This is a genomic window from Methylovulum psychrotolerans, from assembly GCF_002923755.1.
GTDB lineage: Bacteria > Pseudomonadota > Gammaproteobacteria > Methylococcales > Methylomonadaceae > Methylovulum > Methylovulum psychrotolerans.
Genome location: NZ_PGFZ01000004.1, coordinates 80290 through 121287, shown reverse-complemented (window position 1 = coordinate 121287; position 40998 = coordinate 80290). Strand labels below are relative to the sequence as shown.

At 52.3% G+C, this 40998-nt stretch carries 41 protein-coding genes; 16 read left to right on the top strand and 25 right to left on the bottom strand.

Annotated elements, in window-relative coordinates:
• A partial coding sequence (locus tag AADEFJLK_RS25105; RefSeq protein ID WP_211299194.1) for a hypothetical protein occupies positions 1-282 on the top strand: 282 nt, incomplete at its 5' end.
• 242 nt (positions 283-524) lie between these two features.
• Here AADEFJLK_RS25105 and AADEFJLK_RS10725 read toward each other — a convergent pair.
• Positions 525-1073 (bottom strand): RNA 2'-phosphotransferase, encoded by a 549-nt coding sequence (locus AADEFJLK_RS10725; protein ID WP_211299193.1) that lies wholly within the window; start codon positions 1071-1073, stop codon positions 525-527.
• 106 nt (positions 1074-1179) lie between these two features.
• Here AADEFJLK_RS10725 and AADEFJLK_RS10720 point away from each other — a divergent pair, with 106 nt between their 5' ends.
• Positions 1180-1818 carry a DUF4291 domain-containing protein gene (locus tag AADEFJLK_RS10720; protein ID WP_088620541.1) on the top strand — a complete coding sequence of 213 codons (639 nt, stop codon included), beginning with the start codon at positions 1180-1182 and terminating at the stop codon, positions 1816-1818.
• Here AADEFJLK_RS10720 and AADEFJLK_RS10715 read toward each other — a convergent pair.
• Positions 1815-4511 carry a hypothetical protein gene (locus AADEFJLK_RS10715; protein ID WP_103974257.1) on the bottom strand — a complete coding sequence of 899 codons (2697 nt, stop codon included), beginning with the start codon at positions 4509-4511 and terminating at the stop codon, positions 1815-1817. The two genes, AADEFJLK_RS10720 and AADEFJLK_RS10715, sit on opposite strands and share 4 nt — an antisense overlap.
• Positions 4512-4828: 317 nt before the next feature.
• Between AADEFJLK_RS10715 and AADEFJLK_RS10710 the strand changes: the two genes are divergently transcribed.
• Together AADEFJLK_RS10710 and AADEFJLK_RS10705 are read left to right on the top strand one after the other, a co-directional pair.
• A complete protein-coding gene (locus AADEFJLK_RS10710; RefSeq protein WP_103974256.1) occupies positions 4829-5803 on the top strand; it encodes a MerR family transcriptional regulator in 975 nt (324 codons plus the stop codon).
• Positions 5804-5815: 12 nt separating this feature from the next.
• Entirely contained in the window at positions 5816-6256 is a 441-nt protein-coding gene (locus AADEFJLK_RS10705) for a YcgN family cysteine cluster protein (protein WP_103974255.1), read from the top strand.
• 4 nt (positions 6257-6260) lie between these two features.
• Here the strand turns inward: AADEFJLK_RS10705 and AADEFJLK_RS10700 are convergent, their stop codons facing one another.
• Positions 6261-6641, bottom strand: coding sequence for a hypothetical protein (locus tag AADEFJLK_RS10700; RefSeq protein WP_103974254.1), 381 nt, complete (start codon positions 6639-6641; stop codon positions 6261-6263).
• Between the two features lie 290 nt (positions 6642-6931).
• On the opposite strand from AADEFJLK_RS10700, the gene AADEFJLK_RS10695 reads away from it, so the two are divergent.
• Entirely contained in the window at positions 6932-8788 is a 1857-nt protein-coding gene (locus AADEFJLK_RS10695; RefSeq protein ID WP_103974253.1) for a SpoIIE family protein phosphatase, read from the top strand.
• Between the two features lie 87 nt (positions 8789-8875).
• Here the strand turns inward: AADEFJLK_RS10695 and AADEFJLK_RS10690 are convergent, their stop codons facing one another.
• From AADEFJLK_RS10690 to AADEFJLK_RS10625, 14 genes are all read right to left on the bottom strand, one after another.
• On the bottom strand, positions 8876-10126 hold the full coding sequence (locus AADEFJLK_RS10690; RefSeq protein WP_088620535.1) for a S53 family peptidase: 1251 nt from the start codon (positions 10124-10126) through the stop codon (positions 8876-8878).
• Between the two features lie 210 nt (positions 10127-10336).
• Complete coding sequence (locus AADEFJLK_RS10685; protein WP_088620534.1) at positions 10337-10717, bottom strand: PilZ domain-containing protein; 381 nt, start codon at positions 10715-10717, stop codon at positions 10337-10339.
• Between the two features lie 3 nt (positions 10718-10720).
• A complete protein-coding gene (locus tag AADEFJLK_RS10680; RefSeq protein WP_103974252.1) occupies positions 10721-11710 on the bottom strand; it encodes a DNA polymerase III subunit delta' in 990 nt (329 codons plus the stop codon).
• A complete protein-coding gene (gene tmk, locus AADEFJLK_RS10675) occupies positions 11707-12330 on the bottom strand; it encodes a dTMP kinase (protein WP_088620532.1) in 624 nt (207 codons plus the stop codon). Before tmk ends, AADEFJLK_RS10680 begins: the two co-directional genes overlap by 4 nt.
• Positions 12327-13322 (bottom strand): endolytic transglycosylase MltG, encoded by a 996-nt coding sequence (mltG, locus tag AADEFJLK_RS10670; RefSeq protein WP_103974251.1) that lies wholly within the window; start codon positions 13320-13322, stop codon positions 12327-12329. The genes tmk and mltG overlap by 4 nt, the downstream gene beginning before the upstream one ends.
• Positions 13312-14160, bottom strand: coding sequence for an aminodeoxychorismate lyase (pabC, locus tag AADEFJLK_RS10665; protein ID WP_103974250.1), 849 nt, complete (start codon positions 14158-14160; stop codon positions 13312-13314). Before pabC ends, mltG begins: the two co-directional genes overlap by 11 nt.
• A gap of 18 nt (positions 14161-14178) precedes the next feature.
• The gene (gene fabF, locus AADEFJLK_RS10660; RefSeq protein ID WP_088620529.1) at positions 14179-15423 is read right to left on the bottom strand and encodes a beta-ketoacyl-ACP synthase II; all 1245 of its coding nucleotides are present in this window, start codon (positions 15421-15423) and stop codon (positions 14179-14181) included.
• Between the two features lie 88 nt (positions 15424-15511).
• Positions 15512-15742, bottom strand: coding sequence for an acyl carrier protein (acpP, locus tag AADEFJLK_RS10655; RefSeq protein ID WP_088620528.1), 231 nt, complete (start codon positions 15740-15742; stop codon positions 15512-15514).
• A gap of 139 nt (positions 15743-15881) precedes the next feature.
• Entirely contained in the window at positions 15882-16613 is a 732-nt protein-coding gene (fabG, locus tag AADEFJLK_RS10650) for a 3-oxoacyl-ACP reductase FabG (RefSeq protein WP_088620527.1), read from the bottom strand.
• On the bottom strand, positions 16603-17571 hold the full coding sequence (fabD, locus tag AADEFJLK_RS10645) for an ACP S-malonyltransferase (RefSeq protein WP_088620526.1): 969 nt from the start codon (positions 17569-17571) through the stop codon (positions 16603-16605). Before fabD ends, fabG begins: the two co-directional genes overlap by 11 nt.
• A gap of 30 nt (positions 17572-17601) precedes the next feature.
• Entirely contained in the window at positions 17602-18570 is a 969-nt protein-coding gene (locus AADEFJLK_RS10640) for a beta-ketoacyl-ACP synthase III (RefSeq protein ID WP_088620525.1), read from the bottom strand.
• Entirely contained in the window at positions 18567-19595 is a 1029-nt protein-coding gene (gene plsX / locus AADEFJLK_RS10635; protein WP_088620524.1) for a phosphate acyltransferase PlsX, read from the bottom strand. Before plsX ends, AADEFJLK_RS10640 begins: the two co-directional genes overlap by 4 nt.
• Before the next feature lie 78 nt (positions 19596-19673).
• Positions 19674-19856, bottom strand: a complete 183-nt coding sequence (gene rpmF, locus AADEFJLK_RS10630) for a 50S ribosomal protein L32 (protein ID WP_088620523.1) — start codon at positions 19854-19856, stop codon at positions 19674-19676.
• Positions 19856-20398, bottom strand: coding sequence for a YceD family protein (locus AADEFJLK_RS10625; RefSeq protein WP_170065086.1), 543 nt, complete (start codon positions 20396-20398; stop codon positions 19856-19858). The genes rpmF and AADEFJLK_RS10625 overlap by 1 nt, the downstream gene beginning before the upstream one ends.
• A 636-nt stretch (positions 20399-21034) precedes the next feature.
• Between AADEFJLK_RS10625 and AADEFJLK_RS10620 the strand changes: the two genes are divergently transcribed.
• Positions 21035-22012, top strand: a complete 978-nt coding sequence (locus tag AADEFJLK_RS10620; protein ID WP_103974249.1) for a C-type lectin-like domain-containing protein — start codon at positions 21035-21037, stop codon at positions 22010-22012.
• A gap of 179 nt (positions 22013-22191) precedes the next feature.
• Here AADEFJLK_RS10620 and AADEFJLK_RS10615 read toward each other — a convergent pair whose 3' ends face one another.
• From AADEFJLK_RS10615 to AADEFJLK_RS10595, 5 genes are all read right to left on the bottom strand, one after another.
• Positions 22192-22839 (bottom strand): carbonic anhydrase family protein, encoded by a 648-nt coding sequence (locus AADEFJLK_RS10615; protein WP_088620520.1) that lies wholly within the window; start codon positions 22837-22839, stop codon positions 22192-22194.
• A gap of 146 nt (positions 22840-22985) precedes the next feature.
• Positions 22986-23429: a hypothetical protein gene (locus AADEFJLK_RS10610; protein ID WP_088620519.1), complete on the bottom strand. Its 444-nt coding sequence runs from the start codon at positions 23427-23429 to the stop codon at positions 22986-22988.
• A 25-nt stretch (positions 23430-23454) separates the two neighbouring features.
• On the bottom strand, positions 23455-24858 hold the full coding sequence (locus AADEFJLK_RS10605; protein WP_103974247.1) for a TolC family protein: 1404 nt from the start codon (positions 24856-24858) through the stop codon (positions 23455-23457).
• Positions 24858-26225, bottom strand: coding sequence for an HlyD family secretion protein (locus AADEFJLK_RS10600; RefSeq protein ID WP_103974246.1), 1368 nt, complete (start codon positions 26223-26225; stop codon positions 24858-24860). Before AADEFJLK_RS10600 ends, AADEFJLK_RS10605 begins: the two co-directional genes overlap by 1 nt.
• Positions 26222-27886 (bottom strand): ATP-binding cassette domain-containing protein, encoded by a 1665-nt coding sequence (locus AADEFJLK_RS10595; protein WP_103974245.1) that lies wholly within the window; start codon positions 27884-27886, stop codon positions 26222-26224. The genes AADEFJLK_RS10600 and AADEFJLK_RS10595 overlap by 4 nt, the downstream gene beginning before the upstream one ends.
• A gap of 376 nt (positions 27887-28262) precedes the next feature.
• Between AADEFJLK_RS10595 and AADEFJLK_RS10590 the strand changes: the two genes are divergently transcribed.
• Positions 28263-28922: a TetR/AcrR family transcriptional regulator gene (locus AADEFJLK_RS10590; RefSeq protein WP_249028017.1), complete on the top strand. Its 660-nt coding sequence runs from the start codon at positions 28263-28265 to the stop codon at positions 28920-28922.
• Positions 28923-29024: 102 nt separating this feature from the next.
• Here AADEFJLK_RS10590 and crcB read toward each other — a convergent pair whose 3' ends face one another.
• Positions 29025-29738 carry a fluoride efflux transporter CrcB gene (gene crcB / locus AADEFJLK_RS10585; RefSeq protein ID WP_103974243.1) on the bottom strand — a complete coding sequence of 238 codons (714 nt, stop codon included), beginning with the start codon at positions 29736-29738 and terminating at the stop codon, positions 29025-29027.
• 2 nt (positions 29739-29740) lie between these two features.
• Complete coding sequence (orn, locus tag AADEFJLK_RS10580; RefSeq protein ID WP_088621551.1) at positions 29741-30286, bottom strand: oligoribonuclease; 546 nt, start codon at positions 30284-30286, stop codon at positions 29741-29743.
• A gap of 407 nt (positions 30287-30693) precedes the next feature.
• On the opposite strand from orn, the gene AADEFJLK_RS10575 reads away from it, so the two are divergent.
• Together AADEFJLK_RS10575 and rsgA are read left to right on the top strand one after the other, a co-directional pair.
• Complete coding sequence (locus tag AADEFJLK_RS10575; protein ID WP_103974242.1) at positions 30694-31941, top strand: M48 family metallopeptidase; 1248 nt, start codon at positions 30694-30696, stop codon at positions 31939-31941.
• Complete coding sequence (rsgA, locus tag AADEFJLK_RS10570; RefSeq protein ID WP_103974241.1) at positions 31941-32813, top strand: ribosome small subunit-dependent GTPase A; 873 nt, start codon at positions 31941-31943, stop codon at positions 32811-32813. The genes AADEFJLK_RS10575 and rsgA overlap by 1 nt, the downstream gene beginning before the upstream one ends.
• Before the next feature lie 332 nt (positions 32814-33145).
• Here rsgA and AADEFJLK_RS10560 read toward each other — a convergent pair whose 3' ends face one another.
• Entirely contained in the window at positions 33146-34300 is a 1155-nt protein-coding gene (locus AADEFJLK_RS10560) for a glycosyltransferase WbsX family protein (protein ID WP_103974240.1), read from the bottom strand.
• A 338-nt stretch (positions 34301-34638) separates the two neighbouring features.
• On the opposite strand from AADEFJLK_RS10560, the gene AADEFJLK_RS10555 reads away from it, so the two are divergent.
• The 7 genes from AADEFJLK_RS10555 to AADEFJLK_RS10525 all read left to right on the top strand — a co-directional run.
• On the top strand, positions 34639-35274 hold the full coding sequence (locus tag AADEFJLK_RS10555) for a class I SAM-dependent methyltransferase (protein WP_088619020.1): 636 nt from the start codon (positions 34639-34641) through the stop codon (positions 35272-35274).
• A gap of 3 nt (positions 35275-35277) precedes the next feature.
• Positions 35278-35943 (top strand): acetyltransferase, encoded by a 666-nt coding sequence (locus tag AADEFJLK_RS10550; RefSeq protein WP_103974239.1) that lies wholly within the window; start codon positions 35278-35280, stop codon positions 35941-35943.
• 233 nt (positions 35944-36176) lie between these two features.
• Positions 36177-37097, top strand: coding sequence for a glycoside hydrolase family protein (locus AADEFJLK_RS10545; protein WP_103974238.1), 921 nt, complete (start codon positions 36177-36179; stop codon positions 37095-37097).
• 445 nt (positions 37098-37542) lie between these two features.
• Positions 37543-38418 (top strand): class I SAM-dependent methyltransferase, encoded by an 876-nt coding sequence (locus AADEFJLK_RS10540; RefSeq protein WP_103974237.1) that lies wholly within the window; start codon positions 37543-37545, stop codon positions 38416-38418.
• A 259-nt stretch (positions 38419-38677) separates the two neighbouring features.
• On the top strand, positions 38678-39370 hold the full coding sequence (locus AADEFJLK_RS10535; RefSeq protein ID WP_103974236.1) for a WbqC family protein: 693 nt from the start codon (positions 38678-38680) through the stop codon (positions 39368-39370).
• Positions 39367-40401, top strand: coding sequence for a glycosyltransferase family 2 protein (locus tag AADEFJLK_RS10530; RefSeq protein WP_103974235.1), 1035 nt, complete (start codon positions 39367-39369; stop codon positions 40399-40401). The genes AADEFJLK_RS10535 and AADEFJLK_RS10530 overlap by 4 nt, the downstream gene beginning before the upstream one ends.
• A 277-nt stretch (positions 40402-40678) precedes the next feature.
• Positions 40679-40998 (top strand): hypothetical protein (locus AADEFJLK_RS10525; RefSeq protein ID WP_211299192.1); only part of this gene is annotated, 320 nt, incomplete at its 3' end.

The window sequence follows — 40998 nt, the reverse complement described above, 5'->3', positions numbered from 1 at the left end:
GTTAACGGTAGCCGTATTAAAGACTTTGATTCTCTTGGCGAGAAACTAAGCTCTGTTTTTAAAGATAAAAAAAGAGATACTGTTCTATACATTGTCTTTAGAGACGATGTCGGTCTTTCAGATGCCGAAAACATTGTTGGACTTGCACAGGCTATTGGGTATTCAGATGTCAGACTATATGCACTCAATATGAAGACAGAAAAGATGCAAAAAATTAACCTCGCGCTTCCTGAACCTTTATCAGATAATTTATTGAAGTTTATTGGAGCCAAGAGTCCGTAACTCATAGCCGAGTAAGTTGGGTATGCTGCTTATACCCAACGCACAAATATCCGATATAGGATGGGCTATTGTTTTATTGATGATGAAGATTTCGATTTTGAATTATTTATATCCAACATTGCCAATGATACCGGACGAAAGCAACGTTTTTTAAAGCGGTAGAGTGATTCTGCCAGCCTCCCTGTCTTTGCAGAAATCAGCTTAAAGAATGGCAAAAGAGAGGCGGATAAAATTCAGACCCACTAGCCCTCTCCCCCCGAAACCGCCGCCAAAAACATCGGCGGTATCGGGCCGCTCAACCAAACCCCGTTCTCAGCTAACCAAAACTTAAAACCTTGCTGGTGCATAGCCAAGGCGGCAATCCTTAACACCACAGGCTGACCATGACGCTGGCCAACCGCCGTTGCCGTCGCGACATCAGACGACAAATGCACATGATGGCGTTGCCCAGGCAACAAACCCTGCGCGAGAATTGACGGTAAAAAACGCGTCGCCGTGCCATGAAAAAGCCACTCCGGCGGGATTTGTTCAGGATAAGCCATTGCGACGCTTGCCGCCGAATGCCCCTGCACCGCACGAATCCGTAAACCGTCTACCGAAATGGCAAAACGCTGTTTATTATTGTCCTCCACCACCCGTCTTATCAGAGCCTCGTCTAGCACCCGGCCTGTTTGGCGGGCCCCAGCCAGCAACTCGGCAATAGTCCCCCAGCCTTCGCTATCCAAAACCAAGCCAATAGCCTGCGGTTCGTGGCGCAAGACATAGCTTAAAAACTTACTCGTTTCAGTCAATAATTTATCCATATTCAATAGGTGGCTTGTTAAATTGTAAATACCCAGGGTAGACTAAGCGCAAATAGTAAATAGTGTAAATTTAGGCATAGATAATGGGCAACCGATGACCTTAACAGAGACATTGCAAACCGACAATGGCTTAAAGCTTATCCCTGCAATCCCGCTCCGGCAAATCCGCGCCGTCTATGACGAACAGACCATCCGCGTCTATCAGGCGTATTCCGACAGCATCGCCGATGCCGCATTAGCACAAGGCACTTTTGCGCCGCCTTTTAAAATGACCCGCATGACGTGGATTAAGCCCTCTTTTCTATGGATGATGTACCGGGCTGGCTGGGGCTTTAAAGATCCGAGCCAAGCGCGTATTTTAGCCATTGACATCAGCCGGGCAGGTTTTGCTTGGGCCCTAGCAAACAGTTGCCCTAGCCACCCTGACCAGCCCCTAAACCAAGAAACATGGCAACACTTAAAGCAGGCCAAGCCCGTCCGTATCCAATGGGATCCAGAGCGGGATTTACAACTCAACCCCCTGCCCCACCGCAGCATCCAAATCGGTTTAGGCGGCATCGCCGTTGATTTGTATGTAAACCAATGGCTACAAAACATAACCGACATCACCCCACAAGCCCAAGCGATTTTCGCTTTGGTTCAACAGGGCGAAGTGGCAAAGGCGCAGGCGATGCTGCCTAGCGAATTACCTTACCCGTTCACCGAATGTATACCCTTAGGCGACAAGACTTAAACCACCCAAAAATCAGCATTTGTCAGCACTAGGTTACTGCCCACGTTAGCAATCTGCACCGCCGCGCCCGCGCCGTTGCCGTCGGCATCGTAAAACAACCCGCCAGTCGCCTGATGATAGATAATAAAATCATTAGCATCCGCCGCCGCTGTGCCAATCTTAAAATAGCCACTGTCCAACCAGCCCGTTGTGGTCAGCTTGGTAAAAATGGCCTTGTCTAATTGCACCGTATCGTCAGCGACAACAAAATCGGTGATAGTGTCGATACCGCCCACTGTCGGTGCAGTGTTAAAAATGAACCTGTCTTGCCCTGCCCCGCCCGTTAACCTGTCGCTACCTAAATCACCATTAATGGCATCATTGCCCGCCCCGCCGGACAAGGTATTATTAGCGGCATTGCCGATCAGGACATTCGGGGCGGCATTACCTGTGCCAGTCAGCGCCGCCCCGATGAGGACAAGAATCTCCACATTAACGGGCAAGGTGTAATCCACCGAGCTATTGACCCTATCTATCTCCGTCACCAGCACCGAGGTTTCAACCACTTTATCGCCGATATTATCGACGGTATAAGTATCATTGCCTAAGCCCCCGGTCATGGTATCCGCCCCCGCCAAGCCATTAAATTTGTCATTACCTGACGTACCCAGCAAGTTATCATTGCCGTTCGATTCCGTAATGCCATCTTGGCTGACGTTCACCGTTAAGGTCTTGCTGGTCACTAAAGAGCCATCCGACACACTCACGGTAAAATCAAGTGCCGCATTCACCGTCAACGCTTCCAGCGCGGCATCATTGGCGACAAAGCTATAGGCTCCCGTCGCCTTCGTCACCGTCAGCAAGCCATACGCGCCAGCTTTACTGATAGTGCCGTTGCCATTAGCGACCCCACCGATAATGCCGTAGGTTAACACGGTATTGTCCACATCACTGGCACTTAACGTCCCTGTGATCGTAGCAAAACTATCATCAAAAGCCGTATCGGTATAATAAATGCCGGGGGGTGTTACCAAGACTGGCGCGTCATTGGTCGCGACAATCTTAACCGTAGTCGCGCCTAACACCGTCAATGCCCCGCCCGTCCCTTGCGCCCCGGTATTGCCGTCGTTAAATATCCAGTCGATTTGCACCGACGAGGGCGGGGTATCGGAAACATTGCGGTAGGAAAGGGTCTGTAAAACCCTATCGACACTATTGGCCGTGGCATGGGCATTAAAATAGATGCTCAGACGGCCAGCGGATTGCGTGTAACTGGCAACGGCAACATTATTAAAAACCACGCTATTTACGGTAAAATAAGGATGCTGATAGCCGCCAAGAAAAAATTGGTCGTCACTGTTCGCGCCGCCATGGCGGACCAGCGTCACCGAAGCGCCATTATAATTATTGGCGGCATCCAGCTCGGCATCACTCACATCAACATCCGCATCCATAGCGACAGGCGAATAATTTTCAGTGTAAGTAGGGATGCTGTGGTCATCTAAATTAATAAGCGGTATCCCGCCATCATTCAAATAATGGGGATAGCCATTTAGGGTATTGACCCTATCAAAACCCGTATCCAGCGTACCGTTACTGTTATAACGCAGCATCGTAAAGCTATTGGGTTTGCCCTGATAATTGCTATGCCCTATGACCAGGATTTTACCGTCCGCCTGTACCGTTACGGAATCGGCGCTATCGTTGCCGTTAGGGCTTAAATCGGTAATCACCTTGCCATTACTACCAAAATGGCCATCCACCGAACCATCGCTGTTGTAACGGATGATGGCTATGTTGGTATAGCTGCTGCCTGCCGGTTGAACGCTGCCGACCACCACCAGCTTACCGTCAGCTTGCACCGCCATATTAACCGCCTGATCATTCCACCCGGACAAGTCCGTCGTCAGTTTGCCGTCACCGCTGAAACTGCTGTCTAACGAACCGTCACTGTTATAACGCGCTAAGGCAAAGTCAAAACCTTGGCCTACTGTGCTGGCACTGCTCCCTAGCACCATTAGCTTACCATTAGCCAACACCTGCACATGATTGGCGAAATCAGAGCCGCCGCTAAAATCGGTGCCCAACTTGCCGCCCTGACCAAAATGGCTATCTAACGAGCCGTCAGGGTTATAACGCACTAACGCAAAATCATCGTCATGGCCATTATTACTGGAACCCGCCACGACTATTTTGCCGTCCTGTTGCAAAGCAACGCTAGTGCCTTGGTCAGTAAAACCCCGAAAATCCGTTGTCAGCTTGCCGTCACCACTAAAACGGGTATCCAACGTGCCGTTGCTGTTATAACGCACCAAAGCAATATCATCGCCACCAATAACCCCATCACACCAGCCCACAACGACAATCTTACCGTCCGCTTGCACCGCCAAGCCATGCGCAACATCGTTACCTTTGCTAATAGCCGTCGCCACTATGCCTTGATTGCCGAAACTGTTATCCAATAAGCCATCACTACGGTAACGCAACAAGGCAAAATCCAGATTATTGTTGGCGTTTACACGGGTACTGACCAATAACCTTTGACCATCAGCCATCACAAGTTCTTGGTCACTAGGGCTATTGCTGGGCCTATCGGCGGGTGTGGTGATAAAAATGCCGTTGCCGGTCGCAAAACTTGGCGCGGTATTTACGGTTAAGATAGCCGCGTTAATGGCGGTATCGATAAATAATAGTTTGCGGGGTGTTTGGCTCATGGCGGATAGCCTTGTGTTAGTGAAAAATGTCTACAATAGCCGCTGCTACGGCTTATAAAGGTAAAGTGTTTTTGAGGCTACGGCCACCCCGCCATTCCGGCAAAGGACGAAAAAACTTAACTACATGATAAATATAGAATATTTCCGCATTAAAAACCTCGGCCAAATAAAACTATCTACATGCCCCCAAACAGCCTTCCAGACTTCCGTCTAAGCCCCGCCTTAGCCGCAGCGCAATGTTCAAATTTTGTCAAGGTTTTGTAAAGCTTGTGTTAGTATGTGGGAATTTACAATCAATCTGATGCAAAGAAGCAACTATGATTAATCCTAATGACGACTCGGCACAATATTTAATCAGCACGGTTTCCAAAAGATCGGGGGTTAAGTCCGATCTCGTCAGGGCATGGGAGCGGCGCTATCAGGCAGTAACCCCGACCCGGACACCGGGCGGACACCGGGTTTACACGGCGCAAGATATAGCCCGCTTAAAGCTCCTCAACCAAGCGACCAGTAACGGCCATAGCATCAGCCAAATTGCCCGGCTACCCTTAGAAGAGCTGAAACAATTGGTTAAAGACGAAGCGGTCGGCGACCTCGGCTTGGCAATGCCGCCAGATAACCCCACTGACCGCCTCTATCTCGCCGAAGAGTATGTCGACAAATGCTATAGTGCGGTACTGGCGTTTGACAGCAACGCCTTAGAGGCGCATTTTGAACATGCGATCGTCGAGCTGGGCACACAAATTTTTATCGAGCAATTGCTGACCCCGTTACTGACCAAAATTGGCGAACGCTGGCGCGTCGGCGAACTGCGGCCTGTGCATGAACACATGGCCTCGTCAATTATCCGCACGCTCACTTATATTTTGCGCAATAATAACCCTATTGCCGCCAACGCGCCACGCATGGTCGTGACCACGCCGATTGGCCAATTGCATGAACTGGGCGCCTTGCTGGCGGCGATCATCGCCGAACTGAAAGGTTGGCAAGTCACTTATTTGGGAGCCAACCTGCCCGCCGAGGAAATTGCCGCCGCCGTCCACTTCACCCAAGCCCGCGCCGTGACCTTAAGCATCAGTTTTAATAATGACGACCTAACTATCCCGAAAGAAATCAGACGCTTGCGCAGCCTATTGGGGGAAAACGTCGCCCTGATTGTCGGCGGCAGAGCCGCTGCGCATTACATCGCCGTGATGGAAGAGGTCGGCGTGCTGAACATCCAAAACTACGCGCATTTTCGGACTATTCTTGACGGCCTGGCGGCACAACCCCAAACCACAGACGCGTTATAAGGCAACAAACAGATGAGTTTTTGGCAAGAAAAAAGCTTGGCGGACATGAGCCCCGCCGAATGGGAATCCTTATGCGACGGCTGCGGCCAATGCTGTCTGCATAAGCTGGAGGACGAAGACACCGGGCAAGTCGCCCTGACCCGTATCGCCTGCGATTTGCTGGTGATTAAGACCTGCCGTTGCCGACATTATGAACAACGCAGCCAATTAGTCCCCGAATGCTTGGATTTGCAGCAACATGATTTTGCCACTTATGGGCGCTGGCTACCCAAAACTTGCGCCTATCGCTTATTAGGCGAAGGTAAACCATTGCCGGATTGGCATCCCTTAATCACCGGCACCCCGGCCAGCGTCGCGGCGGCAGGCATGAGCGCCGCCGCCTACGCCAAAAAAACCGCCAGCATGAAGCGTTCCGAAGACTACGAAGACCATATCATCGCTTGGCTGGATTAACCCGTCACTCCTTAATATTGATCATAATACTCGCCCCGTCCACCGACTTGCGTTTTTCCACTTCGGGTTCGGGCGAGGCTATCCATCCGCCTTGCAACTGGAGCGGGCCGTCGATTTTTTTCGGTTTGGCCGCAAACAGGCCGTTAAAATCATTGAGTATGTCGGCATCATCGTCAAGCCCGTTGGCATCGTTGCCGACCGGGGCGGCGGTAAAAGGCACACTCAAATCTAAGGGGGCTAGGATAGGCTGTGGCGGCGGGGTCAATTCGGCGGCGGGCGGTTTTTTTAGCGGCGGGGCAGGATGGCGGGATGGGGAATGAAAGCCGCTTAATAACAAGGCTAACACCGCTAGCGATGTCCTGATAAATAAACGGGAAGCGTTCATGTTGGCATTTCCATTTCAATGGTTAGGCGAAGGCTGGAGAGCTGGGGTATTATAGAACTTATGTAGGGTGTTAGGCTTAAAAATCCCAAAATAGTTTATCGCTCCTCCAAACCCAGCATCTTGGGCAACCACAGGATAACAAAGCTATCAGGGGAGACTCTCGCTGTCCATGCCAAAGCACTGTTTGCCTGGCTGGGGGTTTACAGCCATCATAAACCCACTATATTAAAATTACATTATGTCACTCTAAACACGGAGTCTTTTATGAACGGCAGAGGCGGTTAATTTCAGTGTTTTGCCTACTCATTATCGAATACCCGCCCGGTGCGGTCCCTGTTATCCGCCAAGCCACTGCCGAAGCGGCGGATTTGTTAGGCTATCACCCCGAAGCCCTGCTCCAACAACCGCTGAGCCTGCTATGCGGCAATGGCGACGCGCTTAGCCTTTGGCAAAGTGCCATAACTGCGGCCACTCCGTTCTCCTTTACCTTCGTGCGGCATAACCGACAACCTTTAACCGTACAAATCAGCGCAGGGGCTTTGTGTACCGACACCCCTGCCCCGGCTATCGCCCTGCATATCGAAACGCCAAATCAGCTTAACGGCCAGTATTGCAATGACATTGCCTCGGCCTTAAGCGATAGCGAGGCGCGGTTCCGGCAAATGGCGGAATTGACCGGAGAATGGTTATGGGAGCAAAACCCCGAAGGCTATTACCTGTACAGCAGTGCGGCGGTGCAACAAATTTTGGGCTATACCCCTGAGGAAGTGGTCGGCCAGCACTACCTGCGCTTTCTGACCGCCCAGAACACCACCGTCCAAGCCCAGAACGCCAGCCGCCAAACCCCCTTTTATGATTTGCTTAACGAACACTGCCATAAAGACGGGCATCGGGTTGTGACCGAATCGACCGGCCTACCGCTGTTCGACGGCCACGGCACATTGCTGAAATGGCGGGGGGTTGACCGCGACATCACCGCGAAAAAATATTTCCAAGACGCGCTGATCGCCAGCGAACAGCGCACCCGTCTGATTATTGAAAACTCCACTAATGCCATCGTTATTATGGATGACGAAGGCCTTATCACCGACTGGAACCGCCAAGCCGAAAAAACCTTTGGCTGGACTGCCGAAGAAGCGGTCGGGCAGGTTTTAGTGGCGTTAATCGTGCCGCCGCCAGTACGCGCCCTGTTCCGGCAAGGCCTGAAACTGTTTTTGCACACCGGCATCTGCCCTTGGCTCAACACCTTGGCCGAACAGACCGCGTTACGCCGCGACGGCACCGAGTTTCCTATCGAGCTGAGCGTATCGCCCTTACTCATCGACGGACGTTATAGCTTTAGCGGTTTTATCCGTGACATCTCCCTGCGTAAAGCCGCCGAACAACAGATCCGGGCAGCGCAAATCACCTTAGCGATAGCCCAGAACGAACTGAAAATCGCCCAATATATCCAAACCTCCTTATTGCCTTCCGCACCCATCGCAACCGCAGATTTTACCGTGACCGGATTGTGCCTGCCCGCCGATAAGGTCGGCGGCGATTATTTCGATTATTTTTACCATAATAACCGGCATTTGGATATGGTGATCGCCGACGTGTCCGGGCATTCCATAGGCCCTGCGTTATTTATGGTCGAAGCGCGGAGCATGATCCGTACCCAGGCCCAGCATTCGGGACAACCGGGCGCCATTCTCGGTTTGCTGAACCAGTTTCTGTTTGATGACTTGAATAAGGCCGATTACTTTATCACCGCCTTTTATCTGCAATATGCCTTAGATAGCCAACTGTTAAGCTACGCCAACGCCGGACATTCACCACCGCTGCTGATGCGTGCCAATGCCGGGGCCTGTGAGCTCTTAGATGCTGACGGGATGATTTTAGGGGTACGCAAGACTATCGTTTTTGAAGAAAAAACGGTACCTATAGCGGAAGGTGACGTGCTGCTGCTCTATACTGACGGGCTGACCGAAGCGGACAATCCCCAAGGCGAATTTTTTGGCTGGCGACGCGCCGCCGACGTGTTGGCCGCACACGCGGCGGCAAGCCCACAAGCCATCCTCGACGCATTGCTCAACGCGCTCAAGGCTTTTTGCCAACGGGAGACCTTTACCGATGACATTACCTTACTGCTGTTTAAACGGCACTAATCCTGCCATCGGCAGGCCACAATTCCAAGCCTTTCAGGCTGTAAAAACCTGAAAGGCCTTAACGTCAGCCGTAACCGGATAAAAACCTTATTGCCCGACCTTACCCAAGCCTGTACACGGATCCCAGCCAGCCACAGCATTCCAGCCCGCATAAGGCCCACACCAACCTTTGCTAATATCGGTAAAGCTAACCGGACTGGTGCCGCCATAAATTTTGGCCAACAAAGCTTGGGACGAAGCCTCAAAACTGCCCGCCGCATTGACGATACCCGCTAAGGTAGGCGATGACCAACTGGTGCCGCCGACAATAAACCAACCCGCTTTGCTGTTATTAGAGGCTGTATAATACAGCCAGCCCCCCGTAATGGGGTCAGCCGCCAAAGACACATCCGGTGCCGCACGCGTGCTGCCGATTAGCGGCGCCAAAGCATCCTGATAACCGGGTCGCTTTATATAGGGGCTAATCCCGCCACCGCCGTCAATCCATGCCACTTCACCCGTCAGTTTTTGCGTGGCGGGTTCCCGGCGCAGCGTCGTGCCACCCACACAAACGACATTGGCGGACATACAGGGGTAACTGGTTCCTGCCGCATCGCCGCTGGAGGCAAAATAGACGACATTCGGTGTCGTATAATGGCTCTCGAAATTCACCTCTTTCGTAAACTCGGCGCCGCCATAACTCATCGACACTTGGCCGCCGCCCGCCGCCGCCACTAAGGCACTGGCGACATCGACTGCCGCCGTCAAGTCCTTGTTAGAATTAGAGGCCGCTTCCACAAGATACAGCTTGGCATTCGGTGCCATCGCGTGCGCCCATTGCAAATCTAAAGCTTCCTCCACTTCCCAGCCGTTCGGATCCGTTTTAGGTTGCGTACCGCTGGCATAAACCACCTCAAGATCAGGCGCAGGCAAACCGAATTGCGTGGAAAACATCTGCAAATCGCTTAAGGCATTGGGATAATGGTAGGCATCGACCAAGGCAATCGCCTTACTGCCGCCCGTCACCACGGTAGTGACTTTATTAGGGTTACAGGCATACAGCCTCGGCACCCGATTATAAACACAGGCCAAAGAAGCGGGCGTTTCATACCCATAGCCCAAATAAGGCGGCCCGCCCAACGGTGCAGTGTTGGCGGCAATCGCGGCATGGAGTTTGGCATAACCGCCGGGCGGCACTAAGAATTTAAAATGGGTGCGGGCTTTTAAGCCAGCATCTTCAGGCTTGTCCACACTGGAGGGGGGCGTGATGATTTGCGCCGTATCGGCGGCATAAGCGCCAGGTATCGCTAGCAACAGGGCGATAATGCCGGATAAAAAATGTATTTTTTTGATTGTCATTGCTTTTTCCTTGGAGGGTATAACTCTGCCCGCACAGAGTCGATGGAAGCCGTTTTATCAACAGCCCGTCAGTAAAGCGCGTACCCGGCTACCGCTTGGCACGCACCTCACTGCCCGCAAAGTATAGGCTAATCCTTACATTTAACCAGTAAATACGTCACATTGAAACGGATTGCCACTTACCCAATCCCGTCCCTAAACACCCCCCGCTCACATCGTATGGGTAGGCCGCTCAGACCCTAAAGCCCCTGCCAAATAGCTTTCGATTTTCAGCCGGGCATTGCCGCCGCCCGTTTCGGTAAACTGTACGCCGATGCCTGCCGAACGGTAATTTTCCGATCCTGACGGGGTTTTCCACACCACCTTGCCCTGCACGGGGATTTTTTCGTTATCTTCCATTAAGTTCAGCAACATAAACACTTCCTGACCCATTTCATAAGGCCGATTCGTGGGGATGAACAGGCCACCGTTAATCAAAAACGGCATATAAGCCATATACAAGGACTTTTTATCCTTAATAGACAAAGTTAATATCCCTGACCTGGGCGCCGAACCGCCACTGGTAGTGCTGCCGGCAACAGAATCTGCCATAGTTCATTTACTCCGATTAAGCTGTGACCAATAGATGAGGATTTCTTCAAACAAGCTTTGTTTGTTAATGGGGGTATCCAGACGCTGCCTGCTAGCCAACAACACATCATAGAGACCGTAGAGTTTTTTTAAGTCCAAACCGACTGCCAAACTTTGCAAGGTAGCCTGCAAATCAGGGTTAAACAGTTGCCGCGCTTCGGCAAGGTAATGGCAGCGGACGACATCCATCACCCACGAGCTTAACCAAAACAGCAACTGCTGCTCAGGCAAAGCTTGCCACTGTTCCGCGACGATGACCGGATGGGCTTGTTGTCTAGCGACCGCCAACCAGGCCTTAAAACAACTATTGCGTTGCGGCAGATAATCTTGGCGGGCATACGCCAAGGCTTGCAACGGGGAGTTTTGTGCCAAGGCCAGTAACAACGCGGCCTCGGCGGCGCTCAGTTCCGGCTGCTGTTGCGCCAACCACGCCGCCACACAGACGGGGTCGGCGGGGCTGACCGCCAGCTTTTGGCAACGGCTGACTATCGTGGCGGGCAATTTCGCGGGACGGTCAGTCACCAGCAAAATCACGGTGCGCTCGGTCGGCTCTTCCAGACATTTCAAGAACGCGTTCAATGCCCTCAGGTTCATGGCATCGGCAGGATGGACGATAACGACACGGTTTTTATCAAACTGCGGCTTCAAACTCAGGCGGGTAATCAAGGCGCGGATGGCGTCAATCGTGATGCCCTTGCCCACCTCTTCCGGCGCGACGCTAATAAAATCGGGGTGGGTGGCGGCGGCAAACAACAGGCAACTATGGCAGTGGCCACACGCCAAACCATCGGTTTGCGGGGCAGCACATAATAAGGCTTTGGCAAACTGCTGGGCCAGCCGGAGTTTACCGTAACCTTGCGGCCCTTTAATCAACAGGGCTTGAGGAATGCGTTGCTGGACACAATAGCTGTGCAGATGCGCCCAGTCCTGCTGTTGCCAAGGCAACAGGCTCATCGTAACAAGACCCTTAAGGCTTCGCTAATGGCCCGTTGCACCTCAACTAAGGGCTGGTTGGCCTTAATCAGCTTGATGCGTTCTGGATACAACTCCATCTGCACCAAATAGCCGCGCCGGACCCGTTCAAAAAAACTCATTTTTTCCGCCTCAAAACGGTCAATCACCGCCCGCTTTTTAACCCGCGCCATTCCCACTTCAATCGGGGCATCGAGCAATAAGGTCAAATCAGGCCGTAATGGCCCTTGAACAAACTGCTCCAGCCACTCAATGGTGCTGACTTTCATACAGCGCCCGCCGCCCTGATAGGCAAACGTGGCATCGGTGAAACGGTCGCTGATAACCCAATTGCCTTGCGCCAAAGCGGGCTCTATCACATGCTTGATGTGTTGGGCACGCGCCGCGAACATCATCAACAATTCCGCCTGCTCACTGATAGCCTCGCTGTCCGCGTCCAACAGCAACTGGCGGATTTTTTCCGCCAACAAGGTGCCGCCCGGTTCACGGGTGACCACGACCGGGATATTATACTTTTCTAAATGTTCTTTAATAAACGCCAGATTGGTGGTTTTGCCAACCCCTTCGACCCCCTCCAGCGTGATAAATTTACCGCGTATCATTTGCTCTTCCTTTGGTACTGGTTAACCGCCTGATTGTGCGCCGCCAAATTTGCCGAAAACACATGGGTGCCGTCGCCCCGCGCGACAAAATACAGGCTAGCCGACGTATCCGGGTGCAAAGCGGCCTTAATCGCGGCCAAACCCGGCATAGCTATCGGCGTAGGCGGCAACCCCGTTATCAGATAGGTATTGTACGGTGTCAGGGTCTTTAAGTCTTTATAAGTAATGTCACCCTGATAAGCCGCACCCAAGCCATAAATGACCGTCGGATCGGTCTGCAAACGCATACCCTGTTGCAGGCGGCGGACAAAAACCCCCGCGATTTGCGGGCGCTCCGGCTCGGCGGCGGTTTCTTTTTCGATAATCGATGCCATAATCAAAGCCTCATAGGCATTTTTATACGGCAATTGTTCGGCTTTGTGCGGCCATTCGCGGGCAATGACTTGCTGCATTTTCAGATAGGCACGCTGTAACAGCGCCACATCGCTGGTATGCTTTTCAAAAAAATAGGTGTCGGGGAAAAACGCGCCTTCGGGATGGGTGGCGGTGGCGCCCAGCTTAGCCATTAAGGCAACCGGTTCCAGGCCATTTAAGGTATGTTCAAGATGCGGGTTTTGCTCGACGGCTCGGCGCAATTGGCTGAAATTCCAGCCTTCGGGGATGGTAATGGCATAGCGCTTGGTTTTGCCCGCCAACAACAACGCCAAAATATCCGGCTGGGTCAAACCGGCGGGCAATTCATACTCGCCCGTCTTAACACGTTTATACCCGTCGCCGGGCAAGGCCAGCAGCTTAAACCACAGGCCATTGATGGGGACTTGTTGCGCCTGAAGCTTCTCAATAATGCGGGTAAACGAGTCGCCCTTCACCACTTCCACCGTAACGGGAACGCTGACCACCACATCCGTCAAAGCCGAATAATAAGACCAACCTACCCCCACCCCTAAGCACGCAATAAGTGCAGCGGCGGCAAGCCATACTTTATAGCGCATGGCCAACTTCCCTATCCAAGGCTTTTAAGTGCCGCAACTGGCTTTGCAAATGGCGGGTCAGCACACCGACTTGAAAAACGTGGCCGTCGATTTGCCTGACTGGCCATAAACCGATAATGGCATTGCTCAGAAACACCTCATCCGCCGCCAATAAAGCCGCTGGCGTATAATCATGCTCGACCAGCTTAAGCGGCTGTTGCCGGCACAACTCCATCACCAAACCGCGCACCACCCCCGCCACGCCTGAGCGGGTCAATAAGGCCGTGTACACAACGCCGTCCTTGACATAAAAAAGGTTGCTCATCGTCCCCTCAATGACATGGCCGTCGACATTCAGTAACAAGCCTTCTTGGGTAGCGGTATCCGACCATTCGGCCCGCGCCAAAACTTGTTCAAGACGGTTCAAATGCTTGATACCCGCCAAGGCCGGACTGACCCCTAAGCGGGTCTGGCAAAAACGCGCGGCAATGCCCTGCTCTTGGAAGCTGTCGGGATAATCTGGGAAGGGGTGCAGGCTTAAGATACGGCTGCTTTGGATGGGTTCGGGCTGACGGTAGCCACGGCCACCGACCCCACGGGTAATGATGATTTTAATGACGGCCTGGCCATGTTCGGGGGCGGCCTGGCACAAGCTGGCGATTTCATCGGCCAGCAAGTGCAGATCCGGCACAGGCAAACGCAAACGTTGGCAACCGGTTTGCAGCCGCCGGAAATGCTGCGCCAAAAAGACCGCTTGCCGACGGTCTATTTCAATCGTTTCAAATAGACCGTCGCCATAATGGAGTCCGCGGTCGGCTACATCAAACGTTGTGCTGGGGCTACCGTTGACAAGATACATCTATGGCAGTCGGTGCGGCTACCCGTAACGTTTGAGAACCAGCGTCCCGTTCGTGCCGCCAAAACCGAACGAATTGGACATGGCAATGTCAATCTTCATGTTTCTGGCCGTGTTAGGCACATAATCCAAATCACATTCAGGGTCTGGATTTTCCATATTAATGGTCGGCGGGGCAATTTGATCCCTGATACTCAATGCCGTCAGCACCGCCTCAATGCCGCCCGCCGCACCCAACAGATGCCCGATCATGGACTTAGTGGAACTGATGGCAACCTTATAGGCATGATCGCCCAACGCCGCCTTCATCGCTTGGGTCTCACCCAAATCGCCTGCGGGCGTTGATGTGCCGTGGGCGTTGATGTAATCGACCTGATCAGCGTTAAGGCCCGCATCGCGCAACGCCAGCCTCATGCACCGCGCCGCGCCCTCACCGCCTTCAGAAGGCGTGGTGATATGGTAAGCGTCGCCGCTCATGCCAAAACCGACCAGTTCGGCATAAATGTTCGCGCCACGCGCTTTGGCATGTTCCAACTCTTCAAGGACAACCACACCCGCCCCGTCACTTAAGACAAAACCGTCACGGTCTTTATCCCAAGGGCGGCTTGCGGCTTGCGGGTCATCATTGCGGCGCGACATGGCCTTAGCGGAAGCAAAACCGCCCATCGCCGTCGGCGACGTGGTGCAACGCTCAGCACCACCCGCGACCATGACATCGGCATCGCCGTACATAATCAAACGCGCCGCATCACCGATATTATGCGTACCTGTGGCACAAGCGGTGACGATGGCGTAGTTAGGGCCTTTCAGGCCATACTTAATCGACAGGTTGCCGGAAATCATATTAATGATGTTACCCGGCACAAAAAACGGTGAAATGCGCCGCGGGCCACTTTTATCGTAGGTCGCGTAACATTCTTCAATACCGGTAATGCCGCCTATGCCCGACCCGATAGCCACACCGATACGCTCGGCATTGGCCTCAGTGACTTCGATACCCGAATCCTCGAACGCTTGACAGCCTGCGGCAATACCGTAATGGATGAAACCATCCATGCGTTTGGCATCTTTTTCCGCAATGTATTGGGTAATGTCAAAATTTCTGATCACGCCACCGATAGTGGTCGCAAAAGGCGAAATATTAAATGAATCAATCGAACTGATACCGCTTTTACCATTGATGATACCGTCCCATGTTGCTGCGACAGTGTTAGCCAAAGGGGTAACAGCACCCAATCCAGTTATTACAACTCGACGTTTGCTCAATGTAATGTACCGTAAGAAGTCAAGATAGGAATTAGAAGGGGAAATAGCAAGTGGATGGACCCATAAAATCCATCCACTAAGGCGGTCATCAGACGTGTTTTTCTACATAGTCGATGGCTTGCTGGACGGTAGTGATTTTTTCAGCGTCTTCGTCAGGAATTTCACATTCGAATTCTTCTTCAAGCGCCATCACGAGCTCAACTGTATCCAAAGAATCAGCACCAAGATCGTCCACAAACGAAGCGTCGGTCGCAATCTCTCCTTTCAGGCCCAACTGCTCAGAAACAATCTTTTTTACGCGTTCTTCAATGTTACTCATAATTATTATCCTCAAACAATGCAAACTTTCTCTAATCTGCTTGCAATAGTATTGTTATTAGTTTTACTAGAAATCCCGTCTCCGGCAATTCCCAGACGGTGGGGAAATTATACTTTCATATTACAACAATGTCACAATTTTAAGGCATAAACATACCGCCGTTGACATGGAGCGTCTCTCCGGTGATGTAGCCTGCCCCTGCCGATGCCAAGAAAGCTACGGCATGGGCGATTTCCTCGGCATTACCCAAACGCGCCAACGGGATACCCGCCAACAGCCGGTTTTTAATGTCCTCGTTCAGCTCACGGGTCATATCGGTATCAATAAAACCCGGCGCGACCGTATTGACGGTAATGTTACGCGAACCGACTTCTTTCGCCATCGATTTGGCAAAACCGATCATACCGGCTTTTGCCGCCGCATAATTGGCTTGCCCGGCATTGCCGGTTGCCCCGACCACCGAGGAAATGTTAATGATACGCCCATATTTTTCCTTCATCATGCCGCGCAACACTGCCTTGCTCATCCGAAACACCGATGTCAGGTTGGTGGCGATAATATCGTCCCACTCTTCATCTTTCATGCGCATCAGCAAATTGTCGCGGGTGATGCCGGCATTGTTGACCAACACACTGGGCGTACCGAATTCGTCGCTGATAGCCTTGAGTACCGCCTCAACAGAAACGGCATCGGCCACATTCAGCATCATGCCCTTACCCAGTTCGCCCAAGTAAGCGCTGATGGCTTCGGCACCGTTAGCGGTTGTCGCCGTACCCACCACAAAAAAACCGTCCGCCGCCAAACGCTCGGCAATCGCCTTGCCGATACCCCGACTGGCTCCGGTCACTAAGGCCAAGCGCTTAGTCGTCATAACTTACCTCTAAAGCCTGTGCTTCCAACAATTCTTCTAAGGTTTCGGCATCATACAGGGCAAAATGGTCAAGATGTTTGGCGATGCGCTTGTTCAGTCCGAGCAAAACCTTGCCGGGGCCGCATTCGACAATGCAGGACACTTCTTGCTGCTGCAAATAACTGACCGTTTCTACCCAACGGACGGGCTTGTACAGTTGCTCGACCAAAATGGCCTTAATGTCGCCGACATCCTTATGCGACTCAATATCGACATTATGAATAAGCTCGACATTAGGGACGCTGACCGCCACGTCCATCAAAGCCTCACCCAACTTAATCGCCGCCGGCTGCATCAAAGCGCAATGCGAAGGCACACTCACAGGTAACGGCAAAGCACGTTTGGCGCCCTTTGCCTTAGCCGCCACCATCGCCCGCGTCACCGCCGCCGCATGGCCGGCGATAACCACTTGCCCAGGGGTATTAAAATTCACGGCGGCAACCACTTCACCACCCGCCACTTCGGCGCACAACGCCACCACCTCGTCGTCATCCAGACCTAAGATTGCCGCCATTGCGCCAACCCCAGCCGGTACGGCTTCCTGCATCAGGCGGCCACGCAAGGCCACTAGCTTAATCGCCTCTTCAAACTGCAAAGCACCCGCACAGACCAGCGCGGTGTACTCGCCCAAGCTATGCCCAGCCATCCAAGCCGGACGCAACGGGCTATGCTGGCACCAGACTTCCCACGCCGCAACCCCCGCCGCCAACATAATCGGCTGGGTATTATGGGTTTGGTCCAGCTCTTTATCCGGGTCTTCGCTGACAATACGCCACAAATCCTTACCTAAAGCATCCGAAGCCCGGGCAAACGTCTGCTTGACACTAGGATAGTGGGCAGCCAAATCCGCTAACATACCGACCGATTGCGAGCCTTGTCCAGGAAAAACAAAAGCCAAATGAGATGATTGATTGCTCATATTGATAACTATAATTATTATAATTGTTAATTAATATCTGATAAGCGCGGAACCCCAAGTAAACCCGGCCCCGAACGCTTCCAGCAACACCACTTGCCCACGTTGTATGCGGCCATCACGCACCGCCTCATTAAACGCCAGCAACACCGATGCCGACGAGGTGTTGCCTTGGGTCTCCAAAGTCACCACCACCTGCTCCATCGACATTTTCAGCTTCTTGGCGGTGGCCGCAATAATACGGATATTCGCCTGATGCGGCACCAACCAATCTATTGAAGCCTTATCCATCGCGTTTGCCTCCAGCGTCTCGTCAACGATACGCCCTAAGGTATTCACCGCCACTTTAAAGACCTCATTACCGCGCATAGCAATATACCCGGCCTCATCCTTACCCGCTTCGGTCGCCGCTTGCGGGTTAGGGCAATACAACAAATCGTCAAACTCGCCATCGGAATGGATATGCGTGGACAACACCCCCGCCTCTTCACAAGCCTGCAACAACACCGCGCCCGCACCGTCACCGAACAGCACACAAGTGCTGCGGTCAGTCCAATCGACAATGCGCGAACAAATTTCCGCACCGACCACCAACACCGTTTGCGCCGCACCGGACTTAATATATTGGTCGGCAATACTGATGCCGAAGATAGACCCCGAACAGGCGGCCTGCACATCAAACGCGACACCATTTTTTATGCCCAAGCGTTTTTGCAACAAACACCCCGTACTGGGATAGACGCGGTCGGGGGTGCCGGTCGCGACAATAATCAAATCGATGTCCTCAGGGGCTATCTGCGCCGCGTCAATGGCTTGCCGTGCGGCGATTTCCGCCATGCTGGACGCACTTTCGTGGTCGGCGGCAATCCGGCGGCTCTTAATGCCGGTACGCTCATGTATCCAGCTGTCAGAGGTGTCCACCATCAGAGATATTTGCGCATTGGTCAACACTTTTTCAGGCAAATAACCGCCCGTACCTATCACCCTTGCATAACGGCTCATGCACTCTCCCTCTGCGCTAAAATCACTTGAATCTGTTCACTGACTTTTTTTATCACGTCATTTTGCACTTCAACTTCCGCCAGCTTAATCGCCGTCTTAAACGCCAGCACATCCGCGCCGCCGTGGCTTTTGATCACCAAACCGCGCAAGCCTAAAAAACTCGCGCCATTGTAACGCCGGGGGTCGATACGCTGCTTTAAAGACTTTAGCACCGGATACGCCACCACCGCCGCCAGACGGGTAAACAGATTTTGCGCAAACGCCTCTTTCAGCGCCGTGCCCATCATCTTGGCCGCGCCCTCAATTGACTTGAGCGCGACATTGCCGACAAAACCGTCGGCGACAATCAAATCCACTTTAACATGGCCTGCCGTCAAAGAATCGCCCTCGACATAGCCGATATAATTCAGCCCGGAGTTTTCCAGCAACTTAGCGGCGGCTTTAACCTGTTCGTTACCCTTCACGTCTTCTTCGCCGATATTCAGCAAACCGACCTTCGGGTGTTCAATATGTTCAATTGCCTTGACCAGCTCATTGCCCATCACCGCAAATTGAAACAAATGCTCTGCGGTGCAATCGACGTTCGCCCCTAAATCCAAGGCATGGGTATGCCCATAAATGGACGGCAACGTCGAAACGATTGCCGGACGGTCAACGCCGGGGATCATCTTTAACACAAACCGCGCCGTCGCCATTAAGGCGCCGGTATTGCCCGCACTGACACAGGCATCGGCAACGCCGTCACGCACCAAATTGATGGCGACCCGCATTGACGAGTCTTTTTTATTTTTTAACGCCTTAGACGGGGACTCGTCCATACCGACGCATTGCGAGGCATGATGAATAGACAACCGTCCCTGATAGTCAACTAATGCTTGCGCCAAATGTTGCTTAAGTAAAGCTTCATCACCTACCAAAATCAGCACTAAGTCCGGATTGTCTTTCAAGCAATCTAAGGAGGCGGGAACCGTCACAGAAAGACCGTGATCCCCACCCATTGCATCAATTGAAATTGTTAAGCCCACGCTGTCCAGTGACTCCGCCAGAAATTAAAAAAGCCGAGCCCGCAAAGGCCCGGCATAGCATCAGGGCTTGTAAAAGCCTTAATCTTCTTCAACAGCACCCACGATTTGACGGCCTTTAAAATAGCCATCGGGGGTCATGTGGTGGCGCAAGTGCATTTCACCTGTGATAGGGTCTTGTGACAGGGCGCGGCTAGTCAAAGCATCATGTGAACGGCGTTGGCCACGTCTTGAACGTGATACTTTACTCTTCTGAACGGCCATTATAAATCTCCAGTATTTTTTAGGTTGGCTAAGATGGAAAAAGGATTTTCGCGGGGCGACGGTTCGTCATCCCCTATTAATTTTGCTTTGTTAGCCGCTGCGTCTTCGACAAACCCAATGGGTTTAAAACAGGCATAATCGTGCTTTGGAAACGCCGGCAACGCCAGCAACAGCTCGTCTTCAACCAGTTCCTTAAGGGGCATGGTCTCGCCTTCCAGCATCAGCGGCTCGTAGATTTCAGGCAACTTGTCGGCCTGCGCTATCGACGTGACGATGCCAAGCTTGACCTCGCTGTTAACAGGCCACGGCAAAGCCGCCAAACAACTTTGGCACTTTAGTTGCAGCACCGCTTCCAAACGCCCTTCAATCGTCGCCAAACGCCCTTCCCGTTGGAAAAAAAGCTCAATAGCAACAGAACCCGTATCGTCAACTAGCAAATCTGCCAAACGATTCAGGTCTTTTAAAGGTATCTGGCCTTTTAAAGCGCCGCGCTTATCGGCGAGGTGCAAAGGCTCTATGTATTCTGGTAATCTAGCTAACATAACCGCACAATGATATATGGAAACGCCAAAAGCGTCAAACATTGAAAGAATAATCTATTAAAATCAGGCTCTTTTTAGCAAAAAACCGTACTTTTAAGCCCCTCAGGTCTCCCCGCCCGCCGCCGTTCGGCACAGCGTAGCGGCGTAAACGGGTCTTGGCCGGACATTATACACTAGCCGGACAGGTTAGCACGTCAATAGCCCTTGCGTTAAGGTGCTTAATAAATGCCGTCACTTATTAAGCGGCATAGAGACTGGTAACCGTTAGGCGCGAGTTTAAAACCCCTCGGCAAAGGCTAAAGACCTTTGCGCCCCACTAGTGAGGCCACACCGGACGGAGTGCAATGGCTTTTAGCCTTTGCACGATATAACCGTGTGCACCAACACTTTGCCAGATACCCATTTATCGCCACCTAGCAAAAACAAAACCCAGGGCATTGCATAAAGCGCACCATCTGCTGCTATAAGCATAAAAAAGCAATATTATAAAACCCGGATCACTTTTTTCGCACTTTTATTGTTTTTTATTCAGCAACCGTTCAGTCGTGCGGCTATAACATAAGGCGCATTCAACAACCACCTGTTGAATGCGCCTTATGCCGTATATCCTTAAATCCCGACAATGAGATAAAAACAATGACAAATAAAAAATTAGGTTTATCTATAGCGAATACCCTATTAGTAACTGCCGCCCTACAAGGTTTAACGCCTGTGGCCGCCGATTCCCTTAAGGTATTTAACCCTGTAACAGGACACTATTATCAGCGCTTTGACTTGGCCAATGTCAAACAATCCACAGCAAACGCCAATTGCAGCGCACTAAAGGCACATTTGGTGACGTTTGCAGGCACTGATTACGGTGTTGACAATAAAGAAGCTGATTTTGTTTACTCGCAACTGGTCAGCAAATCACCTGCCGGAGCCCCGAATGGCAACAATAATTTTAACTTTATTGGTGCTGTATTCAATGAAAATACCTACACTTGGTCATGGCTGACAGGTGAAGCCTTCGGCAAAAACTTTCCGTCTGCAAACGGCGGTTATGACTTCTATGGGATGAAAGTCAGCGACGGAAAATGGCAGTTAGCCAACAACGATGGCTATGTACAATATCAAGGCACTTACTCTACCGGCTACGTCTGCGAATGGGAAGGCAATGACTATGTTGCCAGCGCCACCGTACCCGACCTTAACAATAACGGTGTAGACGAAACTGCCGCGCTTTATCTGGACTACAAAACCAACAACCACACCGTCATCATCCGTGACCCCAAAACCCATACGACCATCAGCACCCTAACCTTTGCCAACTCCACCCCCACACCGCCTATTGGTTTGGCAGTCATCGCCGATATGAATATCAACGGTGTTCCTGAAATAGCGGTGCTGTCAGGGCTGACCATCAGAATTAAAGATGCAAAAAACAACAACGTTTCCTTAAAAACGTTTAACTTTCTGAACAGCACCTACCAGCCACGTTCGCTGAGCGCCACTTACAGCTCGGATAAAACCTTTAGCGAATTAACCGTTGTCGGTGTCTTGCCCACAGGCAAGGCAACCGCCGAAACCCGCGACAGCAAGTCCGGTGCCCTGCTGTATAGCGACACCTTCTAAAAGTAAGCGCCGCGCGGTAAGTTGGGCATTCAGCACTTGCCCAACTTACCCAATCTCATCTTGAATTTCGGTAGCGGCATGGCATCGTTTTTAGCCCACCGCCACCAGCCCCTCCGCGAGCGTATTGTCAGCAAAACGTTCAGGAGGAGAAAGCGGGCTATCGCACCTGGGAAGCCTTATCACGGGTTATTAACCAACAACGTATCATCATAAAAAGTAACCGCGCCACTTGCGATATCATGCGTACCGCCAACAATGCCAATCGTGCCGTCGGCAATCATCTCTTTTAATATAGGGCTGCGTTCCAAAACGGCATGTACCGTCCGCTTGACATTAATCACCGACACTTTTTCGACAAATTCACCATTCCCTGAGTGCCGGTTTTCGGTTTCGGTTTTCTCATCATAAACGGCAGGTTGCAGCTTTGCAAGCAAGGCGGTCAGGTTGCCCATTTCGACATGGTCACACGCACCTTTAACCGCCCCACATTTGGTATGGCCTAACACGACAATGAATTTTGCCCCGGCGACCTTACAGGCAAACTCCATACTGCCTAAGATGTCTTCGTTAATAATACTCCCGGCGATACGGATACTAAAAACATCCCCCAAACCTTGGTCAAAAATCAACTCCACCGAGGTGCGCGAATCTATACAGCTTAAAATGACCGCAAACGGATGTTGGCCATCGGACGTTTCATTGGCCTGTTGCAGCAAATTACGGTTGACCTTCAGATTATTGACAAAGCGTTTATTACCTTCTTGCAACAACGCCAATGCCATTGCCGGAGTAATTCCTGCTTGTATTGCTTTCGTTAACGTTTTCATTTTTAGTTCCACTGCTTGTTATAACCCATATAGCCTTAAGCCAATCCAACCCATCATTTAACGCCTAACCGCCGTTACCCAACCCTCGCCTTGGCCGAACAAGACTTATTCGGCAACCTCAAAATCCCCATAACAACCCTCTTGTGTCACATCAACAAAAACATAAACCCGCTTATCATTAAGGCGGAATGGATCAGTATCAGCTTAATTTTCTGCGCTGTCCGCTGACTGCGCCAGTAATACACAAGCCGATATTGATAAGCGTAGAGCTTGCGGAGCGCGTAATCCCTAAGGCTATGCAACGCCCTAATAGCTGGCCGCCAAACCAAAAAAATGCCCCCTATCCCCACCACGACACTGAAATAAAACACAGTCAATTGCGCCAAAAACTTATCAAAGCCAAACGTGTGCCGTAAAAACTCCTCAAGCACAAACGATGTGGCTTCATAAAAAGTGTGCGCCACCCAGACAATGCCATGAGCAATGGCCTCAGGAAAGTGCAGCAGATAACCCAATGCCAACAAACACAGCAACCATTTCACTATCGGAAAGCGCTTTATTTGATCTTTAACCTTCTCATTTACCGTCATTTGAGCCTCTCTTAACGCAAGCAGATTAGTCAACATAGTGCTCCTGAACACCCAACACAGCCTGATAATCAGCATAACTCCTGAACAAACTGGCGGTGGCTTCGGCGTACTGCAAGGCCGCATCCCCTTTCGCTATCTCGCGCAAATTAACGAACAGCAACGTGCTTTCACCCAAATCAAACCGCGTCTGTTCGCCGTCCGCCAATTGCTCGGCGGCATTCAGTTGCTCGGCGCTTAATGACAAGCGTTTGCGCACCGCTGACAGCGCCGAAAAAACATCTTTCACTTCCACCGCAATACGCTCTTCCTGCAATTGCTTATCCCACTTTAAACGGCGGACATTAGCCGCCGCGACTTGGGCGCGGCCACTAGCGGCGCGTTGCTGTAACGGAATATCAATATTCAATCCCACATACAGCTCGTTACGGTTAATCTTATCTTTGCTATGGCCTATATCATTCGCCGCCATCACCGACAAATCGACGGCAGGGGCACGCTGGTTTTGCTGGAATTCCAATTCTGTTTGGGTTTGTTTAGCTTGCACGGCCAAACGCTTGGCTTCGGGCCGATGGTTGAGCGAGACTTGCAACGCTTCGGCAGCATCAAGCGTCTTTATCGACACCGGATCAGGAAACCGTTCCGGCAGTTGCCCGGCACTGGGCAACTGGGGCTGACCGTCCGCATCACGCCAATAAAATGACAATTGGAGCGCCGTCTGTTCCAATAAACGTTGCGCAGCCACCACCCGCTCTTGGCGTTCGATGATAGCGCGGCGATTATCCAAGGCTTCAAAATCAGGAATATCCCCCGCCGCCACCCGCTCGCGTATGCCTTTATCACGCTGCTCGGCAATTTGCAGCAAATGCGAGGCAACCCTTAAACGCTGCCCTGCTAACACCCAATCCCAATAGCGATAAGAGGCCATCCGGGTAGCTTCAAGCAACGCCAGCTCATAGTCATGACCAGCGACTAATTGCCCCCACTCCGCCTGCTGCAAACTTGCCCGGCGGCGGTCAATGTCACGGTTACGCCATAAGGGTACATTCACCCCAATGCGGGCTTCGCCGCTTTGGGCAGTCTGGCTTTTACCTTCATAAAGCGGGTAATCGCCCACGCCCCGCCGCCACCCGCCAAAAAACGTTGTCCCCCAAAGTGCCGTGGGTTGCTCCACGCTAATGTCATTGTTTTGGTTTTCATACAAACCCGCAACAGACCAGCGGTTTTGTGCTTTTAATAACGTATCAAAGCCGCCTTCTGATGCCGTCAGTTCGCCAGCGGCGACTTGCTTGCGCTGCTCAGCGGCCAACAACCCCGGAAACGACTGTTGCGCCGAACTGACCACCCTATCCAGGGTGAGTATCGGCGGGGCACCTGCTGCCGACACCAAAGCAGGCAACAGCAAAATCATAAATATAGCGGCTTTAACCATCACCCTTTCCCCCCTTCATCTTTCGCTTTGTTACCCTCTTCTTTTACAGCGTCTTTTGCAACGTCCGCCCCATAAGGTTCGGGCAAAATCAAAGGCGGAAAGCCATTAAAAATCCGCCACAACTCATAACCCAAAGTGACCTGCCCTAACAACACCCAACCATTCACCCGAACGCCTTGGCGCAAGAACCGCGTGCCAGGCCATGCTTTATCATCAGCATCAGGCCTCACTAAAATCCGAAAATGGCCTTTGCCGTCATCGGTTGCATCAATCAACGCCACCCGCCCCCCAAAAGAGCCGACAGAAAATTCAGGCCACCCGCCAAACTGTATCGCGGGATAGCCTTCAAACTGCAAGCGGACAGGGCTACCCGTTACAATCAACGGCAAATCGTTACCGTCCACCCATAATTCGACCGCCCGATCTTGCGTATCCGGGACAAAAATGGCCAATGCCTGCCCCGGTTTGACCATTTCTGCCCCAGGGTTCGCCAATAAGCGCAACACAACCCCATCACGCGGTGCAGTAACCGTTTGGGTTTGTTGCCGGGCCAAACGGGTTTGCAATTTTAAAATGTCGGCACGGACGCTATTTTGGTCTTCAATCGCCTTACTTAATTCCGCGCGGGATTTTTCCACCGTAGCGGCGGCATCCGCCGCCAGTTTTTGCTGATCCGACGTTAACGCCGCCACTTCACTGGTTGCCGCCGCCAATGCCGCCTGCGCCCTTTCGGTATCCGCAGCACGTTGCGCCATATCGAGTTGGGATAACTCCAGCGTCCGTTGCGAAGCCAACCCTTTCGCCCTCAACTGTTGCTGTCTGGACAGATTTAAAGCCGTGGTCTGCTTAGCGGCCTGCGCCGCTTGCACAGCTTGTTCTGCCGCTTTCCGCCGCTCAGCCGCCATAGCCACACGCGATTGTGCCGCCGCTACGGCTTGGGGGCGGGCGCGTTCCGCCAACCGCAATTGCTCACGAAAGGTATTCACCCGGCTGTCGGTCGCTTCTTGCTTTGCCAAAGCCGCTACCTGCTCAGCCGCCAACCGTTGCAATAACTGAGGGTCGTTATCCAACAATTCCGCCAACACCTCGCCTTGCTTAACCTGTGAGCCTTCCCTAACCAACCACCGCGCAATGCGGCCCTCCACTTGGGCGCTAATCAATTGTTGGCGATCAGCAGGCGTATAAGCGACGATACGGCCAACACCGCGCACGTTTTGTTGCCACGGCGTAAAACCTAAACATAACAGCAACAGCAAGAACAACTTAAGCAAGCTCCGCGCAATCCGCTTGGCAACCGGTGCCGTCTCAACCGCTTTTAAGGTCGTCACTACCGACAATAAGGGCTGGTTTATTTCATCGTATTTCATAAGCCACCTTCATTTTTATTGCCTGAAAAGCGGTTGTCATCAAGCCTGATGTGCCTCTGGAACTGGGCAATAATGTCGGCACGCTGGCTAGTGGCAATCAGTGTCCAAGGCGCATCTTCGGCCAGTAAAACCCCCATAACTGTCGGTAACACACGGCTATCAAGCCGATCCAAGACCCTATCCAACAACAACAAGCGGGGCCGTCCGATCAAAGCCCGCGCCAAAGTCAACCGCAAACATTGCTCATGGCTTAATGGCGAACCATTCGGCAGCAACAGGGTTTCCACACTGTCAGGCAATATTGAAACCGTGTCCGCCAAACCAACCGAAGCCAACGCCCGCTTAACCTCCGTTAAACCCAGCGCCCGCCCCAACCGGACGTTATCCGCCAACGTGCCGGAAAAAATCTCAGCCTCCCGCACCAGACTGACCGTATTGCGTAACTGTCCCAGATTAAGGTCACGCAAGTCTTGACCATTCAAACAAACCTGCCCCGACCGAGGCTCGCGCAAACCATAGATAATATCCAACAAACTGCCCTTAGCAATCCCTGCGCTAACAGCCAGACGTTCGCCTGGGGCAAGCTGAAAACTGACCTGATTAAGTGCATCCAAGTACATGCTTTCAGGTAAGCAGAGGTTTTCAACCGCAACCGTATAGGGCGCGTCTATACGCGCCGGCATTTCGCCGTGGTCTTTTTCCTGCGGCAAATCCAACAAATAGCCCAGCTTATCGACACTCGCCAACATATCGTAAAAATTCTCCAATGCCTTGCCCAAGCGCGTTAAGCCGTAAATCATCGCCCCAACCACCAATTCCGCCGCAATCAATTGCCCCAAACTCAGCTGATCAGAAATCACCATCCAGCCGCCCATACCTAACAACAAGGTATTGGCCAGCGCGTGCAAAATTAAGGCACTGATATTTTGGCCGGACAACACCTTAAAATGCTTTGCGCAAGCATCCACATAATTTTTCGCAATCTGGTCGGTTTGGGCATTAAGATACGCCCGGTTTTCCGACGACTTGCCAAGCAAAGGATTGGCGGCTAGCTCCTCCAACCAAGCTGCCGCCTTATATTTGGCCTTAGATTGCTCAATGGCGGACGCCAAGCCATTTTTACCCATCCCAAACAAAATAAACGCCAACACGCACACAAAAAACAAATCAAAAGCCAGTAACAACGGATGATAAAACGCCAACAATAACATACCGATAACCGCCTGCAACACATAGCCCAACAACTCTAACAACATTACAGAGGCGGTTTTTTGCAACGTCACCACATCAAAAAACCGATTGGTCAATTCCGGCAGGTGATAATCGTTTTTAGCCGCATAGCGGATTTGCTGTAAGCGCACCGCCGTTTCGCCAAATAAGCGGACAAACACCCGCCGTTGCAGCATCTCCACCACATAAAACTGCAAGGCCAGCAAGCTGTTACTAAAGCCTAACAACACCAACAACACCACCGTCAGCACCAACAATGGCTGAAACAACGCGCCAAACGCAATCGTATTGACCAACGCCTGCACAGCAACCGGCGTAGCTAACGACAGCACCCCAATGCCGAGACCATAAATAATCAACGTGCCAATATCTTCACGCTCAAGAGCGATAAGCTGTTGCAACCGCTGTAAGGGGCTATGCGCACTATTCATAAGATGCCAGTCCTAAAACAATCATTTACTTTTTTAAATAAGAAACCTACAATCATAGGCAATAATATACTATCTATAAAAGATAGTATTACTATCAATATAGATTGTAAAGAAATTTTTGCCGGACAAAAAGAACCCTCATGGCCTCTGGACATGACAAAACCAAATTCACAAATAAACTATTGTTAAATCAAAAAATTACCGGACACATCGGCACACGAGCCGTTTTGGAAAGCAGGCGCAGCGTCGCGCAAAGAGGGCCATGCCAGCGGCTTCTGCTGCAAAAGACAGTTGCCGTCATGTGCCAGCATAGTCACCATCAACAACATAAAATCAGCACGCAACCAGGATTATGGAAATAGAATTGCAGATAAAGATGAATGAGAAATTGTTTCTCAGAAACCCAGAACAATCCGAACTGGGCAAGAAAATAATTATGCACAGCATTCGGCTAATACATAAAAACGGTTTTGAAGCCTTTACCTTTAAAAAGCTGGCCGAGGAAGTAGGCACGACTGAGGCGGGCGTTTATCGGTATTTCGAAAACAAACACCGCTTGTTGATTTACATTGCCGCTTGGTACTGGGCATGGCTGGAATATCAGGTCATGTATCAGACCAATAATATTCACGACCCTGTCGTTAAATTGAAAATGATCATCAAATTATTGGCGACCACCGTAAAAGAGGGAGTCCAAACCAGCTATGTCGATGCAAACCTGTTGCATCAAATCATTATCACGGAAGGCTCTAAAACCTATTTGACGAAACGGGTATCGGAAGACAACAACGACAAATTATTTAAACCTTACAAAGACCTATGCGCCCATATCGCCCAAGTCATTCTGGAATATAACCCCAACTACCGATACCCAAAATCCTTAGCCTCCACCATTATTGAAATGGCGCACTTTCAGAATTTCTTTAAAGACCACCTGCCTTCTTTAACCGATTTTGGCGACAAAAAAGACGAATCCGACACCGTCGCTTTTCTTGAGGACATGCTGTTTCGCGTCTTAAACTGCCATGAAAACTAAACCGGAACAGTCCGGCAAAACGCCAAAAGGCACGGCGATTGCAGCGCGGGCATCTTTGCCCGCAACAGCAGAAGAATTGCCGAAGTTAGCTAATGCGCACACCTACCCACCCAACTTAGCAAGTTGCCGCACCGCCCACCAACCCAAGCCCAGCCCCAATAAGCCAGCCAGCGTATTGGCGGTAAAACCCAGCGCCAAGCCCCGCGCTTGGGCAGGATATGCAGACCCGTGTTCCAACAAATACAGCAACACATACAAACCTGACAGCCCCAAATAAGAAAACCCCAGCACAATCATTAACGTCAGTTGCTGTTCGATAGCCAGCGGCACTTTCGGTAACAGCGCCGTAGCGACCGCGCTGATTAAAAACGCGCCAAACACATTGACGAGAATAATGCCGTAAGGGAACAGGCCATCGGGGCCGGGAAGGGTTTGCCCCGCCAAGGCCTTGCCGCAAAGCAAGCCCAACCAGATGGCCAGCAGACAGACACCGACACTCACCGCCACATTCAGCAAAGCCTTAACGGCTTGGCCTTGTTGCAGCAAGTATACGGTTTCTAAGGAGAAGGTGGAAAACGTGGTGAACGCCCCGATAAAACCGACCAGAATCGCCGCCCGATAATCCAAAGCAAAAGCGATGCGGTTCAGCACCAGGGCTTCGGTCAGCAAGCCCAACAGCAAGGAGCCGATGACATTAACCGCCAACGTGCCGTAAGGGAAACCGCGCCCTAACCAGTGATAAACGCCAGTCGACACCATAAAGCGTAACACGGCCCCGCAAGCGCCGCCCAACGCGACTGCAAACAGTTGGTTCATGCTTAATATTTAAGAAAATGTGTCCGGTAATAGCGCAATTCTTCAATCGACTCGATGATGTCGTCTAAGGCCTGATGCTTGGCCTGTTTTTGGAAACCTTGCTTAAGCTCCGGTGCCCAACGCGCCGCCAGTTCTTTCAAGGTCGAGACATCAATGCTACGATAGTGGAAGAACGCCTCCAACGTAGGCATATAGCGGTATAAAAAGCGGCGGTCTTGGCCGATGGTATTGCCGCACATCGGCGATGTCCGCTCAGGCAACCATTGGCGCAAAAAATCCAGCGTCATCGCTTCGGCTTCGGCATCGCCAATCGTCGAGGCCCTAACCCGTTCGATTAGGCCGGATGCGCCATGATGCGCTTGGTTCCAGTCATCCATTGCCGCTAAGGCCGCCTCAGACTGATGCACGGCGATAACCGGCCCTTGCGCCAAAATATTCAGCTCTTTGTCGGTGACAATAGTTGCCATTTCAATAATAAGGTCTATATCAGGGTTAAGACCGGTCATTTCCAAGTCTATCCAAATAAGATGTGAAGAATCTTGTGCCATGTCAATTCCGTTGTGTTTAATCTGGCGCTTAGTGTAGCATTGGGCAGTTAAATCCGCACCTTTGTGCAGCTTGTGCGTAAAACCACCCACAATTGACGGCGGACGGATGCAGGCCTAAATGAACGGTGCCGAACGACAACCACCCGTGCCGTCAACGACGCTTAGGAACGTGCATGAAATAAAATCGAAAGTACGGCAACCCCCTCCCAGCCTCCCCCTTGCCAGGGGGAGGGGCTTTTCCCCCTGACTTTCGCCTGTACAACGGGAAAGACATAAGCTCCCTCCCCTGCCAAGGGGAGGGCTGGGGTGGGGTTTAACACGCTGAGGCGCAATGGAACGCCTACTTAATGTTACGCACGTTCCTTAGCACTTAAGCCACACCTGTTACCAATTAAAAAGGACTATTAATGAACACCTTTACGCTATTTTTTCTCTTCGCCCTGAGCTTGTCGTTCGGGGTAGAATACTGGCTGGCGCAGCGCCAAGCCAAACATGTCGCCGACCACCGCCCCGCCGTGCCGGAAGCCTTCCGTAACAGCGTCCCGTTAGAAGCGCACCAAAAAGCCGCCGATTACACCTTGGCAAAAGGCAAACTCGGCGACATTGACCGCATCATCAGTGCCGTGGCCTTGCTGGCGCTGACCTTAGGCGGCGGCATCAACTTGGCGTTTGCCTGCTGGTCACAACTGCTTAGCTCGCCGTTTCTGGCCGGGCTGTTCGCCACCGCGACCGTTTTTCTCATCATGACCTTGGTGGAAATCCCCACCCAGCTCTACCAAACCTTCGTCATTGAAGAACGCTTTGGCTTTAACAAAAGCACCGTCCAACAATTCGCCAAAGACCAAGCCCTGCAACTGGCCTTGGGTGCGGCGATTGGTTTGCCGCTGCTGGCGTTGATCTTATGGGTGATGGACAGCATCGGCTCCTCTTGGTGGCTGTGGGCTTGGGCGATATTAATGGGCTTTTCGCTGCTGATGAGCTGGCTGTTCCCGACCGTCATCGCGCCGCTGTTCAATAAATTCACCCCGATGGAAGAAGGTTCTTTAAAAGACCGCATCCAAGGCTTGCTGGCGCGTTGCGACTTCCAAAGCCAAGGCATTTTCATCATGGACGGCTCCAAACGCTCCGGCCACGGCAACGCTTACTTCACAGGCTTAGGCAATAACAAACGCATCGTCTTTTACGATAACTTGGTCAATTCCTTAGACGAAGAAGAGCTGGAAGCGGTCTTAGCCCACGAACTGGGCCACTTCAAACGCAAGCATGTCATAAAAATGCTGGTCGCCAGCGCCGTTATGAGCCTGATCGGCTTCGCCGTGTTAGGCTGGCTGATTAACCAAGACTGGTTCTATACCGGCTTAGGGGTCAGCTTAGAGCAAAAATCCAATGCGGCGGCGTTAATGCTGTTTATGCTGGTCTCCTCCACCTTCACCTTTTTTATGCAGCCCATCACCGCTTTCTGGCAACGCCAATTCGAGTTTGAGGCCGACGATTTTGCCGCCAACAACGCCCAAGCCAGCAAAATGATCAGCGGCTTAGTCAAACTTTACGAAGAGAACGCCAGCACTTTGACCCCCGACCCCCTCTACTCCGCGTTCCACTACAGCCACCCCCCAGCGGCCATCCGCATCGCCCACCTGACCGCCAAAGCCTGATGGCGGCGGTATTTCAAGGCTTGGTCATCGCCCACTTAGGCCAAGGTATCGCCGTCGAACACGACGGCGCTATCTGGCTCTGCCAAACGCGCCGGAAGATTGACACCGTCGCGGTCGGTGACCAAGTGATGGTCTCAGAAGCCGCGCCCCTGCAAGGGCGTATTGAAGAAATCCTGCCGCGCCGCTCCGTGCTGCTGCGGCCCGCCCGGGGCGACAAAGCCCGCCCAGTCGCCGCCAATATCGACACCGTGTTCATCATCTTTGCTGTCGAACCGTTTTGCGACTTTTTATTGCTCGACCAATATCTGGCGATTTGCGAAAACCATAATTTCAACGCCGCCTTGGTGCTGAACAAAACCGACCTGCCCGCCTCGGCAGATATTGAACACGAACTGGCGCATTATCGGCAACTCGGCTACCCGCTGTACCGCGTCAGCGCCGCCGCCAGCAACGGCCTGGACGAACTGAAAGCCGTCCTGAACCAGCAATTGAGCATTTTTGTCGGCCAATCCGGGGTAGGCAAATCCTCCTTAACCAACGCCCTGATCCCCGACAAAGAACTGAAAACCAACACCATCTCCGCCACCACCAAACACGGGCGGCACACCACCACCGCCGCCACCCTCTACCACCTGCCCGACGGCGGCGACCTGATCGACAGCCCCGGCGTGGCGATTTTTGGCTTGGCGGATATGAGCCTACAACAACTGGCTTACGGCTACCGCGAATTCCAACCCTTGCAGGACGAATGCCGCTTTAACAATTGTAGCCATGTCTCCGACAAAGGCTGCGCCGTCCGCGCCGCCGCCGAACAAGGCACCATCGCCCCCAGCCGCTACCAACGCTTTTTGAAACTGCGCGAGAAGATGTAAGGCTTGGCTCAGCGGCTGACGTTACGCAGTAACGTCGCTTTACCCCCGTTTGCCGCGCCGAGCATCGCAGGTTTTGTCGGGATCAGCCCGAAGGGGCGCGGCAGGGATGCCGCGCGTCGGCAGGAGGGCAGGAGCCCTCTCTGCCGACCCCCGACAAAACCGAGAAGCGCAGGATTAAGCGGCAACCGGGCCGCCTTTTCTTTGGATACTTTCTTTTGGCGGAGCAAAAGAAAGTATCTCGCCTTCGGGTGCGAGAACCCGATTAAAAAACCGTCGCGATAGCGACTCATCGCTACATTTTTCAATGTCGCAAAATGACTATGTAACATCAGTTAAGGGTCGAGCGAGCCGCGCCCCTCCTCTTCCCCGCCAGTATCTGCGAGCAACTCTTCTTTAATCACCTCAAGATAGCCATGACCAAAGCGCAAATCCGGTTCCAGATGATTGCCCTCAGCCCATTCGTTCCATGATTTGACAAACACAAACCGCCGCTGCTCAGGCAAGCTACTGACCCGCCGCAACGCTTTTTTCAACTGGCGGCGAAAGTATTTCGGGGTCGAATTGTTTAGGACTATACCCCGTTTGCCGCTACGCGGGGTATTATCCCAATTGGGGATCACACAAGGATAGCTCTCAATACCGTTGACAGGTGGCGCAATAAATTCCTCGCTGACTTTTTGATACGCGTAAACCATCGGTAACCCACACCATTGGGACAGCTTTTTCCGGCACACTGCCGTCAACTTACGCCAAGGCTGCCGCCAAGACAGCCATTGTTTACCCAGCGGAAAATGTAAATCAATGCTGGCATCAAACCCGGCCTGCTTAGGGTCCCAACACGGCGAGAAACGCGTTTCCGCAATCAGAAACAACCCCGGCAAGCCCGCCTGCACCGCCAACTCCCGCCAAAAATCCGTCACTTGCAGCGCGTCCGGCAATTCCTTAGGGTTATAAACCACAAAAACCGGCTTGCCATCGACGCACACATAACGCTTATCCAAAAACGACGGCAACAGATACTCAAAATGCCGACGATGGTCTGCCATGCCCGGATAAGTCTGCTCTATCAACACCTTATCCGCCGCACCATGCCAGATGCCCGACCAAGTCTGGTTCGCCCAACACAAACAGAACGGAAAATCCGGCTGCCCCGATGCCAACACCTCTTCAAAAGGCCGTTCCAATAACCGCTCTCCGGCAAACCAATAGTGATAATAACAAAACGCCTCAATGCCATAGTGGCGGGCCATATCGGCTTGGGCAGCGCGGGTTTCCGGTACCCGCAAATCATAAAAGCCCAAATCAGCCGGGATATGGGGTTGATAATGCCCCCAAAATAACGGTTTAGCCTTTGTGGTATTCGTCCACTCGGTAAAGCCCTTGCCCCACCACAAGTCATTTTCGGGGATAGGATGGTATTGGGGCAGATAAAGTGCTATTAAGCGGGCTTTTTTGCCAAAAGACGGCGATGCTTCTATAAATTCCATGTAAGATTAATCAAGTAAGACGTTCATAGCCAGTCAAATTATGCGCCAGATAACACACTAAGGCCATAAGATCCAGCTTTAAGAATGTGCCAGGCAAAGAATAAACCTTGGCCATAATTTCCACAATCATTTATGCAAATTCCGTCATTTATACTATAATTTTTCCAAGACGCAAGTGTCCCTGACGCAGAAACAACCTAATTATCACCATGCATCATATCCCTGCTACCCGTTACGGTATTCTTGAGCAAAACCGCCCCGATACGGCGTTAGAAGCAGCCGAACACGCCCTCGTGCTGTATTTCGAGGCACACCCGCGCGATTGAGAACAACATTAAATGGCTAAGACCGCAACCCCGGCATTGCTTGAAGAAGTGGCCGCTTATTATGCCGAAAAACTCCGCCAGCATGGGCAAACCCCGCAAGGCGTGGACTGGAACAGCGCCGCAGGCCAATGGCTACGCTTTCACCAACTCGCCAAATTGTTTGACGGCAACCAACACTTTTCCGTCAACGACTTAGGCAGCGGCTATGGCGCATTCTATGATTTTATCAGCCAGCACTATCCCCATGCCGCCTACATCGGCATCGACATCTGTGAAGCGATGACCGAAGCGGCACAGCAACGCCATGCCGGACAAACCCAAGCCCGCTTCATTTGCGCCGACAGCCCCGACCAAACCGCCGACTATGCCGTCACCAGCGGCATTTTTAATGTCCGCTTTGGCCGGACAGATTCAGAATGGCAGGCCTACTTAGAAACCACCTTAGACAGCCTAGACCGCAGCAGCAGCCGAGGTTTTGCCTTCAATTGCCTGACCCGTTACGCCGATGCCGACAAAATGAAAGCCAACCTGTACTACGCTGACCCGTGCCAACTCTTCGACCTGTGCAAGCGCAAATATTCGCGCAACGTCGCCTTACTGCATGACTACGACTTATACGAATTCACCCTCTTAGTCAGGAAAAGCTAAACTATGGGCAAACCACTGGTTATTTTTGGCACCGGCGACATCGCCCAACTGGCGCACTTCTATTTCAGCCGCGAATCCGACTACGATGTGGCCGCCTTCACCGTCGACCGGGCCTATCTGCCGGACGGCCTGTTTTGCGGCCTGCCCGTCATCGCCTTTGACAGCCTGACCGAACACTACCCGCCCAGCACCTACGACTTGTTTGTCGCCCTCAGCTACGCGCAACTTAACGCCGTGCGCCGGGACAAATACCGCGCCGCCAAAGCTTTAGGCTACAGTTTAGCCAGCTTCATCAGCCCCCGCGCCAGCTTGCTCAATGACGGCCAAATCGGCGATAACTGCTTTATTTTTGAAGACAACACCATTCAACCCTTCGTCCGCATCGGCAACAATGTCACGCTCTGGAGCGGCAACCATATCGGCCACCATTCCGTCATCAAAGACCATTGCTTCATCGCCTCCCATGTCGTGGTGTCCGGCGGCGTGGAAATCGGCGAACAATGCTTTATCGGGGTCAACGCCACCCTGCGCGACCACATTAAAATCGGCGACCGCTGCGTCATCGGCGCGGGGGCGCTATTGCTGGCCGATGCCGCAGCGGAAGGCGTATATATCGGCAACGCCACCGAACGCGCCAGAGTACCCAGCACCCGGCTAAGAAAACTATGAACCAAGCTATACTCTGAACGGCCAAGTTTTCGGCTTTTACAATTCACCGTAGGGTACGCTGTGCGTACCTTTTGCACTGATTTTATGAGGGTTTTTTAAAGGTACGCACAGCGTACCCTACCAAAAAAACCGAAAACTTGACCGTTTAAAGTATATACGGCCTGCAATGGTCTTTAGCCATTGCACAATAACCTAACCGGATTAATCGTCATTTACTTAACATCAGACGCTACATGAACCAAACTTGGCGCAAACTAGGGCTACTCTATTGCCCAGCGGGAGATAACCGCCACCCCAAACTCTTGACCCATGCCGCCAACCCCCTACCCGTCCTGATCGGCGGCGATGTCTACCGGATTTTTTTCAGCGGGCGGGATGCCCAAAACCGCTCCTCAGTAGGCGCGGTCGATATCGACATTGTCCGCCGCACCGTCATCCGCGAACATGAACAACCCCTCTTTACCCACGGCCCGGCAGGCAGCTTCTATGCCGACGGCGTAAGCATCGGCAACTGCTACACCGCTAACGGAGTCCGCTATATGCTGTTCATGGGCTGGCAAACGCCCCAACACAGCCACTGGCGCGGCGACATCGGCCAACTGACCGTGCACCCCGACGGCAGCCTAAGCCTAGCCAACCCCGCACCGCTGTTCACCGCCAACCACCTAGACCCGCTCAGCTTCTCCTACCCGTGGGCACACCAACACCCCGACGGCAGCTACCGGATGTGGTACGGCTCCACCCAAAGCTGGGATGCAGGCAATGGCGAAATGCTCCACGTCATCAACACCGCCGCCTCACCCGACGGCCAACACTGGCAGCGCGAAGGCCTAGCCATCCCCTACGCACTGGGCATAGCCCAAGCCTTCTCCAGACCGACCGCTATACAAGCCGCCGACGGCAGCTACCAGATGTGGTTTTCTTACCGCAGCGGCACAGGCACAAGCTACCGCATCGGCCACGCCACCAGCTCCGACGGCCACCACTGGCAACTCGCCTTAGACACCGCCGGCATAGACGTATCCGCCAGCGGTTGGGATGCGGACATGATCGAATACCCCTTTGTCTTCACCCACCAAAGCCAAACCTATATGCTCTATAATGGTAACGGCTACGGCAAAAGCGGCTTCGGCTTAGCGGTGTTGGAAAGCTAACCGCCGTAGGTCGGGCAAGCGGTTCTGCCCGACGTTTTAACCATTCCGCCCCACCCAAAAGGCATAGGTATCTACACCAGTTTATTTATTAAAAAATATAGCAACCATTAATCCATCCGTCATTCCGACAGATACCGTCACTCATGGGGCGACATAGCGTGGAGTGCAATGGTCTTTAGCCATTGCACGATGGCTTAAACCGCGCAAGGCAACATTCAGCCTGTCGCTTACCTAACGCCGGAGGCTATCGGTACCTTGGTGCGCCCAGCTTAGGCCAACGTGCAATGGCTAAAGACCATTGCACTCCGTGCTGTGGCTATGACAGGGGTATGCCCGAATGACGGGTAGATTTATTGTCGCTACATTTATTAGCGGCCAAAGCCTGTGAAACCCATCGAAGCCTTAATTAAACTTGTTTAGATACTTATGCCCAAAAGGACCAAAAATGAAACGTTGCCTAAACTGTAACGGCTATTTCGACGCGCCAGCACTAAGTTGCCCGCATTGCGGGACAACCCCCGCCGCCATCGCCGGATTCACCGCCTACAGCCCCGAATCCGCGCAGAACGGCAACGGCTTTAAAACCAGCTATTTCAGCGCACTGGCCCAGCTAGAAGCAGGCAATTTTTGGTTTTGCACACGCAACCGCCTCATCCTGTGGGCGCTGACCACCTACTGCCCCAACCTCCGATCCTTCTTAGAAATCGGTTGCGGCACCGGCTTTGTCTTAACCGCCATCGCCCGCGCCTTCCCCCAAGCCCAACTGCACGGCAGCGACCTATTCAGCGACGGCCTGAGTTTTGCCGCCCAGCGCGTACCCACCGCCAACCTCATGCAAATGGATGCCCAACACATCCCGTTTTACGCAGAATTCGCTGCCATTGGCGCTTTCGATGTCTTAGAACATATCGCCGATGACCGCCGCGTACTGGCGCAAATCCACGCCGCCCTCAAACCCCAAGGCTACCTTATCCTGACCGTCCCCCAGCATCCCTGGTTATGGAGCCACCTAGATGACTATGCCTGCCATGCCCGCCGTTATGAGGCCAACGACTTGCACCAAAAAATCACCGCCGCCGGATTTACCCTGATCCGCAGCACCTCTTTTGTCTCAACCCTACTGCCCGCCATGATGCTCTCCCGCTGGCTACAGCACCGCAAACCCCACGCCACACGAGACGCATCGGCAGAGCTGAAAATCCCCCGCTGGCTAAACACAGTCTTAGCGGCGATACTGCGCGTTGAACTGGCGGCCATTAAAATCGGCCTCAACCTCCCCATCGGCGGCTCCCGGTTTATACTTGCCCAAAAACGGGAATGAATACGCATCTTGGAGCGCGGGCATCCTGCCCGCAAGAGCGGGCAAGATGCCCGCGCTCCAAAGAAGAAACCGCCTCATGATACTGAATAGCCAAAGTTATCTTATGCACCTTCCCCCTAATTTTCGCCTGTACGACGGGAAAGCCATAAGCTCCCTCCCCTGCGAAGGGGAGGGCTGGAGTGGGGTTTAACACGCAGAGATGCAATGAAACACCTATTTAATTTTACGCACCTTCCTTACCCAAACAACCCAAGCCCCCATGAAAAAAGTCGCCATCCTACAATCCAACTACATTCCCTGGAAAGGATACTTTGACCTAATTGCCGCCGTTGATGAATTTATCCTCTACGACGACATGCAATACACCCGGCGGGACTGGCGCAACCGCAACCAGATCAAAACCCCGACAGGCGGGCAATGGCTGTCCGTCCCCGTACAAGTCAAAGGCAAATACCTGCAAAAAATCCGCGACACCCAAATCGACGGCGACACCTGGCGCCAACACCATTGGCAAACCCTCACCCACAACTACCGCCAAGCCCCCCACTTCAAAGACATCGCCGCGTGGCTAGAACCGCTCTACCACACCCCAGACAGCCACCTATCAACCCTCAACCGCCGCTTTCTCGAAGCTGTCTGCGCCTATCTGGGCATAAACACCGTCATCAGCAACTCCTGGGACTACCACCTGCCCGAAGGCAAAACCGAACGGCTCGCCGACCTGTGCGCACAAGCAGGCGGTAGCGAATACCTCTCCGGCCCCGCCGCCAAAGACTACCTGCAAGAAAACGTCTTCACCGACCGGGGCATCAAACTCACTTGGTTCGACTATCAGGACTATCCCGACTACCCGCAACTGTGGGGCGACTTCACCCACTACGTCTCCATCCTCGACTTACTGTTCAATTGTGGCCCCCAAGCCCCCCATTACATGAAATACGTCCGCCCATGAAACTGTCCATCGTCGCCACCCTCTACCACACCGCCCCCTACCTCAACGAATTTTACGCGCGGAGCAGCGCCGTCGCCCAACAACAGGCAGGCACAGATTATGAAATCATCCTAGTTAACGACGGCTCGCCAGATAACTCGCTCGCCATCGCCATCGCCCTGACCGAAACCGACCCTCGGCTACGCGTCATCGACCTGGCGCGTAACTTCGGCCACCACAAAGCCATGATGACCGGCTTAGCGCAAAGCCAAGGCGACCGGGTATTCCTGCTCGACAGCGACCTAGAAGAAGAACCCGAATGGCTACCTAGCTTTGCCGAACAACTGAACACCGAAGCCGCCGACATGGTCTATGGCGTACAATGCCAACGCAAAGGCACACGCTGGGAACAACTGACCGGCAGCCTGTTCTACAAAACCTTCCGGGCCGTTACAGGCTTAGCGCAACCGGATAACATCGTCACCGCCCGCCTCATGACACGCCGCTACGTCAACGCCCTGCTCAGCCACCAAGAACGCGAGCTGAACATCGGCGGCTTATGGATCACTACGGGCTTTAAACAATGCCACCAAACCGTCCGCAAACACGCCACCAGCCCCACCACCTACTCGTTCCGGCGCAAACTCAGCCACTTCGTCACCGCCGTGGTATCGTTCAGCAACCGCCCCCTAACAGCTACCTTATACGCCGGCACCCTACTCACCAGCACCGCCCTAGCCTATATCGCCTACCTGAGCTTCTGCGCCACCGCCCTAAACACCCCACCCACCAGCACCAGCACCCTCATCGCCGCCCTCTGGCTATTCTCCGGCCTCATCATCTTCTTCCTAGGCATCCAAGGCATCTACATCGCCACCATTTTTACAGAAGTCAAACAACGCCCCTACACCATCATCCGCCACATCTACCAACAACCGCCCGCTACCGACAGCCAGCACAGCGACTTACAGGCCGAGGCGATTGCAGCGGTTAGGCAAATGGATGTTGGCGAGCTTAAGGCGATGTTGGCGGCGCGGGCTGTGCGGGATTAGAGGTAGACTTGATGATGCGGTATTTGCTTCTTGTGGAGTTTTGGCGTTCCGGCTCAAAACATACGCCATTAAAATAAAGGGGATGTCAGACGGATTATTTTCTAAAAACTTTATGAAAATGGTAATAGTTCATAGCAGATAGCATATTAAATTGCTAGACTGGTCTGGGCAAAATTAGTAAGAAACATTGGATTACATCTATAAATTCACAAAAAAACCACTATTATAAAAATACCGCACTAACAATTAATTACAAAATTACAACAAAGGATGCTAGATGAGAGTAAATTATTACGGTTACTATATAAAAAACAAAGAAACAGGAGAAGGCTCTATTTTTAATATAAAAAATATGATGCGTGCATTTTGCGATATTGATTCGCCTAGTTATAAAAACAATTTTTTTCACATAGATGAAAATCTTTATTTGTTTAAGCGTTCAAATGATGTATTCTTATTCGTAATGACAAGATCAAATGAAGTAATAAAAAGAATAAACAGAAAAGAAATAGGTGTTGAGGAGATCTACAAGATATTACAAATAGATGAAAGCCTTGGTTTTGCGTCATATATTTTTATAGACAATGGTTATATTGG

Coding starts and splice junctions, on each gene's coding strand:
- AADEFJLK_RS10720 (WP_088620541.1), top strand. CDS start 1,180: ATGACCTTAACAGAGACATTGCAAACCGACAATGGCTTAAAGCTTATC.
- AADEFJLK_RS10715 (WP_103974257.1), bottom strand. CDS start 4,511: ATGAGCCAAACACCCCGCAAACTATTATTTATCGATACCGCCATTAAC.
- AADEFJLK_RS10710 (WP_103974256.1), top strand. CDS start 4,829: ATGATTAATCCTAATGACGACTCGGCACAATATTTAATCAGCACGGTT.
- AADEFJLK_RS10705 (WP_103974255.1), top strand. CDS start 5,816: ATGAGTTTTTGGCAAGAAAAAAGCTTGGCGGACATGAGCCCCGCCGAA.
- AADEFJLK_RS10700 (WP_103974254.1), bottom strand. CDS start 6,641: ATGAACGCTTCCCGTTTATTTATCAGGACATCGCTAGCGGTGTTAGCC.
- AADEFJLK_RS10690 (WP_088620535.1), bottom strand. CDS start 10,126: ATGACAATCAAAAAAATACATTTTTTATCCGGCATTATCGCCCTGTTG.
- AADEFJLK_RS10685 (WP_088620534.1), bottom strand. CDS start 10,717: ATGGCAGATTCTGTTGCCGGCAGCACTACCAGTGGCGGTTCGGCGCCC.
- AADEFJLK_RS10680 (WP_103974252.1), bottom strand. CDS start 11,710: ATGAGCCTGTTGCCTTGGCAACAGCAGGACTGGGCGCATCTGCACAGC.
- tmk (WP_088620532.1), bottom strand. CDS start 12,330: ATGATACGCGGTAAATTTATCACGCTGGAGGGGGTCGAAGGGGTTGGC.
- mltG (WP_103974251.1), bottom strand. CDS start 13,322: ATGCGCTATAAAGTATGGCTTGCCGCCGCTGCACTTATTGCGTGCTTA.
- pabC (WP_103974250.1), bottom strand. CDS start 14,160: ATGTATCTTGTCAACGGTAGCCCCAGCACAACGTTTGATGTAGCCGAC.
- acpP (WP_088620528.1), bottom strand. CDS start 15,742: ATGAGTAACATTGAAGAACGCGTAAAAAAGATTGTTTCTGAGCAGTTG.
- fabG (WP_088620527.1), bottom strand. CDS start 16,613: ATGACGACTAAGCGCTTGGCCTTAGTGACCGGAGCCAGTCGGGGTATC.
- fabD (WP_088620526.1), bottom strand. CDS start 17,571: ATGAGCAATCAATCATCTCATTTGGCTTTTGTTTTTCCTGGACAAGGC.
- AADEFJLK_RS10640 (WP_088620525.1), bottom strand. CDS start 18,570: ATGAGCCGTTATGCAAGGGTGATAGGTACGGGCGGTTATTTGCCTGAA.
- rpmF (WP_088620523.1), bottom strand. CDS start 19,856: ATGGCCGTTCAGAAGAGTAAAGTATCACGTTCAAGACGTGGCCAACGC.
- AADEFJLK_RS10625 (WP_170065086.1), bottom strand. CDS start 20,398: ATGTTAGCTAGATTACCAGAATACATAGAGCCTTTGCACCTCGCCGAT.
- AADEFJLK_RS10620 (WP_103974249.1), top strand. CDS start 21,035: ATGACAAATAAAAAATTAGGTTTATCTATAGCGAATACCCTATTAGTA.
- AADEFJLK_RS10615 (WP_088620520.1), bottom strand. CDS start 22,839: ATGAAAACGTTAACGAAAGCAATACAAGCAGGAATTACTCCGGCAATG.
- AADEFJLK_RS10610 (WP_088620519.1), bottom strand. CDS start 23,429: ATGACGGTAAATGAGAAGGTTAAAGATCAAATAAAGCGCTTTCCGATA.
- AADEFJLK_RS10605 (WP_103974247.1), bottom strand. CDS start 24,858: ATGGTTAAAGCCGCTATATTTATGATTTTGCTGTTGCCTGCTTTGGTG.
- AADEFJLK_RS10600 (WP_103974246.1), bottom strand. CDS start 26,225: ATGAAATACGATGAAATAAACCAGCCCTTATTGTCGGTAGTGACGACC.
- AADEFJLK_RS10595 (WP_103974245.1), bottom strand. CDS start 27,886: ATGAATAGTGCGCATAGCCCCTTACAGCGGTTGCAACAGCTTATCGCT.
- AADEFJLK_RS10590 (WP_249028017.1), top strand. CDS start 28,263: ATGAATGAGAAATTGTTTCTCAGAAACCCAGAACAATCCGAACTGGGC.
- crcB (WP_103974243.1), bottom strand. CDS start 29,738: ATGAACCAACTGTTTGCAGTCGCGTTGGGCGGCGCTTGCGGGGCCGTG.
- orn (WP_088621551.1), bottom strand. CDS start 30,286: ATGGCACAAGATTCTTCACATCTTATTTGGATAGACTTGGAAATGACC.
- AADEFJLK_RS10575 (WP_103974242.1), top strand. CDS start 30,694: ATGAACACCTTTACGCTATTTTTTCTCTTCGCCCTGAGCTTGTCGTTC.
- rsgA (WP_103974241.1), top strand. CDS start 31,941: ATGGCGGCGGTATTTCAAGGCTTGGTCATCGCCCACTTAGGCCAAGGT.
- AADEFJLK_RS10560 (WP_103974240.1), bottom strand. CDS start 34,300: ATGGAATTTATAGAAGCATCGCCGTCTTTTGGCAAAAAAGCCCGCTTA.
- AADEFJLK_RS10555 (WP_088619020.1), top strand. CDS start 34,639: ATGGCTAAGACCGCAACCCCGGCATTGCTTGAAGAAGTGGCCGCTTAT.
- AADEFJLK_RS10550 (WP_103974239.1), top strand. CDS start 35,278: ATGGGCAAACCACTGGTTATTTTTGGCACCGGCGACATCGCCCAACTG.
- AADEFJLK_RS10545 (WP_103974238.1), top strand. CDS start 36,177: ATGAACCAAACTTGGCGCAAACTAGGGCTACTCTATTGCCCAGCGGGA.
- AADEFJLK_RS10540 (WP_103974237.1), top strand. CDS start 37,543: ATGAAACGTTGCCTAAACTGTAACGGCTATTTCGACGCGCCAGCACTA.
- AADEFJLK_RS10535 (WP_103974236.1), top strand. CDS start 38,678: ATGAAAAAAGTCGCCATCCTACAATCCAACTACATTCCCTGGAAAGGA.
- AADEFJLK_RS10530 (WP_103974235.1), top strand. CDS start 39,367: ATGAAACTGTCCATCGTCGCCACCCTCTACCACACCGCCCCCTACCTC.